This window comes from Methanobrevibacter sp., assembly GCF_045539575.1.
Taxonomy (GTDB): Archaea; Methanobacteriota; Methanobacteria; order Methanobacteriales; family Methanobacteriaceae; genus Methanocatella.
The window spans coordinates 1-50,623 of sequence record NZ_JAZQFM010000021.1; the positions used below are offsets into that span (position 1 = coordinate 1).

Consider the following 50,623-nt stretch of genomic DNA (forward strand, 5'->3'; position numbering starts at 1 on the left):
CATATCTCAAATTAACATCAGCCAAAAATGGCAAAATCTCAATTGATTATTTAAATTGGAAGAGAGAATCTCTCTTCCCTCCCATTTAAACTAAACATCCTCCAAAATTTTAGAATCAGCACCTGCAATTTCTACAAGATACTCAGCTTCAACAATATGAAGTTTAGAAGGAATTATAATACAATGAAGAGGACCACCAAAATCATAATCAATTAACTCAGAGATTTTACCTGCTTTAACACAAACATCCTGAGAGCCAACTCTTGCAATACCCATTGCCAATGTATCCTCATTGATTAAACCTTCACGTTCTAAATTTTCATTAATATTCATTAAATATTCCAAACCCCGATTAACAGTCATATACCTGTCTTTATGAGCCTGAATATCCAATAAAACTAAAGTATGCAAATCCATTCTCAAATTTTCTTCAATAGCTTCATAAGGAGATTTTGGATAAAAATTATAATCCGGAAATGGAATAGTAGTTACTTTTCCAAATTTATATCCCTGAAGACCTGAAATAGCTGGAGCTGATGATAAAATAGACGAACCATGAATTACTTCATATTCAATCCCTTTTTTAGAGCACTGAACTAGAAAATCACTATGAGTTGTTGCAATTAAAGGATCACCACCAGTAACTAATGCAACATTTAATTCTTTTGCCTCATCAATAAATTTATGCTCCTCTTCAACTTCATTTCTAACTAAAACTTCAATTTTACTGCCAACTAACTCTTCAATAGCTTCAAAGTTAGAACCAAATAATCTTGATGTGAAAAATTCAGCATAAATTTTATCAACATTCTTTAAACATTCCAAACCTTTTAAGGATATGTCCTTATGGTCAAATAATCCTAAACCTACTAAATAAAACATACATATTATATAACATTTTAATCATAATAAATGTTATGAAATGTGTAAAGGTTCCATTAAGACAATTGAATGATACTCGTATAGAACTAATGGAAAAAGGATTAATGAATATGGAATATAGAATAAAGGCTGAAGATGATTTCGGCTATATTCCAATCAGTGAAGATATTGAAGGATACGAAATAGTATGCATGCACTTAGAGCCTCTGAAAAAAGTAGCCCATAATTTCTCCGAACTGCTTGAAGGCGAATTGACATCTGAAGAAATAGAAAACTTAAAAACATCCTTCGATACAATCGGAGACATTGTAATTTTAGAAATTCCTGACGAGTTATACGATAAAAGACAAATAATCGGCGAAGCTGCACATGAATTTACAAAAAGAAAAGCAATTTACATGAAAAAAAGTGCAATAAAAGGAACCATACGCATTCGTGATTTGGAATTTCTGGCAGGAGTGGACGATTCCGTGACAATACACAAGGAGCACGGTGCCCGATTGAAGCTGGACGTGCGAGAAGTCTATTTTTCACCAAGACTTGCAACTGAAAGAAAACGTGTCATGGAAAGCGTTGAAGATGGTGAAAAAATATTGGACATGTTCTGCGGAATAGGACCGTTTCCAATTGTCATTGCACGAAACAGGGATGTTGAAATTACTGCGGTTGACATAAATGAATCTGCAATTAAATATCTGGATGAAAATATCAGGATGAACAAGCTGAAAGGATCTATTGAAACATACTGCGGAGATGTGAGGGAAGTTTCAAAATCATTTAACTGCAAATTTGATAGAATAATTATGAACCTTCCAGGTCTTGCATATTCTTTCCTTGATGTAGCAGTTGATTTAATTGAAGATGGCGGAACAATCAATTATTATGAGTTTTCTGATTCATATGAACAGGGAATAAAACGTTTAGAAACTGCATGTCATGAAGCCGGGAAAACTGTAAAAATAACCAATACCCGTAAAGTGAAATCAATCTCACCCGATGAGTGGCATGTGGCAATTGACGGTAAAGTCAACTAAACCAATACCTTAAAAGATTCCCAAAACAGATATATTGCCCCGATTATTATTAAGATGGCAAAGATTTTGGGAACATATTTTGTTTTTGAAATTAACTTTTCCAAATCTATTTTTGAAATTAAAAAACTTAAAGCCACCAATGTTAATGTGAATCCCAAACAATACAACAGGATATTGAATATTGCATCAAAACCTCCCTTGGAGCTGACAAGAAGTGATATAAGGGAAATTAAATATCCGCTATAGCATGGAGCCCATGAAACGGATGTAATGAAACCTAATGAAAATGAACCAAGTATTCCATCGCTATTTTTTGGCAGTTTAACCGCAAAGCTAAAAGAATAATCAACCAGCATTAAAATTCCCACAGCCAACAGAATCACGGCGGATAAAATCCTCAAGTAGTATAAATAACCATAAACAAGTGATGTGAAAAATCCTGTTAAAAATATTATAATTAAAAAAATACTTCCAAAACCAAGTGCAAATGAAAATATTTCGCTTTTTGATTTGGTTTTTAAGCTGAAGGCTACGAATATCGGAATGATAGGTAAAATACATGGAGATAAAATTGAAATTATTCCAGTGAAAAATGAAATTAAAGGAAGTATTTCCATCTAAATCTCCTTAATAACCTTTAAAAAATCAACTTTTTCCGGACATCCATCAATCTTGTCAACAGCATTTCCATTGGAATCTAAAAACTGAATTGTAGGAGTTCCATAGACATTGTATTTCTGTGCAATATCAGGATTCTTATTGATGTCCACCATAAGCACAATGAAATTTTCATTTAACACTTTTTGAACATCACCATCGCTTAAAACATTTTCTTTTAGAATGTCACAATATACGCAGCTGTCCTGGTCAAAAATTATTGCAAGAGTTTTGTTTTCGCTTTGTGAAGCATTAAAAGCCCCTTCAATATCGGTTGTAACATTTAAACCTGATATTTGAGTATCATCAAAATCCAAACTGTAAACAGCGGATGTTAATGTTAACAAGCTAATAATCGCTACAATAAAAATATATTTTTTCATACTTGAAATTTTAAGAATCAATACTATTAAATTTTACTAAAAAAAAAGAAAAAAAATGAATAAACATTCATTTTAAATTGGATCAATAATTCCTTTCTCAGTGATGATACCGGTGATTAATTCCTTTGGAGTGATGTCAAATGCAGGATTGATTACTTCAGTTCCTTCAGGACAAATTCTAGCTCCACCGTAATATCTTACCTCGTCACCATCTCTTTCTTCAATAATTGTATCATAAATGTTGATTTCATTATCGAATGTTGAGTAAGGTGCGGCCACATAAAATGGAATGTCATGGTGTTTTGCAGCAAGTGCTACCATAAATGAACCTACCTTATTTACTACACCGCCTTTTGCAATCCTGTCAGCACCAATAACAACCTTGTCAATTTTTCCCTGTGACATTAAGAATCCTGATGCAACATCAGGAATTAATTTTACGGGAATGTTTTCCTGCTGCATTTCCCAAACGCTTAAACTGGCACCCTGACCACGTGGACGGGTTTCATCACATATTACATTAATGTTTTTGCCAGCATCTCTTGCAGCCCTAAATACTCCTAAAGCAGTTCCATAATCCACACATGCAAGTGCACCGGCATTACAATGAGTTAAAACAGTATCGCCATCATCTATGATTTCAGCACCATATTTTCCGATAGCCCTGTTAGTTGCCATATCCTCTTCATACATTTTAAGGGCTTCAGCGAGTGCGTCTTCACTTTGCAATACCCTATCAACTGCCCAGAACAGATTAACAGCAGTTGGTCTTGCAGCTTTTATTTCCTCAGCAGCCTTATTTAAATCGACACCTTCAATATCTGCAAGAGCCATTCCAAATGCGGCTGACACTCCGATTGCTGGAGCTCCTCGAACAGTCATATTTTTAATTGCAACAATAACGTCCTGATAATTTTCACAGTATTTGTAAGTCAGCTCATCAGGAAGTTTTCTTTGATCAATAAGTTTTAGTTTATTATCTTCCCATTCAAGTGTTTTCATCTTAACACCTTTTAAAAAAAATATTTAAAAATAGATAAAAAAAGCATAATTAAATGTTAGTTTCTAATTTTGTTTAATGCATGAGCATTGTTTATAACTATGCTTTTTTTATATTTAAATGCCCATAACGGGTCGATTAGAGACGTATTAAAAATACATCTTAATTATTATTTTATCAATTTATCATTTATAAATATTTATGCAAAATTGAAAATAATGCATATTTTTAGGAATGACTAAGCATTTTCAGTCATTATTGGAACTACCTGTTTCTTACGTGAAACTACACCTTCAAGCAATACTGTATTGTCTTCCAATTTCACATCGTATGCCTTTTCAACTAATGATGCATCTTTACCTAATGCAATAACTTGAGAATTACTGTTAACAATATCGGTGATTAAGAGCATGAACAAGTCTAAACCTTCATCATCAATTATTTTGTTAATTCCAGCTTCCAAATCATCTTTCATAGCCATTACATCAGAAATATCAGCAGTGTTTACTTGATTTACAATTGATTTTACATCCTTAAAGTCAATTTGTTTTGCATCTAAAGCTAAAATTTCTTCAATTGAAAAACTGCTTAAGTCAGTTCCTGCTTTAAGCATTTCCAATCCGTATTCTTCAGCATCAACTTCAGCGATTTTAGCAAGCTTTTCAACAGCAGCCTTGTCATCTTCAGTTGTTGTTGGAGATTTTAAAAGTAAAGTGTCTGAAATAATAGCGGATAGCATTAAAGTAGCTATTTCTTTTGTGATTTCAACACCATTTTCTTCATATAATTTGCATAAGATAGTTTCAGTACATCCTACAGGTTCAAATCTTAAGAATAACGGATATGAGGTTTCCAATGCTAATTTATGATGGTCAACAACTTTTAAAATATTAGCATTTTCCAAATTGTCTACAGATTCAGCAGGAGAGTTGTGATCTACCAAAATGACATTAGCACCATCTTCAACATCATCTAAAAGTTCAGGTGCTTCAATATCCAAATAGTTTAAAATGAATTCAGTTTCCTTATTGATATTGCCTAATCTGTAAGCTTGAGCTTCACTGTTTCCTAACTGATTTTCCAAATTAGCCATTACAATACTTGAAGTGATTGTATCACTGTCAGGACTTTTATGTCCAAAAACATAAGTTTTAACCATATTATCGTTTCCTCTTAAAAATTATATACTAATTTAATTATCTTTTTCATAACTATTTAATATTGCGATAAAATATGAAAAATAGTTGAAAATGATAGCAATATTATTTAAAAAGAAACAAAAAATAAAAAAAAAAAAGTGTTTTAGTAATGACTTTGTGGAGTCATTCCTAAATGATGATCTTCGCTTTTCTTACCAGGTATTCCGTAAGCATCTGCTCTGCATTGAGTACATGCCCTGAATACAGGTATGATTTCTTCCACTTGTTCTCTGACACTTTCCATCATTGAACAGTCAGGACGAGAATAATGTTTCATTTTAGCTAATGGAATTAACGGTAAAATGTTCATTAAAGAAGCGCCTCGTTTTTTAACTTCCTTAGCAATCTCAACAATATGCTCATCGTTTAATCCCGGAATCAATACTGAATTAACTTTAACCACCATACCATTTGCGGCTGCTTTTTCAACACCGTCCAGCTGGTTTTGGATTAATATTTTTACTGCATCATAACCTTTGTAGATTTTTCCTTCATATTTAATAAATGAATAGACATCTACTGCTATATCAGGATCAATTGCATTGATTGTTACGGTAACAGAGTTTACTCCAAGTTCTGCAAGTCTGTCTGCATATTTTGGAAGTAAAAGTCCATTAGTACTCATACATTTGATTAAGTCAGGCTGTTCCTCTGCCATTTTTTCAAAGAATTTGAATGTTTCCTCATTAGCAAGAGAATCCCCCGGCCCTGCTACTCCTACAACAGAAATTGGACCTTCTGCAGTTACGTCATTAACATGTTTAATTGCAGCATCCGCATCCATTACACAACTTGCAACACCTGGCCTGTCTTCCTCATTGTTAATATCTCTTGTACAGAAGTTACAGAATATATTACACTTTGGTGCTACTGGTACGTGTGCTCTACCTACTTTATCATGCATTTTTTCATTGAAACATGGATGTGCTTTTGTTATATGTGCAAATCTTGAACCTTTGTGTTCTGCCATACTATCACTTCTCCGATTATATAACTCCCGTTATTTAGTAATGATACGAACAAATATTTAAAGTTTTCTATTTACCATTCAACTCATCAATATATTCATTAGCTTTTTCAATCCATGCATCTGCAATTAGCTCATCAGTAGCTACTACAGTAATGATGTTATCAGTGGACATGTCCTTAATGATTTTAAATCCTTCAGGCAATATCCTGAATATTGCATCATAGATTCTCCTTTGTAAATTGGAGTGAGGATCATCAATGACAATATTTTCCAGGTCAACATGATTGCCTTCAATTTCAAGCTGGTACCTGTTAGGCTGATAGATTTCCTCACGGGAAAACCTTTTCCAAAGTTGTTTTAAAATGTTTGGAAGGTAATTTTCATTGTCAATGAGGATTCTGGTAATATCATCCGCTTTAACATAACTAAGATTAGCCACTTCACCAAAAGTAACCGCATTTGAAGTCTTTTTCATTTTGATAGCTAAGACAAATACAGGATCATCGGGATTGACATAAGCTCTTAAATCATCAACAGAAGCTCCAAGAACCAAATCCTGAAAGATTTGTTTAATGATGATTTCATAAACTTCAGCTCCACGTTCATCGTAGCATTCAACTAACATTAAATCAACCCTTTAAATTTATTTGTTATCTTGTCTGTGTCCCATTCCAGATACTAAAAGAGCTGCTCCCACAGCACCAATATGTTGGGAATATTCAGGGACAATAACATCAATTCCACCTAAAGTTTCACTTACCGCTTCAACAAGACCGGAAATTAAACTTGTTCCACCTACTTGGATTAAAGGTTCACGAATGTCAATTTCCTGAAGCTGCTGTTCGTAAACCTGTTCGGATACTGAGTGACATGCCGCAGCAGCCACATCAGCTTTGGAACCTCCTGCTGCAAGTGTGGTAACAAGGTCCTGAATACCGAATACAATACAGTAAGAGTTCAACATGGCTTTTCTCCAGTCCCCTTGAACAGCCAGAGGACCTAACTCAGTAATGTCCACATCTAACCTACGGGAAGTCATATCAAGGAATCTTCCGGATGCACCTGCACAAATACCACCCATAGTGAAGTTATCAGGAATACCGTTATTTACAGTAATTACCTTGTTGTCCATACCACCGATATCTAATACGGTAGCTTCTCCTTTCTGACAGTCAGCAAGATATACTGCACCTTTTGCGTTAACGGACAATTCTTCTTGAATGAGTTCAGCGCCAAATTCCTGACCCATTGTAAACCTACCATAACCGGTAGTTCCAATACCGTCCAAATCATCCCAGCCATAATCAGTTTGGGAGAATGCTTCTGCAGCTGCGGTTTTTGCAGACTCGATAATGTCTTTAGTGGATGTCCAACCGGTTCCGATTACCTTGTTGTTTTCCATAAGAACCGCTTTGGTGGTAGTTGAACCTGAGTCTAAACCAAGAGTAAGTCCTTCTTGTTTTTCACGGGCAAGAATACTTCTACGAGTTACAGTAGTAGCCAATGCTTCCATACGGATAAACAATTCATCAGCTTTTGTTCTTTCAGTGAATGAATATGTAACTACTGGGATACGAGTATTGTTTTGGATAAAACGTCTTACTTCATTTCTTACCAAAGCCGCTTCAGCACATCTAAAACAGGTTGCGATAAATACCGCATCAGGTTTGGATCTGCCTTCAACAATAGCCATAGCTCTTGCAATCATTAATTTTAAGCTTGAACTTTGAGCTGAAAATCCGAATTTTTCATAAGACTCGTCAATGTAATCTAAATCAATTTCAGGAAGAACAATTTCTGCACCAAATTTGTTTGCTGCTTTTTCAATTTCCTTTTGAATTCCACTATATTCTGTTCCACATGAAACTAAAGCAATTTTAACCATATTATTATTCCTCCTCAGTAGTTTCTTCTAGTGAATCTACAAACTCATTAATCTGATTCACCATAACATATGTTTCATCTTGATTAGTAGGATATGTAAGTTCTAAAACAGGAATGCCCTTATTCCTAAGTAAAAATATTGATAATTCATTAGTTCTTGCACAACCGATACAACCAAAACCATATGGAGCTCCGTCAACAACAATTGCAGCCTCTGCCTCGTCTATGAGAGGTCCTATAATTGACATTCTTCCACGAACACCTGAAGGAACCTCAATAGCAGCGTATTTAAGACCTTTAATAGGGTCTTCTTCAGAAATGTTCATTGGTGGAGAATCAATCTCCGGGTCTTTGATTTTTTGTCTAATTTGTTTTTGAAGAACTAAAGGAGTATGACCTTTTCTTTCCAATAAATCTGCCAAGATTAATGAATTTGGAGGATAAACAGCTATTTTAACCATATTTTCACCTATTCTTTATTTTCTAAACATTCATTCATGATTTTTTTAAATTCGTCAACGCCAACCGGTTTTTTATCTTCTACTTCAACATCATCTTTAGGGTTTTCCAAAGCTTCTGAAACAAAACCGAGTATTCTATATTCCTTTTCCATTTGGTGGAATCCTTCCCTAGGTCCAAACCTGTGACCTCTGCATCTTCTAGGGTCACCAGGAGCAAAACCTCTTTCTTTTGTGAAAATGTGATTAGGGTCAAGTTTTCTAATCTCCTTAATTGCTTTGTAAACATCTTCACTTTTTCCACTTATCATAGATCCATAACAAGTATTTTTAATTGTAAGCGGCAAGCCTAGCATATGGAATGCAGTGACAACTTCCTGTTCACTTACATGAGCTCCAGGCCCAATAAAAATCATACGAGTAATTACATCAGGATCCCAATCTTCTGTTCCCAAATCAGGACTCATGGTTAGATTCTGTGACATAGACTTCAACTCCCTCTTTTAATTCTTCAAGATACTCATAATCCGAAGTGATATCTCCAATTATATTTGTCGCTTCAAAACTTTCAGCGGTAGGTCCGTATTCCTCATTATCCTCAAATCTGATACCGATTAAACCTGCACTTTTTGAAGCCATGTTTGTGATACCTATTTGGCCTCTGATAACCTTATCGACTGGGTTATTTTCAGGAACCAATCCCTTGGCTAATTTTTTATCCCCCTCGAAAATTACAATATGCATGCCCGGCACGGAGAAATGGACTTTTATTTTACCGATAGGGTTTTCTAAAAGTCCTGAAAGATACTTGAAGTACCTTACAGATCTAGGAGCATTATCCACAAACTTAATTGTGCATAAATCCTCTTTCTTAACCGCCTTAGTGATTACTTGACCTTCTTTCAATATATCAATTGTATGTTTTGGAATTTGTTCGACAATAATGGCATCATCATCAATTAACCCATCAATCATGTGCTCTACGCCAGCTGCAGACAACATTTCTGTAGCTTCTTTTTGAGTCTTGTTCAATAGCATTAGCCTTTGCTGTTCCGCCTTCACGGTAATGAAATCGTTTTCCTTTGCAATGTCAATTATTTCCATACCGTTCACGATATGACCGACAGTAGTGTGATTAGGTGTTAAAACCCTGTTTTCACGGTATATGAATAATCTTCCAACACCCACACCATCGTTCCTGACGGTTATTGTACCCCTGTTCCTTAAGGTAGTGTTCTCTTTTGGCTTATCGATTCCGGCAAGGTCATAAAAACCAATGAATGATTCACTGTCATATGACACCTTGATCCTGCCATCCTTAATAAGGGAGAACAAGTGTTCGACGCAAGTCGGTGAGTCCTCGTCAATGTCAAAGGAAATGTAGGTGAACAGTTCATTGCCTTCCTCGAGAACAGTGCTTAAGTCTGACACTGAAGCACTATCTGTAGTGGTGCTTCTTTCGATGATTGGCTCAATACCGGTCACCCTATCATCGTCAGTCAATTCGTTCAATGTCTTTTTACCACCAATTATTCGGGCAAAGATACCCTTGTTATATGGAGGCACACTGTAAACGTTGGTAGTGTTCTCTTTAAGCATTATCATATGAGTTGACTCATTACTAAAACTAGATAAACTTAAAACAACATCCCCCTCAAAATATTTATATTCATCGGATGTGGGCTCCAAATCAGTTACGATTGGACCGATCGCCACCTCGGTAGGAGTGGACCAGCGAATGTCCAAATCAACGAATTCCTCATGCTGATTTTTCCACACATCAACAAGAGGCCTTGCCTCTTCAGACTCATCCAACTGTATGATTATTGAACCCTTGTTTGTTTTAATTCTATACTTGCTAATATTCTTCTCCAGTTCTTTCTTACCTTTTATTAAGCAAATAATACTTCCAGGAGTATAAGGTGCGTTTGTTTCATCAATTACATCTTGAATTGTTGAAGCATCAGGCACTTCTATTTCTTCTCCATTAATTTTAATTAACATACAATCTCCAATAAGAATTTTTAATATTATATATATTTGAAGTTATCATATAAAATAATTATTTATTTGAATTTGAAAAATTATATTAACACAATGTTATAACATTACTAATAAAGGGAGGGAAACTTATGAAGATTACAAGAAGACATGTAATTTCTTTTCTAATCATAATGCTTATTGCAGTCAGCGCACTGTCAGTAGCCAGCGCATATACTGGAACCGGCTTTACGCACAGCATTCCTGCATCAAAATACCGTGACATGTCTGCATCAGACATTCTGAGCAACTACCACAAGACAGACTGTCACGTGGAAGAAAAGGGAGTGTGTACAAAGGTGGTTGACGGAGATACTATCTATCTGGACAATGGCGAAAAAATCAGGTTCGTGGGAGTCAACACTCCTGAAAGGGGAGTTGAGGGATACATCACATCCAAGAACTTCGTGCAGAAACTATGCCTGAACAAGGAGGTTGGAATCGATGTCGATGACTCCAAGCACTCCGACCGCTACGGCCGTACCCTTGGAGTGGTTATCGTCAACGGCAAGAACGTTAACGAAATGCTTTTAAAAGAAGGATTGGCAGAGGTAATGTACATGCCTCCAAGCGAATTCTACCCTTACGATTGGGCTGACAGTTCAACACACGTCCCAAATTCACAGAACACTTACGTCCACACTTCAGATAAAACAAGCAGCGATTCCGGAAATTATGTTGCCAACTCCAATACCGGAAAATTCCATGAAGTGAGCTGCAGATGGGGTCAGAAAATATCAGACCACAATAAAGTAACCTTTGACAGCAGAAATGAAGCGATAAGTCAAGGATATCAACCGTGCAAGGTTTGCAATCCTTAACTTTTTTTATTTTTTTATTATTTATACTTTAACAGTTCAATATCCCTTTCGAACTTATCCAAATCATTCGGAGTATCCACGATATTGGAGTACAGCATTCCCAGGGAATAATTACCAATACTTTCAAGAATTGGAATTATGACGGCAAAATAAATTATGAAACCGACGTATGGAATGGCCATCACAGTTGATGAAATCGCTGAAACTGCAATCACCAGTATCGCCATCACGACCAGCCACTTGAAAATGTTAACTATTCCAATGTTTTTGATGTCAATGATGACCTTATGGACTTTCAATGCCTCAGGCAGGCTGTTGAGATAAGCCAGTCTGGCCTTTGCAAAAAACAGCAGGAATTCGAATATCAAATAGGTGATCACTATCACCAGAAGCATCAAGCCTAGAGTGGCTAGAAAGTTAGGGATTTTAAAGTCAAAAAGAAGATCTCCCGCTGATGAGCCTAATGTGGATATGGAAATGAAAAATATTACGGTCGGAACGAGCATATAGACAATTCTCAGGGCAAGCACCCTGATGGAATCGTAAATTCGGTTTCCCAAACTCAATGAGGGAAACAGGGAAGATTCAATCGAACCGTTCCTAACCATGCCCAGCATATATCCCGGCACGATTAAAATGAATATGAAAAATGCGACCACTCCAATCATCACAAGATAATTGTTGTCCAACAGCTTGCCGATTGGAATGATGACTATCAAAAGGAAAAGGACAAACATTATCGGTAATTTAGCGATGTTTCTGAATGGATATTTCACTGAATATGAAATGATTTTCGACAATTCCATTATTTATCCCTCACTTAAATATGAATACTGGATTTTTTTCCTGATTGAACAATTCCTCTTGTTGGCCCTTATAATTTAAACAAAGTGAGTTGGAGTCTGTCACCTCACCGACAACCTCCGCTTCAATGGAGTATTTCGCAAGGTATTGCTTGATGAAATCACACTTGTCCTCGCTGGCTGTGAAGACAAAACCTGAACCAGGGTATGACCTGAGCCAGTCAACCCATTCGACACTTTCGTTTCTTGGAATGTCCTCCAAATTGACAACTGCTCCCTTGTTGGAAGTTTCCAAAAGCATTTCCAGTGTCCCCAATATTCCAGGATTGGATATGTCCTTGCCGGATTTTATGCAATCATGCTCCGCCAGGTACTGCACGGCTGTGATTTGGTCTTGAACCAGTTGCGCATCCTTGTCATATGTGGTGTCCCAGTTTAGGCTGAACATTTCATGAGGCTTTCCGTCAAGGTCTATTGCGACTATTACCTTGTCGCCCACATCGGCACCGAAACTGGTGATTATCTTGTCCTTTTGGGCGATTCCAACGATTGCCACTCCAAGGGAGTCGACCTCGCCGTCGGGATGCAGGTGGCCGCCAACCATCGGAACCTTGAATTTAAGGCATCCGTCCCTGATTCCGCTAAGCAGATCCTCATAGATTTCATCGTTGCTTATTGACATTATATTAACCATTGCCAGGGGTTTTCCACCCATTGCCGCAATGTCATTTACGTTTACAAGCACTGAGCAGTAGCCGGCCCAGTAGGGGTTCACATTCATGATGTCTCCCCAGATTCCGTCTGCTGCAATGAGCATTACCTGATTGTTTCCGATGTCAATAGCTGATGCATCATCCCCAATGTCTATCACAACATCTCCGGAAACATTGTATGATTCCTTTAAAAGGGATATCACATTGTCGATTGAGCTTTTACGTGTCACTCCCTTAAATTCCTGAAGTTCTTTCACCAGATTTTTAAAATCCAAAGATTTCATCCCCTTATTTTATTTAATATAATTTATTTTGTAGTTGCAATTAATATTTTTTATTATTTCAACAATCTTTTCCTTGACTTCATCAATGTCTTTAAAGTCATGTGAATCCCGCCTGTTGCAAAAGATTTCCGATTTAATATTTTGACCGATGATGTCATCAAAACCACTTTCAACCTCAAAGATTATGGAATCCTTAACCTTGAATCCATCTTCCACAACCTTGTCCAAGTCGCCATCAGTTATTCCGATTACAGGTATATCAAACCTGTACAGAATATCAGAGGATATCAGTGTTGTGTCATCGCCAACAGTGATGACCAGGCTGGAATCCCTGAAACGGTAAACATCCTCACCGGCATGGTCTAAAAAAGTAACCTTAAAATCATCAGGCTTTTCATCTGAAATCACTCTTGGAGTGACTTTAGCATGCCTTAAAAGACCGGTTTTAATTATTGCACTATCCAAGTCAACCTCACCCAACTTTTCAAGGCCATGGCTTTTAAGCTCCCCTCCGATGATGTCCACAATATGATTGTCCCTCGCAATAAGAGTGAGCTTATCGGAATCTGTCTTTCCTATGACAACACTGTTAACCATTATGTTTTCACCGGGACTGACCCCATGAACTATCCTTTGGTCAACACCTGGATTATCCTGTTTAATATGATTGTCATAAACCTCTTCAGGCCTGACAATGGACAAATCGAGCTTTCGAGACAGCTCATGTGCCAGCTCGAGGTCATTGTTCCAGGGTATGATGCTGCCGTCAGCCTCACCTGGCCTTTCAATCTGGATAACGGGAATGTCATCATCATCGATTTTATCAGCATAATGATTATAAACCTTATATCCGAAAACCTGACCTGTGACATCGGACTTACCGTAATTCAGAAGGAAAATCACATCCACATCACTGTCATGGAATATCCTTAGCGAGTCGCTTGGAACCAATTTTTTTGAAATGTCGATTGTATCCTCCAGACTGGCGTCAATAACAGCAGTCCTGCCCATGGTTCCGCCTAACCTAACCTTAACGTCACCATAGTCCCGAATCATGTTGATCAATTTCAGGGCGTATCCGGAATCAATTATATTCGGCCCATGCACAACAATGCCTATTCTCATCCTGTCACCTTTATGCGTTTCTTGAATATTTTGGAGCCGCAAATTTCACAATCCTCGAAGGGATAATCATCCGGATATTCCTTCTTGCATCCCTCACAGACTTTCTTCCAATTGTAAATTCCCTTAATGCCTTCGGTTATGACACCGGAATATGGTATGTCCATTATTTTCAATGCATTTTGAATTGTGTAGTCATCGCTTATAACCTTGACGCTCTTGCCCTGCTTGTGAAACATGTAGGCAAGCGATATTAATTTTTTATCAGGAACGGATAACCTTAAAATATCACCTGATACAGATATAATATCATTGACACTTGTTATATACATGGAAGGAACATCTTGTATGATGACCTTGCCCTCCTCAAGTGCCATGTCAAATTTTAATTTCGATTCAAAATCCTTTATTTCAGAAGTAATCTCAGGGACTGTGAAATTATTATTACCTCTAATTTTAAATCCGTTTATGAAAGCGGATGCATCCAATACATAATAAGTTTCCATGTTACTATATTACTTCTTATGAATTTATAAATATTAATTTAAAATTTCATCATATTTGGAATAAATTTGGAATAGAATTGGAATAGAATTGGAATAGATTTGGAATAAATTCGGAAAAGATTTGGAATAGAATTGGAATAAGTTTGGAAAGGATTTGGAATAATTTATTTAAATTTAGATAGTTAAACTACTATTACGTAAAAATTTATAGAAATTCACCAATTTCTATCCACCAAAAGGAGTTAATAACATGAATATTAACAATGACATAACCAATGACATCAAATTTCTTGCAAAATCCGAAATCCGATTGAAAATTTTAAGTGAACTCTACAATGAGCCCAACAATATTCGAGGACTCGTTAAACAGACTAAAATAACATACAGTTCTGTTTCAAACAATGTGGGAAAGTTAGAGAAGAACAACTACATTAAAAAGATCAATAATAAGTACTATGTTAATCCCATGGCAAAAGTATACTTCAAAAGCCTGATGGATTTCAAATCCAGCATTGACATGATCAATGACTATAATGACTTTTGGGATAAGCATAATCTAAAGCAGCTGAGCACAGATTCCATTAAAAACATAACCGACTTGAAAAACAGCACACTAGTCGAAGCAACCCCTATTGAAATTTTTAAAACACACAACACTATCAAAAGACAAATGCAAGAATCAAAAACAGTAAAGGCAATATTTCCATACCTCCATCCAGAATATCCAAAATTAATCGAAAATGTTTTAAAAAACAAGGGAACAGTAGAACTGATAATACCTCAAAGCATATTCAAGGAACTGATATTTCGCATTAATGGAAAAACTCGAAGAAAAGCTATTAAAAAAGGCAAATTAAGAGTCTACAATTTCAAAGAAAACCTTAATTTGTACCTGACCATTTGTGACAGGAACATTGGATTAAGCCTATTCAAAACTGACGGCAGTTTTGACCAGAACAGAATTTTAATCTCAAACGACCTGAAATCCTACAAATGGGCGGAAAAAGTATTTGACAATATCAAACAGCAGGTGATATGATGACAAGTACACAGACCAGACAGGAATTGACTAAAGAATTTCAAGGGATAAAATACATCTTAACCTCTGGAATGAGATCCAAGTTACTACTGACAATTTATGAACATCCGAAAAACCTTGACGATTTGCGGACTGAATTGGAAAAACCATCTGCAACAATATTGCACGGGTTGAAAGAACTGGAAACCAACAATCTGATACGAAAGGTGAACAAGTATTATGAATTAACCTCCAACGGATATCTGATTACCACAAACATGGTGAAACTAATAGAGAACTGGTATTCTGTCAACAAGAGCAAGCTGTTCTGGAACAATCATGACCTATCAGACATTCCTGAAGACGTGTTAAAAAACATTTACCTTCTCAAAGACGCCAGATATGTTAACTCAACAACAAGCGACTTGTCAAATGCCTTTAATGCATACATCAAGTTGATTTCAAGAGCAAAACAATTGAAGATCCTACTTCCAATATACTCTGAAAATCATTTCAAGCACTTGATTCAAATACTGAATAAAAAGCAGTTCAAAAGTCTTGAACTTGTGATAAATGAGGAAATCAGGGAGGCAATGCAGAAAAATGACTATCTCAACAAATCCATTCTTGAAAACGAGAAAGTTAAAATCAAATGCATCACCCGAAAGATAAGGATATTTTTAACATTCTCTGAGGAATTCGCTTCCCTGACCCTATTCTTCAAGGACGGACATTATGATGACTCACAGATATTGGTCGCCCATGACAAAAATTCAATAAAATGGGCAGTTAACCTATACAGCTATTTTTAGGAGGTGTCGAAATATGCAAAAATCAATAACAAAAGAATTATGGCAATGTGAAGATAAGAAACTAATAGAATTATTAATATGTAGAAAAGGCGGCAGAACAACCATCGAGATTGTTGACGAAATATTAACTCAACCGTTGAACAAGAATCAGATTGCAAAAAACATCAAGAAGGACTACCATACCGTAAGATACCACCTAACGATAATGTGCAAGCACAAGTATATAGTCAAGGAACCCATTGGCAAAACATCTTATTACTGGCCCTCAAAAAAATTAATTAATAATATTGACACATACAATAAAATTAAAGAGTCATTTGATGAAGAAAAATAGATGGTAATTATTATGAAAAGTGAAACTGCAAAACAACATCAGAAGGAATCCTCCAAAGACATAACCTGCGGATTGATAACCCTTAGCGACAGTAGAAAATCAGAAAAGCTTGACCTTTCCGGAAAATACATTGCGGAGGAAATCGAAGCAAGGTACACATTAAAATCCAGAAGCCTGATACCTGATGAAAAAGAAGATCTGGTCAACTCCATTGACGCCATGGCTGAAGACGGAATCGATGTCATTCTAACCAATGGTGGAACCGGCCTTGCCGCAAGGGACATTACCGTGGAGACCGTCGAATCATTATTTGAGAAAAAAATTGATGGATTTGGAGAATTGTTCAGAGCAAAATCCTTTGAAGAAATAGGTTCAGCGGCATTGCTTTCAAGGGCAACCGCTGGAGTTTATAAAAAAACAATCATATTCTCAATGCCCGGCTCTCCAAATGCCGTGAAAACCGCATTAGGCTTAATAATTGATGAACTGCCTCATTTCGTTCATCATGTGAAATGATGAAAATTAATATTTCATCATAAACTTATTTTTTTTAATCGAAAAATTCATCAACACTGATTAGAGGCTCTAAAGTAATTCCCTGTTTTTCAAATTCTTCAACAGCACCTTCCTGCCTGTCAACAACAACGAACGCCCTTACGACATTGCCGCCATTTTCCTGGATGGCCTTTATTGCCTTTAAAAGTGATCCTCCAGTAGTGGACACGTCCTCAACAACAATGACATTGTCCCCATCGTTGAGTTCACCTTCAATCAACTTGGAAGTACCGTAGCCCTTCTTCTCCTTACGAATCATCAATAACGGCAATTTTGATTCCAGGGAAACTGCTGTGGCTATTGGAACTGCACCCAAAGCAGGTCCGGCAACCTTGTCAATGTCACCATCCTTGATTTTATCAGTGATCAATTTTGAAATGGTTGACAATATTTCAGGTTCGGTGATTGCCTTTTTCATGTTGATGTAATAATTGCTCTTTTTTCCGGAAGACAAAGTGAAATCCCCTTCAAGGAACACTTCATTTTCCTTCAATAAACCAATAAGATACTCTTTTGAAGTCATTATAAATCATCTTCGCCTTTAAGTAAAATTTTATCTCCAATGACCTTTACAAGCTCCATTGGAACAAGGTCTTCGCTTGCCTTGATTTGTTCGGATAACCCTGACCTTTTAAGCACCAAATCAGTGATTTCATAAGTATCCTTGTCAAGAACAACATCTGAAACCTTTCCAACAATCTGAACGTCAGCATCAATGACTTCCTTACCAAATAATTCATCTTTAATTCTCATAAAAATACACCTTTCATCTAAAATTAATTTATCATTAATGATAATTAATAGTTTCTAAAAATGGGAAATTGTATTAAATATAAACAATATAGTAACAATATTAATGTTAAGGTGAATTTATGGAAGATGAAAATCTAACGGTGTCCCAGGTCAATTCATACATCAGTAAAAAAATGAATCGGGATGCGAAATTGAAAAACATATACGTTAAGGGAGAATTATCCAATTACAAATCCTATCCCCACGGCCACGATTACTTCACCCTAAAAGACGAAAAATCACAAATAAAGGGAGTGATGTTTAAAGGTAGGAAACGATTTCTTGAATTCACCCCAAAAGACGGAATTAAGGTCGTGATTAAAGGAAGCGTTGAAGTTTATGAGAAAAACGGATACTATCAACTGAAAGCGAACTCAATGGTTGTTGATGGAATTGGTCCATACCATATCGCATTCGAGAAACTGAAGAAAAAGCTTGAAAAAGAGGGATTGTTCGATCAAAAACACAAAAAGGAAATTCCAAAATACCCGAAAAGGATTGGAGTGGTGACCGCTGAAACCGGTGCGGCTGTAAAAGACATCATAACAACAATTCAACGCAGATACCCATTATGTGAAATACTTGTTTTCTCAACACTGGTGCAAGGTCAAAAGGCAGCGGAGCAAATCGCAAGGCAGATTGAAAAATCCGAAAGGTATGATTTGGACACCTTGATTGTTGGCCGGGGCGGAGGAAGCATTGAAGATTTATGGCCATTCAACGAGGAAATCGTTGCAAGAGCAATATTCAAATGCGAAACCCCTGTAATAAGTGCAGTCGGGCATGAAATCGATTTTACAATATCCGATTTCGTGGCGGACCTGAGGGCCGCAACACCGACCGCAGCAGCAGAGCTTGCAGTGCCGCAGATAAAGGAATTGAAGTTCAAAGTGACACAATTAAATAAACGTGCAAACAACTCCATTACCGACAAGATCCAATACAATAAAAATAGGTTAGATACAATCTGCAAAAAGCAAATCATCCAAAATCCCGAAAGCCTCTATGACATAAAGCAAATGAACCTTGACCATTTGCTCGATAAGCTGAACAACTTTTCTAAAAACATCATAGCCTCAAATCAACACAGGCTAACCATGATTGAAAACTCAAGCATATTGAAAAACCCCGAAGAGATATACCGGCAAAAATCAAACAAGTTAAATAATCTCATAAGCTCAATAAACTACTCCTCAAAAAGCATAATATCTAAAAATAAAAACCGCCTGGAAATAGTTAAAAGCAATAATGCACTGAAAAACCCGAGAAGAATATATGAAAACAAGCAACTCAACTTGAACAGTCAGATAAGCAAGATAGAATACTCCTCAAAAAACATACTCTCAAAAAACAAAAACAAACTCGAAATAATCAAAAACTCAAAAGCACTGAAAAACCCAAGCAAAATATATGAAAACAAGCAGCAGCACCTGAACAGTCAAATAAGCAAGATAGAATACTCCTCAAAAAACATACTCACAAAAAACAAAAGCAAACTGGAAATAATCAAAAACTCAAAAGCGCTGAAGAATCCCAATGATATAAAAATCAAAAAGCAAGATAAATTATTAACGAATATTGAAAAATTAGAAATATTAAATCCCCTCCTAACATTGAAGAGAGGCTATTCAATAACTAAAAAAAGTAATAAAGTGATAACCCATGCAAAAGATGTTAAAAAAGGGGATGAATTAGATATTGAATTTAATGATGGAACAATAAATACCAAGGTGATATGAATGGAAAACTTAAGTTTTGAAGAAAGTCTGGAAAAATTAGAAGAAATCGTGAACAAGTTAGAATCAGGGGACGTGCCTTTAGATGATGCTATTGATGAATTCAACAATGCAATGCAACTTGTTAAAATATGCAATGAGAAATTAAATTCCGCTGAGGAAGCAATAGCAAAAATCGTTCAGGAAAACGGAGACCTGATAGAATTCAAGCCTAGCGAATGAAATAGTTAATCCAATATTCCAATAATGCTCTTATTGGATAACTATTACAATCTTCTTTTATTTTAACCGCCAAATCATAGGCAGCATCCTTTTCAACAAGGTTATTTTCAACCTCATCAATCAGATTCAATACTGAAGTTGCAATAACGACATTTTCCTGTTTTCGAGCGTCAATCCTCAATTGCCTGATGAATTCAAACTTGTCATGGTCCAAATTATCGTAAAACTCATTTATGTCTAACTTATACCTGTTTAGCCTAACTAATGCATTTGACTGTGATTTGCTTGTAATCCATACCTGTTTGGAAATTGCTTTGGGTATTGCCTCAATTACGGCACCGGCCATCAATTCACCCAGTTTTGAATGCTTTCCAGCATTGGTTAAAGTGTCGTCACTATCATTATTTGAAAAAACCGCAACCCCATCGGTTCCGGTGCCTGTTGCAAATCCATTGGAGTACTGTGACGGAATCCTTAAGTTATTAAGCGCAACTGTTTTTGCCTCAGTTATTGTCATGAACGCTTCGGATAGAGTGGATTTGTCCAGGTGAACGTTGGTGAGCAGTATGATGTTGATTGTTCCAAGGTGAAACTCCCCATTCTCTTCCCAGTAGGATGCAGGGTCTCCCGCCCTTGTGGCATTTGTCCTGACGCCCGCAGTCACAATGGCTGTGACTTCAGTATTTTTGAATTTCCTATTGACGATGCTTACGTTTTTCATCTCGGCCAGGGTTATCAGGCCTGTAGAATAGTTTGAGTCAATGCCGAGCGATGCACATTCATTCATCAGGTATTGGCGGACATCGTGATTCACCAGGTAATTGATTTTTTCCTGTGACAGGTGCTGGTTAAAAACAGATTTGTATGAATCATTAGTGCCAGGGTTCAACTCGGATGTTGAAAAGCCGTTGCGACTGACACCGAAGTTAATTAGTATAGTGTCCTTTAAGTAAAAAATTTCATCATCATTTGATGTTTTAAAAATAAGCCTATTTGAGTACATAAAAAAATAAAAAAAAGAAGATGTAAAGTGAATTTACATCATTGGAGGCATTCCGCCAGCCATGGATGGGTCCATACCCATGTCTTCAGGGCCTTTGGTTGATGCGATTACGTCGTCGATTCTTAAAATCATTTCAGCTGCTTCGGATGCAGATTGGATAGCTTGTTTTTTGACACGTTTTGGTTCGATTACGCCAGCTTCTTTCATGTCTGCAACTTCACCAGTGAATACATCTAATCCCATGTAGAATGAGTCTTCTTGTGCTGCTCTTAAGTCCACTAAGGAGTCGATGCTGTCTAAACCTGCGTTTTCAGCTAAGGTTTTTGGTACGATTTCTAAAGCTTCTGCAAATGCGTTTACAGCTAATTGTTCTCTTCCGGAAATGGATTCTGCGTAGTCTTTGAGTTTTTTAGCCATTGCGATTTCAGGAGCTCCTCCGCCTGCAACTACTTTGTCGTCTTCTACGGTTGCTGCTACTACACCGATTGCGTCTTCGATTGCTCTTACGATTTCGTCAACGATGTGTTTGGTGGATCCTCTTACGAATAATGTTACGGATTTTGCGCCGCTGCATTCTTCTACGAAGATCATTTCTTCACCGGAGATTTTTCTTTCTTCTACGGTTCCAGCGATACCTAAGTCGTCTTCGGTTAAGTCATCGAGGTTGGTGATGACGCTTGCGCCGGTAGCTCTGGATAATTTTTCGATATCGGATTTTTTAACCCTTCTTACTGCTAATACTCCAGCTTTGGATAAGTAGTGTTGTGCTAAGTCATCGATACCTTTTTGTGCGAATAATACGTTAGCTCCAGAATCAGCGACTTTTTGAACCATTTCTTTAATCATGTTTTCTTCTTGTTCAATGAATGCCTGCATTTGAGCAGGGGCAGTGAGTCTGATTACAGCGCCAACTTCAGTTTCTTTAACTTCTAATGGAGTGTTGACAAGAGCGATTTTTGCATCTTTGATTTCTGATGGCATACCAGGATGTACTTTTTCTTTGTCAATGATTACTCCTTCAACTAAGTTGGATTCTTCAACAACAGCTCCATCTTTTTTCTCGATTTTAATGTTGTCGATGTCAACTGCGCCGTCTTCTTCAACTGCTTCTACAGCGTCTACGATTAATTTTGCTAATGGTTCACGTGCAGCTTCGGTTCCTTTACCAGTCATAGCAGTCATAGCTACTTTTAATAAGGTTTCGGAATCTACATCGTCGATTGCGATTTCATCTAAGATTTCTTGTGCTTTTTCTGCTGCTTTTCTGTATCCCATAGCAATGATAGTTGGGTGAATGTCAGAATCGAGTAATCCTTCAGATTTTTTCAATAATTCTCCAGCAATGATAACTGCAGTAGTAGTACCATCTCCAACTTCATCTTCTTGGGTTTTTGCTACTTCTACGAGCATTTTTGCTGCAGGATGTTCAATATCCATTTCTTTTAAGATTGTTACACCGTCGTAGGTTACAACAATGTCACCAAGTCCGTCAACTAACATTTTGTGCATTCCTTTTGGACCTAAAGTAGTTCTTACAGTTTCAGCTAATACTTTACCAGCTAAAATGTTATTTCTTTGTGCATCTCTACCGACAGACCTGTTAGTACCTTCAGGTAAAATAAAAATTGGTTGTCCTTGTGCCATTAATAATCACCTTTTTTTAATTTTATAAATAATTAGATCAGTTTAATTATCAACATGAGAAAATAAGTTATAGTGTTGACTAAACCTTTCTACATAATAAATGAGTTTAAGGTTATATAAATACTTTATGGTATAAAGTAAATAAAAGTAAGAAAAAGAAATCAACAGGATTTTGGGAAAAAATTATTGTGCTAATAATGACAATAACGACTGATTATTTTAATGGTTAACATGAAAAGTACAATAATTATTATGGGTTTCGAGCATTAAATGGATAAGTTATGCAAAATAATATCAAAGTAAATGTACTATGTAGATGACCATGAAGAAAAATTAAAATTAAAAAAAATTAAAAAAAGAAAGAGATATTAAATCCCTTTAAGACTCAGAAGCAACTCCAATTAAGGAATTTGAATCAGGTAAAATTACCTGTGTTGTTTTTTCTCTAACCTGAAAGGAGGAGTCCTTTCAATAGTATCATAAGCTTCCTGTTCTTCCTGAAGCTCATTAAAGAAAGTATTGATCTCTTCCAATCTTTTGATTTTATCGTTTTTCCTGCTCAACTCATTTTGAAGATTGAGGAAATCTTCACGAGGGACAGTATTCTGTTTTAGATACCTGAGTTCATTATCCTTATGGGCAACCTCGGATTTGAGAGTGATAAACTCATCACGAGGGACAGTATTCTGCCTTAAATTCTCAAGTTCATTATTCTTGGAAGCAATTTGATTTTCCAAATTAGATTGAAGAGTAATGAATTCTTCACGAGGAACGGTTTTTTCTTTTAAATATTCAATTTGAGTATCTTTTGATGCTAATTCATTTTCTAATTTAGTTTGAAGAGAAATATAATCATCTTTAGGAATGGAATTTTGTTTAAGGGTACTAATCTGATTATCTAAACTAGAAATTTCATTTTCAAATTGAGATTGAAGATCGAAGTAATCTTTTTTAGGGATAGTTTCTTCTTTTAAATCACATATTTCATCAGCCATTTCATTAATTTTAGTCTGGAATGATGATTGAAGGTCTTCATATTCTTCTTTAGGAATATATTGCTCTTTTATAATGTCAATCTGACTATTAGTTTGAGAAATTTCATTTTCTTTAAGCCTTAACTCATTATTCTTAAGCTCAAGTTCTTTTTCAAGTTCTAAAATCTGGGTTTTAGACTCGACATTATTTTCCAGCTTGATAATTTTGATTTTGTATTCATCAATAGTTCTAGAAAGAGAGTTTATTTGAGCTTCTTTTTCAGCTACACTTTTAAAGGATTCGTTTAATCTATCGTTAACGTCTGCTAACTCTTTTTTCTTATAATCTCTTAGTTGTTCAGCAAAATATTCCTTGATTTCATCAAGAGAATTGTTAACATAATCAAGTTCATAGATTCTGTCTTCCTGATTTTTGATTAAACTGTCTTTTTCTTCAAGCTGTCTTTTCAAAAGATTAATTTCATCTTCGGCTTTAAATTTTATTACAGAAACTTCTTTTTCTTTCTCTACAATATCTTTTTCGAGTTCTTTTATCCTCAATGGAGTGGTATCATTTGCTCGTTCAACTTCAAGTTCAGTTAAATCTAATTTTAACTTGTTGAGTTCCAATAGGCAAGATCGAATTAAAGATTGTAAAGTATCTTTTTCAGCATCAATTCCTATTTCCATTCTATCCCTTAGTTTAAATTTTATCCCAATATCGACTTCAAATTACTATCCTATTATGAATTTGAATATGTCGATAGATTGTACAATATAATTCCTTGCTATTAAATATTTCTTTTATACTATTTAAATTAAACCCTTAAATTAATCTAAAAATGAAAATAAAAACAATAAGAAAAAAGATGGAAAAAACAAAAAAAATTAAAAAAAATAAGAAAAATAAATTGATAAAATTAGAGTATTTTATCATTAATTAATTCAGCATTTAATATTGAAGCTCCAGCAGCCCCACGAACAGTATTATGTCCAACAAGAACATATTTAAAACTGTTATCAAATGCTTGGTCTTTTCTTAATCTTCCAACAGTAACAGCCATACCGTTACCGGCATTTCTGTCCATTCTTGGTTGTGGACGGTCATTTTCTTCTTTGACAATTACTGGATTTTCAGGAGCGGAATATAAATTTAGTTCTTGTGGCAATCCTTTGAAATTTGCCATACTATCTTTAACATCCGCAACATCAAAGTCATCATTTAACTCCACAAATACTGCCTCAGTATGACCATCGATAACAGGTACCCTATGACATGACGCACTTAATTTGAAATCTGCATTAACTACATCAGTTCCATCGAATGAACCCAACAGATAGAGGGATTCGCTTTCCATTTTTTCCTCTTCCCCACCAATGTAAGGAACAAGATTATCGATAATAGCCATTGATGGTACTCCATTATAACCTGCACCGGATACAGCTTGCATGGTTGAAACTCTAACGGATTTTACATCGAAATTATCAACAATTGGTTTTAATGTTAAAGCTAAAGCAATAGTTGAACAGTTAGGATTAGTTACAATGAATCCATCCCAGTTATTTTCCTTTTGCTGAGCATCAATCATGTCTAAGCATTGCGGATTGACTTCAGGAATCACTAAAGGAATATTCTTTTTCATTCTGTGCGCACTTGCATTACTTGCAACAACGTAATCTTTAGCGAATTCTTTTTCAACTTTTAATGCGAAATCAGCCGGAAGGGATGAAAATACAATATCAACATCATTATCCATTGCATCAGGACTGGTTTCTACAACTTCAATGTCTTTTACGGATTCTGGCATTTCATTATTCATATACCAGGTTGTTGCATCCTCGTATCTTTTACCTGCAGAACGAGAAGATGCAGCTAAAGCTGTAATCTCAAAATCTGGATGATTTTCAAGTAATTGAATAAATCTTTGACCAACCATTCCGGTTGCTCCTAATACTCCCACGTTTACCATATTACTCACCTATTCTAATCCTAATACATCATTCATACTGCTAACAATACCTTTTTCAGCAGTAGGAACATATCTGATAGCTCTTATAACACCAGCAATAAATACTTCTCTAGTATGAGCTTGGTGTTTAATTTCCAATCTTTCACCTTGACCAACAAACATTACAGTGTGATCTCCGACAATGTCTCCACCACGGACTGCATGAACACCTATTTCTTCAGAGGTTCTTTTGCCGACTAAACCTTTTCTTCCGTAAACACCGACTTCTTCAGGGTCACGGTCGAGTTCTTTAGCGATGACTTCAAATGCAGTCATAGCAGTTCCTGAAGGAGCGTCCTTTTTCTGGTTGTGGTGTGCTTCAATAATTTCAATATCATAATCATACAGTAATGGAGCTAATTTTTTCAAAGTGTTGAAGAACACGTTTACTCCAATAGCCATGTTTGATGAAATAACTGCACCTACATTATTTTCTTTAACGTTGTTGACGTTTTCAGCCATCTGTTCATCTGTGAAACCTGTTGTACCGACAACAACATTAACTCCGCATGAGGTTGCAGTTTTGATTGTTTCAACTGCAGCAGGAGCAATAGTGAAATCGACCAATACTTCTGCACCTGATGCTTTTAAGGTTTCTTCCAAGTTTTCAGAACCTGTAATTTCAACACTAAGTTCATCAATGCCCGCTTGAAGACCTGCATCTTTGCCTGCTAAAGGAGTGTTAGGCATTTCAATAGCTGCCACTACTTCCATATCATCTTGTTCTGTGATTCTTCTAATAATGCCGGAGCCCATTCTTCCTGCAGCTCCAGTTACAGCAACTTTAATCATAATAATACCAACTTAAATTAAATTAGATTCTTTTAATGCTTTTTTAAGAATTTCTAAGTTTTCATCTTTCATATCACATAAAGGTTGTCTGAAAGGTCCTGCTGGGAATCCCATTAATCTCATTGCAGTTTTAACAGGAACAGGATTAGTTTCAACGAAAAGAGCTCTGATTAAATCAAGCATTTCATAGTGAAGCTCACATGCTCTTGTATAATCATCGTTTAAGATACTGTTAACCATTAAGACCATTCTTTTTGCATCAACGTTTGCGGATGCACTGATTACACCGGTTCCGCCGACAGCCATGATAGGCAATGTTAATGAGTCCTCACCGGAAAGAATATTGAAATCGTCTTCAAGACCTTCACGTGAAAGCGCCCTGTAGATATCAGATACTTTATCCACACTGCCTGCAGCTTCTTTAATAGCTTCAACACCATCTACTTTTGCCAATTCAACTGCAGTTTCAACAGCAATATCGCATCCGGTACGTGATGGCACATTATATGCGATAAGAGGAATGTCACATTTACTAGCAATAGTACTGTAATGGTCTACTAAAGCATGTTGTTGCGGTTTGTTGTAGTAAGGAGTAATTAACAATGCGGCATCAGCACCAACATCTGCAGAGAACTTTGTAAGAGAAAGTGCTTCGGAAGTTGCATTACTTCCAGTTCCTGCGATTGTTTGCACTCTTCCATCAACTTCATCTACCAATATTTCAATGACTCTTTGATGTTCTTCGTGAGTGATTGTAGCAGATTCACCAGTGGTTCCTGCACCAACTAAACCGTCTACTCCTTGATCGATTAAATAATTAATGTTGGATCTGAATCCTTCCTCATCAATTTGTTTATCTTTATCAAAAGGAGTTACCATTGCAACATATGTTCCTTCAAATCTCATTCTAAAACCTCGTTAACTAATTTACATGCTTTTTCACCATCGTTCCAATCAACAAATAATACTACTGCTGTTTGAGATGATGTGATTTCAACAATATTAATGTCATTTTGTCTAAGTGGTTCTGTAATACCAGAAATGATTCCTGGGGTTTCAATAATATCTGGGCTAACTAAAGTAATCATTGCAGTGTCTCTGCCTAATGAAAGAGAACTCAATGCTTCAGTTTCCACAACTAAATTATGTAAAATATGATAAGCTTGTTCTGCATCCTTCTTATTTACAAATGTTGTAATAGAATTTTGTCCTGCAGAAATTCCGAAAATATTTATGTTATTTTTAGCCAGACATCCTGTTAAACCAGCAAGAAGTCCAACTTTTTTAAGCATAGCTTCTCCAACGAGAACTATAAGTGAAATAGGGTCCTTGTAAAGAGATACGGATTTTAATATATCTCCTTCAAAGGGTCCTGTGATACGTGTACCCTTTGAACTTAAATCGCCGTTAGCGAAATTAATAATTTTTGCGCTTATTAATGGATCTTTATATTTTAATGCATGAGGATGTAAAACTTGAGCACCATGAGTGGCTAAATCCCTCATTTCTTCAACAGTTATCTCCTCTAATAATTCAGCCTCTTCAATTTTATTAGGGTCTGTTGACATTACACCATCAACGTCAGTGACAATGACCACTTCATTTGCATTTAAACAGTGACCTATTAAAAATGCAGAAATGTCACTTCCACCTCTACCTAAGGTTGTAATTTCACCGCTTGGCCCTTTTCCTAAAAATCCGCAAATAACAGGAATAATTCCCTGATTTATAAGGTTTTCAATACCATTAATCTTTTTATTAGTGGAGCTGAAATCAATTTTAGCTTCAAGAGCATTGGAATCAGTCATAATTGGCCATAATTCATTATAAGGGTCAATAAACTCAGATTTTACACCTAAAGATTCAATAGTTGCTGAGAATACCCTAGCACTGGTTAATTCACCCATAGCCATAATTTCTGCCTTCTGCTTGTCTGTTAAACTTGAACCTATTGCCTCATTGGATAACCCAATTAAGTCATCAGTAGTCTTATTTACTGCAGAAACTACAACTACTACCTGATTGCCTTTCATATACTCATTTACTACGGACTGCGCCGCTTTTTTAATTCTGGAACCATTTCCAACCGAGGTTCCGCCAAATTTTGCTACTACTAAATCCATAAATTCACCTATTTCATTAAAAGTTTGTCTTATTTTTGAACTAACAAAAATATTAATATATATTTATATCGAACCATATTAATAAACTTTTAATTAGATATAAACTGGAAAAATTAAATGCATTTAAATGTTAAAATTAAAAAAATTATACAGTTTATTAAAAATTATAAAACAAAATAAAAATTATAATAAAAAAAGTAGTAAAAAAAATAATATGAAAAAAGCTTATTCTTGGGTTTGTTCTAACCTTACAAGCCTTGTAACATATCCTGCAATTTTATTTCTTAAATGTTTAGTACTTACAGTAGAGTATTCTTGTACTAATTTTTTGTTTTCTTCAAAATCAGTAGTGAAAACACCTTTGTGAGTTTCAATAAGTTCTTTTGCTAAACGTTTAACAAATGAAGTTCTAATATTGCCCATTAACATTCCTCCTTTAAAATTTTTTTCTGCTCATTCTTATTTAATATAGTTAGCATGTCTACGATTTGATCGATAATATCAACATCAAGACCTAATTCTTCACAAATTCCATCTATTTTCTCATGGATTGCCGCTTCCCTAGATTCATCATAAATAGGCATTCCCAAATAATCTTTAGAAAGAGCAATATCCTTTGCAAGAGATGTTCTTTGAGAAATTAAATCAAATAATTCATTATCAATTTCATCAATACGAATTCTAGATTTTTTGAGAAGATCTTCAGCTTCTTGTTTATTGTTAAAAGTTTTTATTTCATAGCTACCCTTCAAAAAATCACCAAATTGATAATAATGATAATAATATAATTTATTATGATACTAGTATATAAAGTATATGATTAAAACCAATTTTATGAAAATATATAATGATATTCTCCACTAACTAATTTCTAGATAATTGCCAGCCATGCAAAATCAGCAACGACGAAATACAATACTATAAAATCATGCACCCGTCATTATCGGTTCTTGTCTCAATAACGCTGCCCTCATATTTGGCCCAAGATTCCTTAACGTCATCAATTGATTCTTCACTGACAACAGCTACAAATGAGGAGCCTGTTCCGGACAAACCTGAAGCAATTGCACCCGCTTCAAGTGCATCGATAGCTATTGAAGAATCGAATCCCAATGTTGCTGAATAGATTAATCCGTTTAAATTGAGAGCCTTGAAGTAATCTTTATTTTTTGCAAAGCCAAATGCGGTTTCGACCAACGGAGCCAGCAGTTTCATCCTTTCAGGATTTGAATCCCCTGATTTTGAATAAAAGTTAGGCATGTAAACCAAAATAGGATAATCTTCCATCTCTTCTCTTATGATGAATTCCCTATTTTTATTGTCAGTTACCACAACACCTCCAAAGTAGGATGCTGTTGCATCATCAAATGAACCGGTAATTGTAACACCAGCATCAAGAGATGCATCGATTGCCATATTGACGACTTCAAGATCATCAAGTGGATTTAAATTAAATTCCTCGGAGATTATTGAAGAGGTTACCTTGACAATGGCATTTGAAGAAGCACTGCTGCTTGACAATCCTGATGCCATAGGCAAACTGGACTCGGTTTTCAAATCAATTCCGAATTCATTTTTATCAATGCCATAATGATTAAAGACCTTTTCGACGCATAACTCCATCAGTGTGTTGTCCGCTCCGACATCGTTTGAGCATGTTATTGAATTGCCTGTTGATTTAGCTTCACACCTGATATTCAAACCAATGCCGAATGCAGAACCGAAGCCTGTTGCAATGGCATTGATTATTGTTGCTGAACCTGGGGATCTTACAGTTTGCTTCATATTAAATCTCCTCATAAGGAATATCTACTTTTGAAAAATTCATTGCGCGTTGCCTTGCATTTGAAGATAAGCTTAGTCTGAACTCCTCATCATTAATGACGTTATCAATTGCACGTGCTATGGAAGATATCTTATTCGGATCCACCAACAGCCCAACGTCATCATTGATTATTTCACTTATTCCGCCAACATTACTGCCTATTACTGGTTTGCCGCAGGCCAACGCTTCAATTAAGACAAGCCCGAAACTTTCTGAAAATGACGGTAAAACTAAAACATCACAGCTCGGAATTATGTTTTCAACATCATCTCTGGAGCCAGTGAATATTACATCACGAATGTTTTCCTCTTCAACTTTCTTGTTTAGCTTTTTGAATAAAGGCCCGTCACCTACAACAACCAGATAATAATCACTATTTGCAATCTTTTTAGCCTCAAGCAATGATTCGACATTTTTCCTTTTAATCAGATTGCCGACAAACATGACTATTGGCTTATCCAAGAGGTTATTCCCATTTTTAAAAGAGTTGTTTTCGCCGTCGGAAAACTTGCCAACATCCACTGAATTCCAGGAAAGCTTGGTTTTTTGTGATATTCCAGTGACGCCTGTGGCAATAATCTCATGTCTTAACGCATTACTTACAGCTAAAACACAGTCGGCTCTTTTCAATACATTTTTAATAGTGGAACGCATCAATGGCTGTTTTTTGTATACTTCAAACATGTCAGACCCATGGGCTGTGACATATGTCTTTATTCCATGCTCATTTCCAACTTCAACGGCAGCCGCACCGGCAGGGAATAAATAATGACCATGGATAATATCGATATCCTCTTTCTGCAAAAGATTTTCCAATGCTTTTTTAGCATTCTTTTTAAACATCAATCCTCTAACTCCAGGAATATTGAGACCTTTTGTTCCGATTACATGGATTCCGTCAATGTCCTGAATATTCTTATGAGGATAAGTGATCACATAAACTTCATGGCCCTGTTTTACCAATTCTTTTGACAATGTGTGTATATGAACACCAACACCACCAACATGTGGTGGAAACTGACCAACCATCGCTATTTTCATAAAATAAACTCTCCACTATTATTATAATATTATATAGTGAGTTTGTAGTTTAAATAATTAATTAACCCTTGAATAATTACCAACTAAAAACTATTTTTCAATATCAAATGGCAAATAATTTATACCAAATCACATCATCATTAATTATGAAAGCAACTGAATTACATGCAGAAATTAAAGAAAATCTGAAGGATTATCCCATCGAATACCTGAGAAATAAAGTTACAGACGACAGATACAAAGACCCATTAACCAAACAGCTTGCCAAGTACAATTCAGAAACATGGGATGAAATTTTCGCTCTTGACATAACCGAAGACTATGACATTAAAGACGGAGTTATAGAAAACCTGAAAAATGACATTAACTTTTATTTCGACACTTATGCCGGTGGGGATGAAGAAACCAGAGAATTTACAAAATACATTTCACTTTATCTTGCATTGATGGCTAAAAAACCATTGCATCCATTTGGAGACAACCCTACAAAAGACCAGGTCTTTTTGGAAAACGGGGAATACAAATGCAAAACCAGAATCATGAGCATCAAGGATGAAAACTCATTATGCCGTTATTGCGTCTGTAAAAATGCCGGTTTTTCATTCGGATTTTAAATGAATTACGGAGTGAAAAAATGTCTGATGAATATTTGGAAATGTGTGAAGATTTTACAAGTCTCATTTTAAACAATGAGGCAATTTCAGGTAATGCTGTTTTTGAAATATTAAAAAAGTATTCATCAACAATTTCCATATTTGATATGATGGCATTTAGCTCACAGGTAATGGAAGAAAACAAATATGTTCAGGAAAATTATAGGGAAGACAGTCAAAAATCATATATAGAATCATTTCTCTATCGGGTAAAAGATATCCCAAAAGATACAAATGACTATTCCAAAAATATTGATAAGGAAACATTGGGAAATGCGGTTGAAACTTTAAAATTAAATCACTCCAATGAAGAATCTGAAAGAAAGAACCTACTAATTTTTTATATTGCCTCATTTTACGCCACATTTATATTGGAAGAACCTATTCATCCTGTTGGGACCCCATTTCCAGGATCTCTAAAAGTTGAAGAAAAAGATGGCAAATTCTTATGCCCAGTAAGAGACGCAAATATTGACACTCCAAAAGCAGTATGTAATATGTGCCGGGCAGAACAATTAGATTTTTAGAAAATAATCCTATTCAATAGGTTTCATGTTATTGTTTAAATAATTCCCTTCCATGTCAACCAGAATCACATTCAAATCCAAATCGAAACGCTGCATGCATCTTTCATGAATAGCTGAAGCTATGCTATTTGAAACTTCAACAGACAAATCAATTTCTTCCAGAATATCCATCATATCATCGGTTGTTTTGGAATCAAATAACCTTTGAAGTGCATTTCTGTCCGCACCGCAAAGTGCAGCATGGGTAACCATTATTTCACGCCTTCCATCTGCAACGGCATGCTTTGTATCGAAAATTCCTCCTGCAACCTTGATTAACTTACCCATATGTCCGAAGTAAGTGAACCTGGTTATTCCTCTTTTTTCAGCCTCTTCAAACATGAATCCTACAAAATTACCTGTCTGAACAATTTGTTCTTTGGTAATGTCCAATTTTTTCAAGGCCAGCTTTTCACCGATATTTCCAGGAACAAAAACCAGATTATCAATATTTGAGGCAAGAGCTACGTCGATTTGTGTCACAATTGAATTTTTATATGCATCGCTGGACATGGACCTTGCAATTCCAGTTGTTCCAAGAACAGATATTCCTCCAACAATCCCTAATTTAGGATTCATTGTTTTTCGAGCAATAGTTTCGCCTTCAGGAATTGAAATTGTAACTTTAGCCACTTTGCCTTCAGGAATTTTATCTTCAAGGTTTTTGACAATCATACGTCGTGGAACCGGATTTATTGCATAATCTCCGACAGGAATCTGAAGGCCGGGTTTTGTAATCTTTCCGACACCAACTCCCCCTGTGATAATAACATTGGATTTTTCAGTGGTTTTATCAAAAAGCTCAACATTAGCAACAATATCCAAATTAACTGTCACATCAGGATCATTGTATGGATTTTTATGAGCAGTTGCCTGAGCCTCATTGGAAGAGAGCAACCTGCATTCATCAATGATAATGTCCAATGTTTTCTTGGGAGTTTCCACCTTAACACATGCAATATCTGCGGAATCTAAAATCGCATCTAAAGCTGCAAGAGAACAAGCTGTCGCCACAGTACCGGTAGTAACACCAGTATAATTATCGTCTGACATTTTACAAAAAAAGAATGAAAAAGGAGAATCTATAATAAAGATTCTAGTTTGTCAATAAGTTCATCAGGCATTGGTGCGCCAACAAAGGTGACTTCACCATCAATTACAATGGTAGGTACAGCCATAATTTGATATCCTATAGCTTTTTCCCTGTTTTCATTACTTTCATCAATTTTAAGGACTTCCACATCAATAGCGTCACCTAATTTGTCTTTAGCTTCTTGAGCTGCTTCAATTGCAGCAGGACAATGTGGACAAGAGTTGGTTGAAAATACTTCTACTTTAATTGCCATTATTAAAATCTCCTTAATTTTAATTTGTAAATATTTTATAAATTAATTATATTTAACTGTTACCACGAATAGATTTCAAATGCTCTCTGGAAATATTTAATATATATTAAAAAAATATAAATTAAATGATTAAAATGGAACATTTACCTCAAGAAATTAAAGAAATAATAAACGATGCATATCCCTACATCAAAGATTTCAATCCCGCTCAAAAGGCAGTTATTGAATCCGGATATTTAGATGATGACTCAAATTACATAATTTGTATTCCAACAGCAAGTGGAAAAACAGTTTTAGGAGTGCTTCCTGCCCTTAAAACAATTCTTAATGGAGGAAAAGCAGTTTATGCTGCACCACTTCTTTCAATACAAAATGAAAAAGTAAAAGAGTTCAAGGCATTTGAAGAGCATGGAATCAGAGTTGGAAAACATCCCGGAAGTGCAGACCTCTCAGTAATGGTTTTTGAATCATTCGATGCACTTACAAGATTTTCATGGGACAATTTGCGTGACGTGGACACATTAATCATTGACGAGTTCCACATGATTGGAGAATATTCCAGAGGCCCAACTCTCGAAGCTGCAATAACAAGAGCTAAAATAATCAATCCATCCATGAGAATAATTGCACTGTCTGCAACACTCAGAAACATTGAAGAAATAGAAGGCTGGCTTGAAGGTAAATGTGTAGAGCATGATTATAGACCTGTTCCATTGAATAAAGAGGTATTGGACGCAGAAATGTTCAACACCAAAAATAAAAATGATGTCATTGTTAAAATAATTGAAAAGGCAATAAAAGACAAATCACAGGCTCTGGCATTCGTATCAACCAGAAGATTCACTGAAAGTTTAGCAACATACGTGTCTGGAAAAATCAATAAGAAAATTAACGTTGAACAGAGAAAACGCTTTAAAGAAGTTAGCGAGAAATTGCTTGAGGTTCCTAAAAAGAAAGGTTCACTTCCAACCACAACATGTCTCAAACTTGCCGAAGCTGCAGAAAAGGGTGTGGCATTCCACCATGCAGGATTATTTAACGAACAAAAGGAAATAATCGAAGATGAATTCAGAAAAGGAAATATCTTAATGATTACTGCAACTCCTAGTTTAATGTATGGGGTTAACTTGCCTTCAAAAACTGTTGCAATCAGAGACCATACAAGATGGACAAGCAATGGCCCTCAGCCAATACCGGTTTTTGACTATGAACAGATGTCCGGAAGGGCCGGAAGGCCTCAATACGATGATGTGGGTTACTCATATCTCATTGCAAAAACCATGGACGAAGCTCAAAACCTGCAGGACTTCTACATTGACGGTGAGATTGAACTGACCAACTCCAAACTGGTTGACAACAAGGACGCAATTTACAGACAGATTATTGCGCAAATCGCTTCCACACTTTCAAAAGACATTGACGAGCTTACAGACTTTTTTGGAAAAACATTATACGGATATCAGATGAGCAACAATCCGTCAATGGCATTGTTTGCAGAAGACAGCTTAAGATACGAACTGGAAAATGCTTTAAGTTTCCTGCTTCAAAATGGAATAATCAGAGCGACACCGGAAGGCCTTAAAACTACTGAATTCGGTAATTTGATTGCAAGATCCAATTATTCCGTTGAAACCGCAGTTAAAATCAAGGAGTACATATCATCAATGGATGAAATGAATGCTGAGGAATTCATTTATGCATTGTCTGAAACTCCTGACTTGCCTTTAATATCATTTAAGGGAAGAAAATCCAAGGATCCTGTGCGTGACAAATTATCTGAAGTAGGACTGTTCGCAGTCGATATCGGAAATCCTGAAGCAACAACAGTTTCACTGATTGAATGGATTAACGAAAGAAGCGAATATGAAATCGAAAACAAGTATCATGTTTATTCAGCATCAACAAGAAGGTCTGCCTATGAAGCTTCACGCCTGGTAAGATTTGCAAAAAACACCTCTGAAGTTCTTGGAAACTATTCAAACCTGCAGGAATTTGATTTCCTATCCGCAAGACTATATTATGGTGTTAAAAAGGATATCATTCCTCTTGTCGTGGGAGTCAAAAGACTCGGTAGAAAAAGAGCTAGAAATGTTGTTAAAATCTTTGGCAACGATTTAAGTGGCGTTAGTGAAAAAGAGCTCCAACAAATTGAGGGAATCGGTCCTAAACTTGCTGAAAAAATCAAGTTATTTGTTGACAGTTAAAAAAAATAAGTTAAGGTGGTTTTAACCTCCACCTTCAGCAACGTTTGAATCCATTTGCATGTCTTCAAATCTGGATGCTTTTTCTTTAAGTTCTTCGATATCGAGTTCCTTACCTGATTTGTCGGATTTTTCTTTTAAATCTTTTTCATCAAGCAATTCAACTAATTTTGCACGATACCATAAGCTTGTTTTGTCGATTTTGACCCAATCAACTCCATCAGTTGTCTTAATATCTAAAACCTTACCGATTGTGCCTGTATCGACATATCTGACATATGAGTCAAGAGTTATCTCTTTATCTCTTGCATCAAAAGCCATAGTATTACCCATATGTTTATTCTTCTTCGTCTTCTTCAACTTCGATGGTAGCTTCAACAGTTTCTGCTTCTTCTTCTTTTGGAATTTCTTTGTTTAAAATAACATAAGCACCAATGGTAGCTACATCGTCAAAGTCAATTTCAAGTTCATCTTTGGAGAAGATGTTTTTTTGTAAAGTTAAAGTGATTTTTTCAATTTTACCGGTTTCTGGATCGAAATCAATATTGTCCACTTTACCTACTTCATATGCATTTTTATCTAAAACGGTACAACCTAAAAATTCTTTAATTTTCATGATTTTCACCTTTTAATTTATTGATTATATAATATTATAAATCATTAAATATTTAAATTAAACCATCATATAAAATTAACTATTTAATCATATGGAGAAAAAAAATGGAAAATGCATGTCGAATAATTATTGAAAATATATTAAGTGGAAAAATATCTACTCGACGTGACCTTGAAGTTGAAAAGAGACAACTTTGCCGAGACTTGAAATTATCAAAATTCATGAGCAATGCGGATATCCTGAAATATGCAAAGTCTGAAGAAAAGGAACTGGTTTCAGGCATTCTAAAGAAAAAGCCAACAAGAACAATGTCCGGTGTGGCAATAGTTGCAGTGATGTGCCATCCTCACAAATGCCCTCACGGAAGATGCTTTTATTGTCCGGAAAGTGAAATTGCCCCTCCAAGCTATACCGGAGAAGAGCCGGCGGCGCTCAGGGGAAGAATGTATGATTTCCACCCATATGTCCAATGTTTCAACAGACTAAAGCAGCTTAAGCAGATTGGACATCCAATCGATAAGGTTGAACTGATCATCATGGGAGGGACATTCCCGTCAAGAGACCTGTGCTATCAGGAATGGTTCGTATCACAATGCCTAAAGGCAATGACAGACTTTGGACTGATTATTGAAAACAAGCCAAATAATTTTGAATACAACATGGACCGTGACGAAATAAGAGGATTTGAAGAGGGTGTTCTTAAAACATATCCTCCAAACGATTACGTTTTAATCAGTGACGTTCAAAATGCAAATGAAAATTCCAAGGTAAGATGTGTGGGTATGACATTTGAAACCCGTCCTGATTACTGTAAAAAGGACCACATCAACAGAATGCTGGATTTTGGCGTTACCAGAGTGGAACTTGGAGTTCAGACATTATCCGATGAATTATACAAAAAAATCAAAAGAGGCCATACCATTGCTGATGTTGTTGAATCCAATCAGCTTTTAAGGGATTCTGCGATTAAAGTGGCAATGCACATGATGCCTGGATTGTTTGTAGACGAAAAGCAGGATTTAAAAATGTTCAAGCAGCTGTTCAGTGATGAAAACTTCAAGCCGGACATGCTCAAGATTTATCCTTGCCTTGTAACCAAAGGCAGCGAATTATACGATTTGTGGGTAGAAGGCAAATATGCTCCATATACTGACGAGGAGGCTGTGGAGCTAATCGCAAAGGTCAAGGAAATTCTTCCCAAATGGGTTAGAACAATGAGAATACAAAGGGACATTCCTGCAACATTAATTGAAGCGGGAGTTAAAAAATCCAACTTGGGAGAGCTTGTCTACAAAAAACTGGAAGAGAAGCATGTTGACTGCCAATGCATAAGATGCCGTGAGATAGGCCATAAAAAAACATCAAGAGAATATGGTTTAGATGACTACGACCTGTTCAGGGAAACCTATACCGCATGTGAGGGTATCGAGCACTTTTTATCCATTGAAGACGTTAATGAGGAAAGCATTGCAGGATTTTTAAGACTGCGTTTCCCATCAAAAAATCATTTCAGAGATGAGATTACAGACACAACCTCCCTTGTAAGAGAGCTGCACGTTTACGGAAACATGATTAAAATCGGAGGTAAGAATCCGAGTATCGGCCAGCACACAGGATTTGGCGAAAGGCTCCTAAAAGAAGCTGAAGAGTTATCCGTTGAAAACGGCTATGATGAAGTTGCAATCATCAGCGGAATCGGATCCAGAAATTACTATCGCAAATTCGGATATGAAAAAGTTGGACCGTACATGAAGAAAAAATTAATATGAAAATATTTATATATGTTCGTATATATACTAACAATTAAGAGAGTGGTAATATGGTAGGTTATAATATTAAAAATTCAAAAGAATTAGCAAGTTGTATAAACTATACAAACTTGAACAATATGATTACTGAAGACGAAATGAAAGAATTTCTCGAAAAGGCAAAGGAATTGAACTTCAATTCAGTAGTTGTATCCCCAACATACGTTCCATTAGCAAAAGAAATTTTAGGTGAAACCGATATTAATATTGGAAGTGTTGTTGGTTTTCCATTAGGATTTGAAGACAGCGACACAAAAAAAGCTGAAGCAACTACTTTAGTTGAAAAGGGAGCAGATGAAATCGAAGTAGTTCTCAACTTAAGCCACTTGAAAGATGAAAAATACCCATTAATCGAAAATGAAATCAAACAGATCAAGGATGCTATTGGAGATAGGATTTTAAAAGTAGTCATTGAAACCAAAGCACTGGAAGATTATGAAAAGGCAAATGCCGCTAAAGCTGCCGAAAAAGCAGGAGCTGATTATGTAAAAACCGCAACAGGATTCATGACTCCAAACCATATCTTTGAAAATGTTAATGATATAAATATCTTCCAAAAACATGCACCAAAAATTAAAATTGAAACCTTTGGTGGCATAAATGATTACAAAACTGCAAACCAAGTTTTAACTGGCGGAGCAGATAAAATTGGCAGTGATTTAGGTTACGAAATCGTTAAAAGATATAAAGATTTAAGAGAAAATACACAAGTAACCCCAAAACCGATTACCTTAACCAAAAAAGATTAGATGGACTGTCCATTTAATCACCAAATTTTTTTTATAAAACCATCATCAAAAAAAAACTTTAAAAAATAATGCTAAAATTATCTTATTTTGAAAAAATCTTAAAAATTAGTAAAAAGAATGCCATGTGCCGGACTTGAACCAGCGACATCTAGATCTTCAGTCTAGCGTTCTCCCATCTGAACTAACATGGCATATGGACCGAACGAGATTCGAACTCGTGATCTCCTCCACGTCAAAGAGGAATCATACCCCTAGACCACCGGTCCTATACAACATTATATTATTATGAAAAAAGTACTATATAAACTTTTCTTAAATTAATAGAACAAGTGGTAAAATTTTAAAAATAAAAAAAAATTGACCAAAGAAATGGCCAATAGATTTTTATATAAAGCGTTTGTTGAAAATAACTAATTAGAAAATCTATTTGATTGCTAATTTGATATCTTCAGCTTTTACAGTTTTTCTACCAGCGTGGCGTGCGAAATTTACAGCTTTTTGTGCGATTTCGTCACCTTTTTCTTCTAATGCTTCAGCTAATGCAATTTTTGCATCGTCACTAATTCTTTGTGCGCCAGCATTTTTTAAGATACGACCGACTGGTGCGATTGGTAATTCACTCATTATTACACCTCCAATTAAAAGATAGTATACAATAGTATATAAAGGTATCGGTAAAAATGAATAAAAATCGCCTATATTATGATACATCACTTATTATAATATGCTTTTCAAAATCAATAAATAATACTAATACTATATAAAATTAAGGCATAAAAATTAAGTGAAAATATGAAAATAAGAAAAAAACAAATAAAAAAAAAATTTCTCTACAATAATTCGCTCTTAAGATAAGTTGCAGTAGCTTCGGTTATTTTGACATCAACAAAAGAACCTAGCTCGACATCATCAACAATTACTGGAATATATGAATCTGTCTTTGCAATGAATCCTCCTTTAGAACCCTCTTCAAGAACCAATACTTTTTGAGTTGTTCCAACCAGCAACTTGTTTTCTTCTTCAGTTATTTCGGATTTAATTTCAGATAAAAATTTTGATCGTTTCTTCATCACATCACGAGGAATTTCACGAAGTGAAGATGAGATAGCACCTTTCCTGTGCTGATATTTTGACAGGTGAATCAGACTTGGCTTGATATTTTTCAGCAATTCCACTGTCAGGTCAAAATCATCATCGGTTTCAGTCGGATAACCTACAATAATGTCAACGGCCAGTGTCAAATCCGGAATTTCACTCCTGAATTTTGATACAATGTCAAGATACTGCTCAATGGTGTGACCACGCCTCATCTCGGATAAAACCTTGTCACTTCCGGATTGAATAGGTAAATGTATAAAATTATATACCTTCGGATGTTTCATCGCATCGATTATTTCATCAACATCGTTTAAAATGTTTTTAGGGTGCATCATTCCAACACGTACACGGAAATCTCCATCTAAATTAGCCACTTCTTTGATTAAATCAGATAGTTTCTCACCACTGTCACGACCGAATGCTGCGGTATCCTGGGCAGTGAGCTGAATTTCACATGCGCCGTCTTCAATAGCTTGCCTTGCTTCTTCAACAATATCCGCAATCGGATAGCTATTTAAAGGCCCACGTGCAAAACGAGTACAGCAAAATGTGCATGCTCCCAAACAACCTTCACAAATTTGAATAATATGAATTAAACTGTCATCAGTTAATTTTGGAACACAAACTTTACTTTCTTTTGAAAATCCGCATTCCCTTACGACCTCTCCGCAATAGGTAGCATTAACGACATCCGCAGACTTATTCAGCTGATGCGGTCCGATCCAGGAAACATTAGGTCCAATCTTGTCCAATTTTTCAGGATCTATTTCAACCATGCATCCGCTTACAATGACCTTTTTGTCAGGATAGTTCTTCTGGAGCTGCTGGATTTGATATGTGACCTTGTTTTCAGTAGGCAGTTTAACATAACATGTATTGACAATAACAATGTCTGCCTCTTCTATGCTGTCCACAATATCAATGTCATTCTCGTTTAAAACGCCAGCCATGATTTGTGCATCGGCCTTATTGAATGTGCATCCGTAAGTTTGAATATATACTTTCATTTTTTTCCACTTTTAGTTTTTTTGAAAATGTTTTTGGTCAAATCATAATCGTAATTATTGAATTTGACAGGTTTTGAATAAACCCTTGTAATGACGTTTGCCTTTGCAAATCCAGAGGTCAATTTTCTTTCCTGGGTCTTAACGACATGGACCTTAACAATATGCTTATCGATTTTTACAACATCACCTGGAGCTATTTCGAAATCCCTTTCAAGGTCCAGTTTATATGAATCAACTTCCCCATGCAAGTCAACGGAAAAGCCGATACGTGCAGGAATCTCTATAGAGTTTGCCCATATTGTGTCAATGTCTTCAATAATTGCCTTGTTTACTCTTGTATCTCCCACTTCAATGCTTGTTACCTCAACCTGACCGAACTCGGAAAGTAAAACATCACCTTTTTCAAGCTCATCGCTAGGCAAAAGGTCAATTGTGGTTTTGCGGGACTTGTCATGCTCTGAGATAATCAGCCTGTATGGCTGTGGCTTTTTCAAAGAGACAACATCCTTGAAAACATGCCCGCAATCTTCACATTTAAATAAATACTCTTCAATTAATTTTTTCTTTGATGATTTCTGCTTTGATTTTAAAACTTCCAAATCATCGCTACCGCAAATCGGACAATCCATTTTAATACCTCAAATATAAGAATTATTCTTTTTCATTTAAATAATGATTGACTAACCCGCCATCTTCTAAAATTTCCAGCATGAACTCCTTGAATGGTTCAAATGTGGCGGATTCATCAGTTGTTTCGTTGATTATGATTCCTTCTGACAAATCAATGCTTATTATATCGCCGTCTTTGGCTTCAATATCTGATACGATTACCGGAAGTCCTATATTAATGGCGTTTCTGTAAAAGATTCTTGCAAATGATTTGGCTATGATTGCATCAACACCAGCTGTTTTGATAGCTACCGGTGCCTGTTCTCTTGATGAGCCGCAACCGAAGTTTTCATCAGCTACAATGATGTCTCCCTTTTGAACATTTTTTGTGAAATCCGGACGTTCACCTTCAAGTACGTGGTCTGCCAAATCCTGAGGGTTGAATGTTCTTAAATATCTTCCAGGAATAATTACATCAGTATCTATATTTTCGCCGAAAGTCCATGTTTTTCCTTTAATAATATCCATTTCTATCACTAAATCAGAATAAATAAGTTATAAAAAAATATTGAAGTATTTGGGACATCCCAAATACAAAATAAGTTGTTGGTGATTTGAAAATTAATTTATTTTAACGGTTGTGCAAATTTTTGCTCCACACCTTCACGATACATTGAATTCATGGTACAGAATGGAATGATTCTGCCGTCTGGGGTTGCATAATGAATAACACATTTTTTAACCCTGTCTTCATCGAAATTGAATGGATCCATGAAGTGCATACATGAAATGAGCATTGCATCTTTTGAGAAGTCTCCTAATGCTTCGTAATCTCCTTTAGCAAATACATTTACTAAAACTCTGACAATGTCCAAATCTTCAGGAGTTCTGCTGGTATGAACCATTTTAGTTAAATTTCCAGTTAATCCAGCTAAAACCCGTTTACGAGCACCAAATTTACCTTTTTTAAGTTTTTCATTGTATTCTTTTAATTTGTCAGCCAAGTCATCAACATCAATAAAGTCTGTGATTGGAATCAGCTTGTCTTTGCCTGAACCTTCAGTTTTTTCCCTGAACACATAGGTTGCAATTCCACAATGTTCATGACAGTTCAAGGTCACTTTTGCGGAATCTTCACCGTCAAGCAGAGAAATGAATTCTGCAATAGGTTCGACAAATGAAGGTGGATAAAATGCATCAACAGGAACCTGACCGTCAGTTACATCCTCAATAATATTGACAAAGTCAGGAATGGTTATTCTTTGTTCTTCCACATGCTCTGAAGGAGTTCTTCCTGCAAATGAAACAGGCTGGAAGTTAACGCCGTAAATGTTTTCACTGTGGTCAAATGCAAATTTAATGATATCTCCTACTTGGTGGTCATTGACTCCTTTAACCAATGTAGGAACAAGTACAACACCTAATCCTGCTTTTCTACAGTTTTCAATTGCCTGAAGTTTGTCAGGAAGTAAATCTCTACCCCTATTGTTGATGTATGGCTCTGGAGTAACTCCGTCAAATGCGAGATAAACAGTATTCAATCCAGCTGCTTTTAATTCCTTAGCCAAGTTTTCCCTTTTAGCTAATCTGATACCGTTGGTAGCAATTTGAACGTGAGTGAAACCTTCTTCTTTTGCCATTTTTACAAGTTCAACAATGTCTTTCCTTACGGTAGGTTCACCGCCGGCATATTGAATTGCAGGACATGGATGAGGTTTTAAATTCCTTAAATTCTTAAGCATCTGTCTGATTTCTTCCTGTGAAGGTTCATATTTGTAACCTGCAACAGCCGCATTAGCAAAACAGACAGGGCATCTTAAATTACATCTGTTGGTAACATCAATCAATCCCAGTACAGTTGAAGTTTCATGTTTGGAACATAATCCGCAATTGGAAGGGCATGCTCCTGTATCCTCAACACAAGGATTTTCCACATGAGTAATTGATGGAATGTAATTTTCCATCTTATCATATAATTTATCGTCGCTCCAGTAAGTGTTTATAAATTCTCCATGTTCATCACAAGTTTTTTTGATGAGGATTTTTCCGTCTTCATCATAAACTTCTGCTTCAAGAGGTTTTCCACACTCTGGGCATAAACTTTTAGTATCTTTAATTTTCAAACAAATCACCCTCTACTAACAATATGAAATCATTAGTATAACTTACATAATGTAATATAATATTTAAATTATAGTACACATCCTATTTAAAGGTATTTAAAAATAGCACTAATTCCTTAGAAATGAGCAGTTCTAGTTTGAACATACTCCCTTGCAGATACATTTTGATTTATAATATACGATAAAAATAGGGACAGCAATGCAAATAATTGAACATCATGCCAATTTAAAAGTGCATTCATCTCCGAGTTAAAAGCCGGAGAATCCCTGCACAATATTGTTAAGAGATCTCAACTCAATCAGTTGAGTTGAGGTAGCTAATCAGGTGTGGCTAATCTCCCCTCAGATTCAATAGAATTATGATTAATACTATTAAAATCTCAGCAATGACAAACCAAAGAATGGATTCATTGCCGTAACAGTGCATAAATATGAAAAGCACGGCAGTAGCTATCATAAATCCTAATAAGGAAAGTATAGGTTTATTTAATTTTGTTATAAGATAGATACTGATTGTACAGACAACTAAACTGGCTATCCCGGTTAAAAATATAGGATAATTATTAAATGAAATAGGTGAAAGTACAATATATATCACACCAATTGTCATGACTATCAATGCTATATTTAACAGTATTTTTTTCAGGGTCTTATATTTTTCAACTCCGCCTTCTTTGATTTTTGCAGTTTCTTTTTCAGATTTGAAAGTTTTAACTACCTCTTTATTTTCGTATTTTTCATCAAAATTCTTGAATAAATATCTTAAAAAGACATAATATACAATCGCGAATATTATCTCAGTAGTAGTTATTCCGATCAGGACACAACTACCATTAGCCAGCAAAATATTCAGTACATATATTAAAGCGGTTTCCAATAGAATCTTTATAACTGTAAATAACAGTGAATACATACTTTTTCCAAAACCGTCCAACATTTTTGAAGAGATAATGGAAAATGGAATTGAAAGTAATATGACTGTTCCCAAAATTGCTATCCAAAATATTTCGGTTTTCATTCCGGTAATGGAAAAAAAGCTAAATGCAAACTCACGCAAGAGTATGAATGCTATCATAACTACAACTGTTGTCATAAAAGATACTTTAAGTGCGTATTTATACATTTCATTTAATTCATCGAATTCATGTGCACCGAATAAATGTCCTGTAACACTCATTAATGCTCTACCGTAACCCTTAATAGGTGCGGACAATAAAGTTTTAAGCTTATTTGATGCGGAATAAAGCACCGGTCCGATATCTCCCATTGTCACAATTAATATACCATTAATAAATGATGCTGAGAAAGCCCATAATCCATCATCCAAGAAATTAGGAAGGGAAACTTTTAAGATTTCAACAATGATATACGGGCGGAATTTAAAGTATTTCATAGATAAAGGAATTTTTGTTTTTCCTGATAAGTATAGAGATACAAAAACGATGAATGGAATCAGTGCGGATAAAACAGTAGCATATGATGCTCCTTTAACTCCTAAATTAAGATTAAAAATAAATATAGGATCCAATATGATATTTAAAACATTTGATGCTATCATGAATAGGGTAGGTATCCTTGAATTTCCCTCTGCCTGTAAAGTTTCAGAGAAAAAATTAACAAACATGAATACATATGCAAAAGTTACAATCGGAATTAAATAATCCCAAACCAAAACATATGAGTCGGCTGAATCTACAGAATATAATACTCCTTGAGTGAAAAAAGCGCAGAGCACTATTAAAATCCATATTATATTAGTTAGAATGATTCCATGAATTAGCGTATTGTATGCGCTTTCATAATCGTCCACCCCCATAAAACGGGACATCATGGAATTGGCTCCCTGACCTATCGAATCCCCGAATGAAAATATAAGAGTAACAAAAGGTATTGAAACACTCACTGCAAAAGAAGCGTGAACGTTTATTTGTGATACCCAAGCCAAGTCGACAATACCATAAATTGCATCAAAAATACAAAAAGCAATTATGGGTATACTCAGATGCCAGAAAGATTTTTTAGGTAGTGAAACCATGTCAATTTTTTCATTCATTATTATTCTTTAAGATATTGTTAATATTTAAATGTAATCTTTATTTTACAACCTATTAAATAATCGGAATCATTGCAGGAGCAGTTTAAGGACAATTCGGCCCGCAAGCATTGATTTAAATTAAAACTGACATTGATTATTCAAATAGCTGAAGGCTAATCTGACTGACATTAACGGCAGCCATTTTGTTATTTGAAACTTGTTTTTGAAAAGTAGTTGATGTATATGCGCATGACGGGAAAAACCTGATTTTTAAAAACCTTACAGTTAATGTTAAAACTGAATTATTAAAATTATAGCTGTGAAATTTGTTTTAATTATATGGTACAGACAATGAATTAAATTGGCCTGTGAAATGATTTAAAAAAAAGAGAAAAAATAAGGAATTGAAATTCCCTATCTTTAAATTAATCCAAGTTTTTTGGCTGTATTTTCATCCACTTTACCCGTTACTTTGAGTCCTTTGTCCTTTTGGAATTCCTTGACGGATCTTTCAGTGCAGCTCTGGAACTTACCGTCAACCATCAGGTAATGGCCATATGCTGTGAGATAGTATCCGTGGTTTTTTAATGCCTGTTGAATCTCTCTGACTGTGGATTTGTCCTTGCTGCCTTTGGATATTGTTTTCCAGGAGGAAATGACTTTAATGTTTGCTTTTTTGGTTACTTTATTGTAGTACTTGTTTCCTGTGTAGGTTATTGTTGCCTTGAATGTTCCTTTTTTGGTAAGCTTTGTAATCTTGAATGTTGCCTTACCTTTGGAGTTTGTGGTGGCTTTGTATGTTTTGCCGTTGACTTTCAAGGTGACCTTAGCGTTCTTGATTGCTTTTCCTGTGTTGTCCTTTAAGGTGATTGTGTATTTTTTGGTTTTTGTGGCAGTCTTGAATGTTTTAGCACTTGCAGTAATCTTTGGAGTTGCCTTCTTGACTACAACCTTGGCAGTGACATTGGATCCGATGTAATTGTCATTTCCCGCATAGGATATTTTTGCAGAGTATGTTTTTGGAACCATGTTGCTGACTTTGATTTTGATTTGACCGTTTTCATCGGTAGTGTAGTTTTTAACGCCGTTTAAATCAACAGTCACTGTAGCATTTGCCAATGGATTGCCCTGACCGTCAGTTAATTTAATAACCAGGTATTTGTTGACCTTATATGTTGCAGTTACGCCAGCTGCAGTCAGATTGGTTGAAACCTTATTTACAGTAATTGTAGCGGTTTTGGTAACTGCAGTGTGATTTTCATCAGGAACAGTTGCAACAGTTAAAGTATGGGTGCCTGCACTTAAATCTGAAATTGAGATAGTGTAAGCATCAACAGCTACATTAACACCGTCAATCTTAGCATCAATGCCTGTTGCTCCTTCACAACTTACAGTAACATTAATAGATTCACCATAATCCAACTCAACATCATCCAATGTTAAAGTGGAATTAACCTTATTGACTGTTATTGTAGCGGTTTCTGTTACGGCAGTATGGTTTTCATCAGGAACGGTAGTGACATTCAAAGTATAAGTTCCGGCGGCTAAACCAGAAACTGTAATCTTTTTGCCATTTACACTAACAACAGCGTTAGGTTGACTGACAACGTTAGCGATGACTTCACTTGCACCAGCGAAGGAAACATTACCAGAACCTTCACTTCCATAATCAAATACAATATCGTCAACAGTTAATGTGGATTTCACTTTGTTTACTGTGATTTTAGATGTTGCAGTTACAGGATTGTGGTCATCATCAGGGATTGTTGTGACAGTTAATGTATGATTTCCTGCTTTTAAACCTGAAATTTGAATATTATAATTATTAATAACAGTCACGTCATTACCATCAATCTTAGCGGTGATTCCAGTAGCTCCAGTAGTTGTTATAGTGACATTTGTGGATTCGCCATAATCTAAAACTATATTATCCAAGGATATTGTTGAATTAACTTTATTGATTGTTATAGTTCCATCGTTGACAGTAACATTATCCAGTCCAACATAGGTTGCATTGACGTTATATTCGCCGTAAGTGTCAAAGGTATGTTCTGCCCACCATGTACCGTTAGCACCATAGGTTGCATCGATTTGGGTTCCGTTTGGTAATATAAATAGTAATTTACCTTTCACAACATCATTTGGAATATTGGATTCTGCAGTGATATTTATTGTCTTGTTAGTTGTTTTTTGAGATGTGACATTCGCATTGAATTTAGTGTTGTTTGAGATTGTTGTTTCAGCTTCAGTGTAGTATGAATCTGCGTCATGGCGAGCGCTTATGTAATAATTATCATCTGCACTAATGTCTAAAACAATCATACCGTTCTCATCTGTGTCCATAACATCGCTTAAAACAAGCTCGTTATTAACAACTACTCCGACAGTGATGTTTTGGCCGGTGGCCTTATTGGATCCAGCCATTGTAGCACTGACTGTTGTAATTCCATTTGCTCCCCAATATGTCACATTGGTAAAAGTAACTTTCGTATCATTTCTAGAATAAATTGCATTTAAAAGGTTATTCCCGCCTGTGAAAGTAATTGTAATATTATTATCATTTTTAGTTATTTCTAAAACTTCTGCATTCGCCCTATTGTTTAAGAAACGAGAATTAAAAACAGTTTTAGTGGATGATGTACTGTAAAAGTTAATTGCAGAACCAGTAGTCGCATTATTGCCAGTAAAATTACAATTTGACACAGTACCAGTACTAACAAACATGATCGCACCACCCCAATCACCTGCAGTGTTATCAGTAAAATTACAATTTGACACAGTACCAGTAATAAAGAAGTAAACTGCACCACCACAGTATGCAGTGTTATCAGCAAAATTACAATTTGACACAGTACCAAAACCTATGTTGACAGCACCACCATAATAGGTTGCAGTGTTGCCCGTAAAATTACAATTTGTCACATTACCAGGATTCAAGAAGTAAACTGCACCACCACAACCATTATCTCCAGTTGCTTTGTTATCAGTAAAACTACAATTTGTCACATTACCAGTACTCTGGAAGAAAACTGCACCACCATAAGTAGAAGCATAGTTATCAGTAAAATTACACTTTGTCACAGCACCCTCACGATTGAAGTAAACTGCACCACCACTTCCAGTTGCAGTGTTATCAGCAAAATTACAATTTGACACAGTACCTGAACTAGTAAAGTAAATTGCTCCTCCATCACCATCATAATTAGCATTTATAATGGTTAGATTTTTAATTGTTACACCAGAAGCACTTACATAAAATGCACGGATGTTTGATCCAGTCATATCAATGACTGCACCGTTACCATCAATGACTTTATTGTCCTCACTGATATCAATGGCTGTTGCATCCTTATCGTAAGTATAGTTTTTATGGGTTAATGTAATGTTTCCTGGCTGGCTAATTTCATTGGCCAAATCAGAATATGTAGCTGAATCCGCACCCAATACCTCAGTATCAGTTTGCGCAATAGCCTCATCATAATCAGTTGAAGCCAATGCCTCGTTTTCTTCACTTGTTTGTAGATTATCCTCAATATCATTATCAGCGGATAACTCGATTGTATTTGCATTTTCACTTGCTATAGTATCCCCTATTTCACTTGCACTAACACCTGCAATGCTCAATAGAAAAACAACAAGCGCCAATAGGATTATTGTTTTTTTGTATTCCATTTTCTCCCTGAACTCCTGAAAATTGTATGCTAAAAAATGTTTTATTTCATTCAAACAATCATAAAAATACATGTCCTTTGTTTAAAACTTCTAAAACATGAATAAAAATCTATCCACCAATATATAAATATATAACGATTTTGAAGAACGGGGGCAGATAAACTGTAATTTTACCAACTAAAAAGTTATTAACTAATAAAAACAAATAATTATACTGAAAATGATTTATAAAGGGGCTTGAAACTCATGGAAATTTATCATGGAAGCACAGTAATCGTTGAAAAGCCTGAAATTAGAATTGAAAAATTCAACAAAGATTTTTACTTTGGATTTTACTGTACAGTTATGGAACAACAAGCAATCCGTTGGGCAACACGATTTGGAGAAGGTATTGTCAATGTTTACGAGTATTATCCTAATGATTCATTGAAAACTCTAAAATTTGAAAAAATGACTGAAGAATGGTTAGATTTCATAATTGCTTGTAGAAGTGGAATTCCACAT

The 50,623-nt window shown here is 35.6% G+C and carries 53 protein-coding genes and 2 tRNA genes; 14 read left to right on the forward strand and 41 right to left on the reverse strand.

The window, feature by feature from the left end; all coding sequences use genetic code 11:
• Positions 1 to 90 precede the first annotated feature (90 nt).
• Complete coding sequence (dph5, locus tag ACKI30_RS02230; protein ID WP_407409530.1) at positions 91 to 882, reverse strand: diphthine synthase; 792 nt, start codon at positions 880 to 882, stop codon at positions 91 to 93.
• Positions 883 to 917: 35 nt separating this feature from the next.
• On the opposite strand from dph5, the gene ACKI30_RS02235 reads away from it, so the two are divergent.
• Entirely contained in the window at positions 918 to 1,916 is a 999-nt protein-coding gene (locus ACKI30_RS02235; RefSeq protein ID WP_407409532.1) for a class I SAM-dependent methyltransferase, read from the forward strand.
• Here the strand turns inward: ACKI30_RS02235 and ACKI30_RS02240 are convergent.
• The 10 genes from ACKI30_RS02240 to ACKI30_RS02285 all read right to left on the reverse strand — a co-directional run bounded on the left by ACKI30_RS02240 (position 1,913) and on the right by ACKI30_RS02285 (position 10,471).
• Positions 1,913 to 2,533, reverse strand: coding sequence for a cytochrome c biogenesis CcdA family protein (locus ACKI30_RS02240; protein ID WP_407409534.1), 621 nt, complete (start codon positions 2,531 to 2,533; stop codon positions 1,913 to 1,915). The two genes, ACKI30_RS02235 and ACKI30_RS02240, sit on opposite strands and share 4 nt — an antisense overlap.
• On the reverse strand, positions 2,534 to 2,956 hold the full coding sequence (locus ACKI30_RS02245; protein WP_407409536.1) for a thioredoxin family protein: 423 nt from the start codon (positions 2,954 to 2,956) through the stop codon (positions 2,534 to 2,536).
• Between the two features lie 72 nt (positions 2,957 to 3,028).
• On the reverse strand, positions 3,029 to 3,958 hold the full coding sequence (mtnA, locus tag ACKI30_RS02250) for an S-methyl-5-thioribose-1-phosphate isomerase (RefSeq protein WP_330008208.1): 930 nt from the start codon (positions 3,956 to 3,958) through the stop codon (positions 3,029 to 3,031).
• Between the two features lie 236 nt (positions 3,959 to 4,194).
• Entirely contained in the window at positions 4,195 to 5,115 is a 921-nt protein-coding gene (locus ACKI30_RS02255; protein ID WP_407409538.1) for a manganese-dependent inorganic pyrophosphatase, read from the reverse strand.
• 143 nt (positions 5,116 to 5,258) lie between these two features.
• On the reverse strand, positions 5,259 to 6,125 hold the full coding sequence (locus tag ACKI30_RS02260) for a radical SAM protein (RefSeq protein ID WP_407409540.1): 867 nt from the start codon (positions 6,123 to 6,125) through the stop codon (positions 5,259 to 5,261).
• 67 nt (positions 6,126 to 6,192) lie between these two features.
• A complete protein-coding gene (locus tag ACKI30_RS02265; protein WP_407409543.1) occupies positions 6,193 to 6,750 on the reverse strand; it encodes a methanogenesis marker 17 protein in 558 nt (185 codons plus the stop codon).
• 18 nt (positions 6,751 to 6,768) lie between these two features.
• Positions 6,769 to 8,010 carry a methanogenesis marker 15 protein gene (locus tag ACKI30_RS02270; RefSeq protein WP_407409545.1) on the reverse strand — a complete coding sequence of 414 codons (1,242 nt, stop codon included), beginning with the start codon at positions 8,008 to 8,010 and terminating at the stop codon, positions 6,769 to 6,771.
• Positions 8,011 to 8,014: 4 nt separating this feature from the next.
• Positions 8,015 to 8,470 carry a methanogenesis marker 5 protein gene (locus ACKI30_RS02275; RefSeq protein ID WP_330008201.1) on the reverse strand — a complete coding sequence of 152 codons (456 nt, stop codon included), beginning with the start codon at positions 8,468 to 8,470 and terminating at the stop codon, positions 8,015 to 8,017.
• Positions 8,471 to 8,478: 8 nt separating this feature from the next.
• Positions 8,479 to 8,952 carry a methanogenesis marker 6 protein gene (locus tag ACKI30_RS02280; protein WP_407409547.1) on the reverse strand — a complete coding sequence of 158 codons (474 nt, stop codon included), beginning with the start codon at positions 8,950 to 8,952 and terminating at the stop codon, positions 8,479 to 8,481.
• The gene (locus ACKI30_RS02285) at positions 8,924 to 10,471 is read right to left on the reverse strand and encodes a methanogenesis marker 3 protein (protein ID WP_407409549.1); all 1,548 of its coding nucleotides are present in this window, start codon (positions 10,469 to 10,471) and stop codon (positions 8,924 to 8,926) included. Before ACKI30_RS02285 ends, ACKI30_RS02280 begins: the two co-directional genes overlap by 29 nt.
• 128 nt (positions 10,472 to 10,599) lie before the next feature.
• Here ACKI30_RS02285 and ACKI30_RS02290 point away from each other — a divergent pair, with 128 nt between their 5' ends.
• Positions 10,600 to 11,328 (forward strand): thermonuclease family protein, encoded by a 729-nt coding sequence (locus ACKI30_RS02290; protein ID WP_407409551.1) that lies wholly within the window; start codon positions 10,600 to 10,602, stop codon positions 11,326 to 11,328.
• Between the two features lie 17 nt (positions 11,329 to 11,345).
• On the opposite strand, the gene ACKI30_RS02295 is transcribed toward ACKI30_RS02290, so the two are convergent.
• The 4 genes from ACKI30_RS02295 to ACKI30_RS02310 are packed head-to-tail and all read right to left on the reverse strand — an operon-like array spanning position 11,346 to position 14,756.
• Positions 11,346 to 12,134 (reverse strand): DUF4013 domain-containing protein, encoded by a 789-nt coding sequence (locus ACKI30_RS02295; RefSeq protein ID WP_407409553.1) that lies wholly within the window; start codon positions 12,132 to 12,134, stop codon positions 11,346 to 11,348.
• A gap of 10 nt (positions 12,135 to 12,144) precedes the next feature.
• The gene (locus ACKI30_RS02300; protein ID WP_407409555.1) at positions 12,145 to 13,128 is read right to left on the reverse strand and encodes a methanogenesis marker 2 protein; all 984 of its coding nucleotides are present in this window, start codon (positions 13,126 to 13,128) and stop codon (positions 12,145 to 12,147) included.
• 9 nt (positions 13,129 to 13,137) lie between these two features.
• Positions 13,138 to 14,253, reverse strand: a complete 1,116-nt coding sequence (locus tag ACKI30_RS02305; protein ID WP_407409557.1) for a DUF2117 domain-containing protein — start codon at positions 14,251 to 14,253, stop codon at positions 13,138 to 13,140.
• Positions 14,250 to 14,756 (reverse strand): ribonuclease VapC, encoded by a 507-nt coding sequence (locus tag ACKI30_RS02310; RefSeq protein WP_407409559.1) that lies wholly within the window; start codon positions 14,754 to 14,756, stop codon positions 14,250 to 14,252. Before ACKI30_RS02310 ends, ACKI30_RS02305 begins: the two co-directional genes overlap by 4 nt.
• A gap of 250 nt (positions 14,757 to 15,006) precedes the next feature.
• On the opposite strand from ACKI30_RS02310, the gene ACKI30_RS02315 reads away from it, so the two are divergent.
• The 4 genes from ACKI30_RS02315 to ACKI30_RS02330 are packed head-to-tail and all read left to right on the forward strand — an operon-like array spanning position 15,007 to position 17,436.
• Positions 15,007 to 15,795, forward strand: a complete 789-nt coding sequence (locus ACKI30_RS02315; RefSeq protein WP_407409560.1) for a helix-turn-helix transcriptional regulator — start codon at positions 15,007 to 15,009, stop codon at positions 15,793 to 15,795.
• On the forward strand, positions 15,795 to 16,586 hold the full coding sequence (locus ACKI30_RS02320; RefSeq protein WP_407409562.1) for a helix-turn-helix transcriptional regulator: 792 nt from the start codon (positions 15,795 to 15,797) through the stop codon (positions 16,584 to 16,586). The genes ACKI30_RS02315 and ACKI30_RS02320 overlap by 1 nt, the downstream gene beginning before the upstream one ends.
• A 13-nt stretch (positions 16,587 to 16,599) precedes the next feature.
• Positions 16,600 to 16,920: a winged helix-turn-helix domain-containing protein gene (locus ACKI30_RS02325; protein WP_407409563.1), complete on the forward strand. Its 321-nt coding sequence runs from the start codon at positions 16,600 to 16,602 to the stop codon at positions 16,918 to 16,920.
• Between the two features lie 12 nt (positions 16,921 to 16,932).
• Positions 16,933 to 17,436 (forward strand): molybdenum cofactor biosynthesis protein B, encoded by a 504-nt coding sequence (locus tag ACKI30_RS02330; RefSeq protein WP_295599166.1) that lies wholly within the window; start codon positions 16,933 to 16,935, stop codon positions 17,434 to 17,436.
• 34 nt (positions 17,437 to 17,470) lie between these two features.
• Here ACKI30_RS02330 and pyrE read toward each other — a convergent pair whose 3' ends face one another.
• On the reverse strand, positions 17,471 to 17,998 hold the full coding sequence (gene pyrE, locus ACKI30_RS02335) for an orotate phosphoribosyltransferase (RefSeq protein ID WP_407409565.1): 528 nt from the start codon (positions 17,996 to 17,998) through the stop codon (positions 17,471 to 17,473).
• Positions 17,998 to 18,228, reverse strand: coding sequence for a PRC-barrel domain-containing protein (locus ACKI30_RS02340; RefSeq protein WP_295599172.1), 231 nt, complete (start codon positions 18,226 to 18,228; stop codon positions 17,998 to 18,000). The genes pyrE and ACKI30_RS02340 overlap by 1 nt, the downstream gene beginning before the upstream one ends.
• A 119-nt stretch (positions 18,229 to 18,347) precedes the next feature.
• Here ACKI30_RS02340 and xseA point away from each other — a divergent pair, with 119 nt between their 5' ends.
• Complete coding sequence (gene xseA, locus ACKI30_RS02345; protein WP_407409567.1) at positions 18,348 to 20,006, forward strand: exodeoxyribonuclease VII large subunit; 1,659 nt, start codon at positions 18,348 to 18,350, stop codon at positions 20,004 to 20,006.
• On the forward strand, positions 20,007 to 20,225 hold the full coding sequence (locus tag ACKI30_RS02350) for an exodeoxyribonuclease VII small subunit (protein ID WP_295599179.1): 219 nt from the start codon (positions 20,007 to 20,009) through the stop codon (positions 20,223 to 20,225). It begins immediately after the preceding gene.
• Here the strand turns inward: ACKI30_RS02350 and ACKI30_RS02355 are convergent.
• The 11 genes from ACKI30_RS02355 to ACKI30_RS02405 all read right to left on the reverse strand — a co-directional run bounded on the left by ACKI30_RS02355 (position 20,215) and on the right by ACKI30_RS02405 (position 31,636).
• Complete coding sequence (locus ACKI30_RS02355) at positions 20,215 to 21,228, reverse strand: adenosylcobinamide amidohydrolase (RefSeq protein ID WP_407409569.1); 1,014 nt, start codon at positions 21,226 to 21,228, stop codon at positions 20,215 to 20,217. The genes ACKI30_RS02350 and ACKI30_RS02355 overlap by 11 nt on opposite strands.
• A 33-nt stretch (positions 21,229 to 21,261) precedes the next feature.
• The gene (gene thsA, locus ACKI30_RS02360; RefSeq protein ID WP_407409571.1) at positions 21,262 to 22,872 is read right to left on the reverse strand and encodes a thermosome subunit alpha; all 1,611 of its coding nucleotides are present in this window, start codon (positions 22,870 to 22,872) and stop codon (positions 21,262 to 21,264) included.
• A 425-nt stretch (positions 22,873 to 23,297) separates the two neighbouring features.
• Positions 23,298 to 24,536 carry a hypothetical protein gene (locus ACKI30_RS02365; protein WP_407409573.1) on the reverse strand — a complete coding sequence of 413 codons (1,239 nt, stop codon included), beginning with the start codon at positions 24,534 to 24,536 and terminating at the stop codon, positions 23,298 to 23,300.
• Positions 24,537 to 24,766: 230 nt separating this feature from the next.
• Positions 24,767 to 25,816 carry an aspartate-semialdehyde dehydrogenase gene (gene asd / locus ACKI30_RS02370; protein ID WP_407409575.1) on the reverse strand — a complete coding sequence of 350 codons (1,050 nt, stop codon included), beginning with the start codon at positions 25,814 to 25,816 and terminating at the stop codon, positions 24,767 to 24,769.
• 9 nt (positions 25,817 to 25,825) lie between these two features.
• Entirely contained in the window at positions 25,826 to 26,647 is an 822-nt protein-coding gene (gene dapB, locus ACKI30_RS02375; protein WP_407409577.1) for a 4-hydroxy-tetrahydrodipicolinate reductase, read from the reverse strand.
• Positions 26,648 to 26,659: 12 nt separating this feature from the next.
• On the reverse strand, positions 26,660 to 27,553 hold the full coding sequence (gene dapA, locus ACKI30_RS02380) for a 4-hydroxy-tetrahydrodipicolinate synthase (protein WP_407409579.1): 894 nt from the start codon (positions 27,551 to 27,553) through the stop codon (positions 26,660 to 26,662).
• Positions 27,550 to 28,770, reverse strand: a complete 1,221-nt coding sequence (locus ACKI30_RS02385) for an aspartate kinase (RefSeq protein WP_407409581.1) — start codon at positions 28,768 to 28,770, stop codon at positions 27,550 to 27,552. The genes dapA and ACKI30_RS02385 overlap by 4 nt, the downstream gene beginning before the upstream one ends.
• Before the next feature lie 225 nt (positions 28,771 to 28,995).
• Entirely contained in the window at positions 28,996 to 29,193 is a 198-nt protein-coding gene (locus tag ACKI30_RS02390; RefSeq protein WP_067043908.1) for a 30S ribosomal protein S17e, read from the reverse strand.
• A complete protein-coding gene (locus ACKI30_RS02395; protein WP_407409583.1) occupies positions 29,193 to 29,522 on the reverse strand; it encodes a chorismate mutase in 330 nt (109 codons plus the stop codon). Before ACKI30_RS02395 ends, ACKI30_RS02390 begins: the two co-directional genes overlap by 1 nt.
• A 166-nt stretch (positions 29,523 to 29,688) precedes the next feature.
• A complete protein-coding gene (locus ACKI30_RS02400; protein WP_407409585.1) occupies positions 29,689 to 30,555 on the reverse strand; it encodes a shikimate kinase in 867 nt (288 codons plus the stop codon).
• A gap of 1 nt (position 30,556) precedes the next feature.
• Positions 30,557 to 31,636: a glycosyltransferase family 4 protein gene (locus tag ACKI30_RS02405; protein WP_407409586.1), complete on the reverse strand. Its 1,080-nt coding sequence runs from the start codon at positions 31,634 to 31,636 to the stop codon at positions 30,557 to 30,559.
• Positions 31,637 to 31,782: 146 nt separating this feature from the next.
• Here ACKI30_RS02405 and ACKI30_RS02410 point away from each other — a divergent pair, with 146 nt between their 5' ends.
• Both ACKI30_RS02410 and ACKI30_RS02415 read left to right on the forward strand, forming a co-directional pair.
• Entirely contained in the window at positions 31,783 to 32,250 is a 468-nt protein-coding gene (locus ACKI30_RS02410) for a DUF2115 family protein (RefSeq protein ID WP_407409588.1), read from the forward strand.
• Between the two features lie 20 nt (positions 32,251 to 32,270).
• Entirely contained in the window at positions 32,271 to 32,816 is a 546-nt protein-coding gene (locus ACKI30_RS02415; protein ID WP_407409590.1) for a DUF2115 family protein, read from the forward strand.
• Positions 32,817 to 32,825: 9 nt separating this feature from the next.
• Here the strand turns inward: ACKI30_RS02415 and cbiD are convergent, their stop codons facing one another.
• Both cbiD and ACKI30_RS02425 read right to left on the reverse strand, forming a co-directional pair.
• Complete coding sequence (gene cbiD, locus ACKI30_RS02420) at positions 32,826 to 33,908, reverse strand: cobalt-precorrin-5B (C(1))-methyltransferase CbiD (RefSeq protein ID WP_407409591.1); 1,083 nt, start codon at positions 33,906 to 33,908, stop codon at positions 32,826 to 32,828.
• A gap of 29 nt (positions 33,909 to 33,937) precedes the next feature.
• Entirely contained in the window at positions 33,938 to 34,201 is a 264-nt protein-coding gene (locus ACKI30_RS02425; protein WP_407409593.1) for a thioredoxin family protein, read from the reverse strand.
• A gap of 125 nt (positions 34,202 to 34,326) precedes the next feature.
• Here ACKI30_RS02425 and ACKI30_RS02430 point away from each other — a divergent pair, with 125 nt between their 5' ends.
• Positions 34,327 to 36,405 carry a DEAD/DEAH box helicase gene (locus tag ACKI30_RS02430; RefSeq protein WP_407409595.1) on the forward strand — a complete coding sequence of 693 codons (2,079 nt, stop codon included), beginning with the start codon at positions 34,327 to 34,329 and terminating at the stop codon, positions 36,403 to 36,405.
• A gap of 21 nt (positions 36,406 to 36,426) precedes the next feature.
• Here the strand turns inward: ACKI30_RS02430 and ACKI30_RS02435 are convergent, their stop codons facing one another.
• Together ACKI30_RS02435 and ACKI30_RS02440 are read right to left on the reverse strand one after the other, a co-directional pair.
• Complete coding sequence (locus tag ACKI30_RS02435; RefSeq protein WP_292741254.1) at positions 36,427 to 36,723, reverse strand: DUF2098 domain-containing protein; 297 nt, start codon at positions 36,721 to 36,723, stop codon at positions 36,427 to 36,429.
• 16 nt (positions 36,724 to 36,739) lie between these two features.
• Positions 36,740 to 37,018, reverse strand: coding sequence for a PRC-barrel domain-containing protein (locus ACKI30_RS02440; RefSeq protein WP_407409597.1), 279 nt, complete (start codon positions 37,016 to 37,018; stop codon positions 36,740 to 36,742).
• 104 nt (positions 37,019 to 37,122) lie between these two features.
• Between ACKI30_RS02440 and ACKI30_RS02445 the strand changes: the two genes are divergently transcribed.
• Entirely contained in the window at positions 37,123 to 38,787 is a 1,665-nt protein-coding gene (locus ACKI30_RS02445; protein WP_407409599.1) for a tRNA uridine(34) 5-carboxymethylaminomethyl modification radical SAM/GNAT enzyme Elp3, read from the forward strand.
• 50 nt (positions 38,788 to 38,837) lie between these two features.
• Entirely contained in the window at positions 38,838 to 39,575 is a 738-nt protein-coding gene (gene deoC, locus ACKI30_RS02450; protein ID WP_407409601.1) for a deoxyribose-phosphate aldolase, read from the forward strand.
• Positions 39,576 to 39,693: 118 nt separating this feature from the next.
• On the opposite strand, the gene ACKI30_RS02455 is transcribed toward deoC, so the two are convergent.
• From ACKI30_RS02455 to ACKI30_RS02495, 9 genes are all read right to left on the reverse strand, one after another.
• Positions 39,694 to 39,766: transfer RNA gene (locus tag ACKI30_RS02455), tRNA-Phe, on the reverse strand.
• 3 nt (positions 39,767 to 39,769) lie between these two features.
• Positions 39,770 to 39,841 (reverse strand) — tRNA-Val (locus tag ACKI30_RS02460).
• Between the two features lie 157 nt (positions 39,842 to 39,998).
• Positions 39,999 to 40,199, reverse strand: coding sequence for a histone family protein (locus tag ACKI30_RS02465; protein ID WP_042691314.1), 201 nt, complete (start codon positions 40,197 to 40,199; stop codon positions 39,999 to 40,001).
• 206 nt (positions 40,200 to 40,405) lie between these two features.
• Positions 40,406 to 41,680 carry a tRNA (N(6)-L-threonylcarbamoyladenosine(37)-C(2))-methylthiotransferase gene (locus tag ACKI30_RS02470; protein WP_407409603.1) on the reverse strand — a complete coding sequence of 425 codons (1,275 nt, stop codon included), beginning with the start codon at positions 41,678 to 41,680 and terminating at the stop codon, positions 40,406 to 40,408.
• Complete coding sequence (locus ACKI30_RS02475) at positions 41,677 to 42,309, reverse strand: HVO_0476 family zinc finger protein (protein ID WP_292741263.1); 633 nt, start codon at positions 42,307 to 42,309, stop codon at positions 41,677 to 41,679. Before ACKI30_RS02475 ends, ACKI30_RS02470 begins: the two co-directional genes overlap by 4 nt.
• Positions 42,310 to 42,331: 22 nt before the next feature.
• A complete protein-coding gene (gene hacB, locus ACKI30_RS02480; RefSeq protein WP_407409605.1) occupies positions 42,332 to 42,817 on the reverse strand; it encodes a homoaconitase small subunit in 486 nt (161 codons plus the stop codon).
• A gap of 98 nt (positions 42,818 to 42,915) precedes the next feature.
• On the reverse strand, positions 42,916 to 44,412 hold the full coding sequence (gene tes, locus ACKI30_RS02485) for a tetraether lipid synthase Tes (RefSeq protein ID WP_407409607.1): 1,497 nt from the start codon (positions 44,410 to 44,412) through the stop codon (positions 42,916 to 42,918).
• A gap of 331 nt (positions 44,413 to 44,743) precedes the next feature.
• Positions 44,744 to 46,465, reverse strand: coding sequence for an MATE family efflux transporter (locus tag ACKI30_RS02490; RefSeq protein WP_407409608.1), 1,722 nt, complete (start codon positions 46,463 to 46,465; stop codon positions 44,744 to 44,746).
• A gap of 402 nt (positions 46,466 to 46,867) precedes the next feature.
• Positions 46,868 to 50,119 carry a peptidoglycan-binding protein gene (locus tag ACKI30_RS02495; RefSeq protein WP_407409610.1) on the reverse strand — a complete coding sequence of 1,084 codons (3,252 nt, stop codon included), beginning with the start codon at positions 50,117 to 50,119 and terminating at the stop codon, positions 46,868 to 46,870.
• A 246-nt stretch (positions 50,120 to 50,365) separates the two neighbouring features.
• On the opposite strand from ACKI30_RS02495, the gene ACKI30_RS02500 reads away from it, so the two are divergent.
• On the forward strand, positions 50,366 to 50,623 hold a 258-nt coding region (locus ACKI30_RS02500; RefSeq protein WP_407409612.1), incomplete at its 3' end, for a DUF3990 domain-containing protein.

Coding starts and splice junctions, on each gene's coding strand:
- xseA (WP_407409567.1), top strand. CDS start 18,348: ATGGAAGATGAAAATCTAACGGTGTCCCAGGTCAATTCATACATCAGT.
- ACKI30_RS02305 (WP_407409557.1), bottom strand. CDS start 14,253: ATGAGAATAGGCATTGTTGTGCATGGGCCGAATATAATTGATTCCGGA.
- ACKI30_RS02285 (WP_407409549.1), bottom strand. CDS start 10,471: ATGTTAATTAAAATTAATGGAGAAGAAATAGAAGTGCCTGATGCTTCA.
- ACKI30_RS02440 (WP_407409597.1), bottom strand. CDS start 37,018: ATGAAAATTAAAGAATTTTTAGGTTGTACCGTTTTAGATAAAAATGCA.
- ACKI30_RS02355 (WP_407409569.1), bottom strand. CDS start 21,228: ATGTACTCAAATAGGCTTATTTTTAAAACATCAAATGATGATGAAATT.
- dapA (WP_407409579.1), bottom strand. CDS start 27,553: ATGAGATTTGAAGGAACATATGTTGCAATGGTAACTCCTTTTGATAAA.
- ACKI30_RS02235 (WP_407409532.1), top strand. CDS start 918: ATGAAATGTGTAAAGGTTCCATTAAGACAATTGAATGATACTCGTATA.
- ACKI30_RS02320 (WP_407409562.1), top strand. CDS start 15,795: ATGACAAGTACACAGACCAGACAGGAATTGACTAAAGAATTTCAAGGG.
- ACKI30_RS02435 (WP_292741254.1), bottom strand. CDS start 36,723: ATGGCTTTTGATGCAAGAGATAAAGAGATAACTCTTGACTCATATGTC.
- ACKI30_RS02365 (WP_407409573.1), bottom strand. CDS start 24,536: ATGGAAATAGGAATTGATGCTGAAAAAGATACTTTACAATCTTTAATT.
- ACKI30_RS02490 (WP_407409608.1), bottom strand. CDS start 46,465: ATGAATGAAAAAATTGACATGGTTTCACTACCTAAAAAATCTTTCTGG.
- ACKI30_RS02465 (WP_042691314.1), bottom strand. CDS start 40,199: ATGAGTGAATTACCAATCGCACCAGTCGGTCGTATCTTAAAAAATGCT.
- ACKI30_RS02385 (WP_407409581.1), bottom strand. CDS start 28,770: ATGGATTTAGTAGTAGCAAAATTTGGCGGAACCTCGGTTGGAAATGGT.
- ACKI30_RS02330 (WP_295599166.1), top strand. CDS start 16,933: ATGAAAAGTGAAACTGCAAAACAACATCAGAAGGAATCCTCCAAAGAC.
- ACKI30_RS02350 (WP_295599179.1), top strand. CDS start 20,007: ATGGAAAACTTAAGTTTTGAAGAAAGTCTGGAAAAATTAGAAGAAATC.
- ACKI30_RS02240 (WP_407409534.1), bottom strand. CDS start 2,533: ATGGAAATACTTCCTTTAATTTCATTTTTCACTGGAATAATTTCAATT.
- ACKI30_RS02445 (WP_407409599.1), top strand. CDS start 37,123: ATGGAAAATGCATGTCGAATAATTATTGAAAATATATTAAGTGGAAAA.
- dapB (WP_407409577.1), bottom strand. CDS start 26,647: ATGATTAAAGTTGCTGTAACTGGAGCTGCAGGAAGAATGGGCTCCGGC.
- ACKI30_RS02270 (WP_407409545.1), bottom strand. CDS start 8,010: ATGGTTAAAATTGCTTTAGTTTCATGTGGAACAGAATATAGTGGAATT.
- ACKI30_RS02265 (WP_407409543.1), bottom strand. CDS start 6,750: ATGTTAGTTGAATGCTACGATGAACGTGGAGCTGAAGTTTATGAAATC.
- ACKI30_RS02400 (WP_407409585.1), bottom strand. CDS start 30,555: ATGAAGCAAACTGTAAGATCCCCAGGTTCAGCAACAATAATCAATGCC.
- ACKI30_RS02425 (WP_407409593.1), bottom strand. CDS start 34,201: ATGGCAATTAAAGTAGAAGTATTTTCAACCAACTCTTGTCCACATTGT.
- ACKI30_RS02300 (WP_407409555.1), bottom strand. CDS start 13,128: ATGAAATCTTTGGATTTTAAAAATCTGGTGAAAGAACTTCAGGAATTT.
- ACKI30_RS02470 (WP_407409603.1), bottom strand. CDS start 41,680: ATGAAAGTATATATTCAAACTTACGGATGCACATTCAATAAGGCCGAT.
- ACKI30_RS02315 (WP_407409560.1), top strand. CDS start 15,007: ATGAATATTAACAATGACATAACCAATGACATCAAATTTCTTGCAAAA.
- ACKI30_RS02405 (WP_407409586.1), bottom strand. CDS start 31,636: ATGAAAATAGCGATGGTTGGTCAGTTTCCACCACATGTTGGTGGTGTT.
- asd (WP_407409575.1), bottom strand. CDS start 25,816: ATGGTAAACGTGGGAGTATTAGGAGCAACCGGAATGGTTGGTCAAAGA.
- ACKI30_RS02245 (WP_407409536.1), bottom strand. CDS start 2,956: ATGAAAAAATATATTTTTATTGTAGCGATTATTAGCTTGTTAACATTA.
- hacB (WP_407409605.1), bottom strand. CDS start 42,817: ATGGATATTATTAAAGGAAAAACATGGACTTTCGGCGAAAATATAGAT.
- ACKI30_RS02290 (WP_407409551.1), top strand. CDS start 10,600: ATGAAGATTACAAGAAGACATGTAATTTCTTTTCTAATCATAATGCTT.
- ACKI30_RS02415 (WP_407409590.1), top strand. CDS start 32,271: ATGTCTGATGAATATTTGGAAATGTGTGAAGATTTTACAAGTCTCATT.
- ACKI30_RS02295 (WP_407409553.1), bottom strand. CDS start 12,134: ATGGAATTGTCGAAAATCATTTCATATTCAGTGAAATATCCATTCAGA.
- ACKI30_RS02260 (WP_407409540.1), bottom strand. CDS start 6,125: ATGGCAGAACACAAAGGTTCAAGATTTGCACATATAACAAAAGCACAT.
- ACKI30_RS02340 (WP_295599172.1), bottom strand. CDS start 18,228: ATGAGAATTAAAGATGAATTATTTGGTAAGGAAGTCATTGATGCTGAC.
- ACKI30_RS02325 (WP_407409563.1), top strand. CDS start 16,600: ATGCAAAAATCAATAACAAAAGAATTATGGCAATGTGAAGATAAGAAA.
- ACKI30_RS02430 (WP_407409595.1), top strand. CDS start 34,327: ATGATTAAAATGGAACATTTACCTCAAGAAATTAAAGAAATAATAAAC.
- pyrE (WP_407409565.1), bottom strand. CDS start 17,998: ATGACTTCAAAAGAGTATCTTATTGGTTTATTGAAGGAAAATGAAGTG.
- ACKI30_RS02255 (WP_407409538.1), bottom strand. CDS start 5,115: ATGGTTAAAACTTATGTTTTTGGACATAAAAGTCCTGACAGTGATACA.
- ACKI30_RS02390 (WP_067043908.1), bottom strand. CDS start 29,193: ATGGGCAATATTAGAACTTCATTTGTTAAACGTTTAGCAAAAGAACTT.
- ACKI30_RS02280 (WP_407409547.1), bottom strand. CDS start 8,952: ATGTCACAGAATCTAACCATGAGTCCTGATTTGGGAACAGAAGATTGG.
- deoC (WP_407409601.1), top strand. CDS start 38,838: ATGGTAGGTTATAATATTAAAAATTCAAAAGAATTAGCAAGTTGTATA.
- dph5 (WP_407409530.1), bottom strand. CDS start 882: ATGTTTTATTTAGTAGGTTTAGGATTATTTGACCATAAGGACATATCC.
- ACKI30_RS02410 (WP_407409588.1), top strand. CDS start 31,783: ATGAAAGCAACTGAATTACATGCAGAAATTAAAGAAAATCTGAAGGAT.
- ACKI30_RS02275 (WP_330008201.1), bottom strand. CDS start 8,470: ATGGTTAAAATAGCTGTTTATCCTCCAAATTCATTAATCTTGGCAGAT.
- cbiD (WP_407409591.1), bottom strand. CDS start 33,908: ATGTCAGACGATAATTATACTGGTGTTACTACCGGTACTGTGGCGACA.
- ACKI30_RS02475 (WP_292741263.1), bottom strand. CDS start 42,309: ATGGATTGTCCGATTTGCGGTAGCGATGATTTGGAAGTTTTAAAATCA.
- ACKI30_RS02495 (WP_407409610.1), bottom strand. CDS start 50,119: ATGGAATACAAAAAAACAATAATCCTATTGGCGCTTGTTGTTTTTCTA.
- mtnA (WP_330008208.1), bottom strand. CDS start 3,958: ATGAAAACACTTGAATGGGAAGATAATAAACTAAAACTTATTGATCAA.
- ACKI30_RS02310 (WP_407409559.1), bottom strand. CDS start 14,756: ATGGAAACTTATTATGTATTGGATGCATCCGCTTTCATAAACGGATTT.
- thsA (WP_407409571.1), bottom strand. CDS start 22,872: ATGGCACAAGGACAACCAATTTTTATTTTACCTGAAGGTACTAACAGG.